Annotated in this window: 60 protein-coding genes (2 of these 60 cut by a window edge); 26 read left to right on the top strand and 34 right to left on the bottom strand. The window is 69.8% G+C overall.

Annotated elements, in window-relative coordinates:
* The 7 genes from whiA to ND450_RS45235 form a co-directional block, all read right to left on the bottom strand.
* Positions 1-230, bottom strand: the 5' portion of a protein-coding gene (gene whiA / locus ND450_RS45265) for a DNA-binding protein WhiA (protein WP_030478101.1). 757 nt of this gene lie to the left of the window's left edge; only the first 230 of its 987 coding nucleotides appear in the window; its start codon is at positions 228-230; its stop codon lies off the left edge, out of view.
* Positions 221-1,189: a uridine diphosphate-N-acetylglucosamine-binding protein YvcK gene (gene yvcK / locus ND450_RS45260; RefSeq protein ID WP_089914187.1), complete on the bottom strand. Its 969-nt coding sequence runs from the start codon at positions 1,187-1,189 to the stop codon at positions 221-223. Before yvcK ends, whiA begins: the two co-directional genes overlap by 10 nt.
* Positions 1,190-1,194: 5 nt before the next feature.
* Complete coding sequence (gene rapZ / locus ND450_RS45255; RefSeq protein ID WP_176960186.1) at positions 1,195-2,052, bottom strand: RNase adapter RapZ; 858 nt, start codon at positions 2,050-2,052, stop codon at positions 1,195-1,197.
* Positions 2,053-2,783: 731 nt separating this feature from the next.
* Entirely contained in the window at positions 2,784-4,685 is a 1,902-nt protein-coding gene (uvrC, locus tag ND450_RS45250; RefSeq protein WP_253324047.1) for an excinuclease ABC subunit UvrC, read from the bottom strand.
* A gap of 42 nt (positions 4,686-4,727) precedes the next feature.
* Positions 4,728-5,201 carry a Rieske (2Fe-2S) protein gene (locus ND450_RS45245; protein ID WP_253324046.1) on the bottom strand — a complete coding sequence of 158 codons (474 nt, stop codon included), beginning with the start codon at positions 5,199-5,201 and terminating at the stop codon, positions 4,728-4,730.
* Positions 5,202-5,307: 106 nt separating this feature from the next.
* Positions 5,308-5,586 (bottom strand): Rieske (2Fe-2S) protein, encoded by a 279-nt coding sequence (locus ND450_RS45240; RefSeq protein ID WP_256557578.1) that lies wholly within the window; start codon positions 5,584-5,586, stop codon positions 5,308-5,310.
* Positions 5,587-5,715: 129 nt separating this feature from the next.
* A complete protein-coding gene (locus tag ND450_RS45235; RefSeq protein WP_089912965.1) occupies positions 5,716-6,210 on the bottom strand; it encodes a hypothetical protein in 495 nt (164 codons plus the stop codon).
* A 381-nt stretch (positions 6,211-6,591) separates the two neighbouring features.
* Here ND450_RS45235 and ND450_RS45230 point away from each other — a divergent pair, with 381 nt between their 5' ends.
* The 4 genes from ND450_RS45230 (at position 6,592) to ND450_RS45215 (ending at position 10,058) form a co-directional block, all read left to right on the top strand.
* Positions 6,592-8,025 (top strand): helix-turn-helix domain-containing protein, encoded by a 1,434-nt coding sequence (locus ND450_RS45230; RefSeq protein WP_245786001.1) that lies wholly within the window; start codon positions 6,592-6,594, stop codon positions 8,023-8,025.
* Complete coding sequence (locus tag ND450_RS45225; RefSeq protein WP_253324045.1) at positions 8,025-8,501, top strand: hypothetical protein; 477 nt, start codon at positions 8,025-8,027, stop codon at positions 8,499-8,501. Before ND450_RS45230 ends, ND450_RS45225 begins: the two co-directional genes overlap by 1 nt.
* A gap of 241 nt (positions 8,502-8,742) precedes the next feature.
* Positions 8,743-9,204 (top strand): hypothetical protein, encoded by a 462-nt coding sequence (locus ND450_RS45220; protein ID WP_253324044.1) that lies wholly within the window; start codon positions 8,743-8,745, stop codon positions 9,202-9,204.
* A complete protein-coding gene (locus tag ND450_RS45215) occupies positions 9,201-10,058 on the top strand; it encodes a hypothetical protein (protein WP_253324043.1) in 858 nt (285 codons plus the stop codon). Before ND450_RS45220 ends, ND450_RS45215 begins: the two co-directional genes overlap by 4 nt.
* Before the next feature lie 38 nt (positions 10,059-10,096).
* On the opposite strand, the gene ND450_RS45210 is transcribed toward ND450_RS45215, so the two are convergent.
* Entirely contained in the window at positions 10,097-10,288 is a 192-nt protein-coding gene (locus tag ND450_RS45210) for a S1 RNA-binding domain-containing protein (protein WP_089912976.1), read from the bottom strand.
* A 181-nt stretch (positions 10,289-10,469) separates the two neighbouring features.
* On the opposite strand from ND450_RS45210, the gene ND450_RS45205 reads away from it, so the two are divergent.
* Genes ND450_RS45205 through ND450_RS45190 form a run of 4 tightly spaced genes read left to right on the top strand, consistent with a single transcriptional unit; the run spans position 10,470 to position 13,432 of the window.
* Positions 10,470-11,432 carry a YafY family protein gene (locus ND450_RS45205; RefSeq protein WP_253324042.1) on the top strand — a complete coding sequence of 321 codons (963 nt, stop codon included), beginning with the start codon at positions 10,470-10,472 and terminating at the stop codon, positions 11,430-11,432.
* Positions 11,429-12,349: a sigma-70 family RNA polymerase sigma factor gene (locus ND450_RS45200; protein WP_253324041.1), complete on the top strand. Its 921-nt coding sequence runs from the start codon at positions 11,429-11,431 to the stop codon at positions 12,347-12,349. The genes ND450_RS45205 and ND450_RS45200 overlap by 4 nt, the downstream gene beginning before the upstream one ends.
* Positions 12,350-12,383: 34 nt before the next feature.
* A complete protein-coding gene (locus ND450_RS45195) occupies positions 12,384-13,103 on the top strand; it encodes a sulfite exporter TauE/SafE family protein (protein WP_253324040.1) in 720 nt (239 codons plus the stop codon).
* Positions 13,100-13,432, top strand: coding sequence for a hypothetical protein (locus tag ND450_RS45190; protein WP_253324039.1), 333 nt, complete (start codon positions 13,100-13,102; stop codon positions 13,430-13,432). Before ND450_RS45195 ends, ND450_RS45190 begins: the two co-directional genes overlap by 4 nt.
* Here ND450_RS45190 and ND450_RS45185 read toward each other — a convergent pair.
* The 8 genes from ND450_RS45185 to ND450_RS45150 form a co-directional block, all read right to left on the bottom strand.
* Positions 13,417-15,021 (bottom strand): alpha/beta hydrolase, encoded by a 1,605-nt coding sequence (locus tag ND450_RS45185; protein WP_253324038.1) that lies wholly within the window; start codon positions 15,019-15,021, stop codon positions 13,417-13,419. The two genes, ND450_RS45190 and ND450_RS45185, sit on opposite strands and share 16 nt — an antisense overlap.
* A 79-nt stretch (positions 15,022-15,100) precedes the next feature.
* Positions 15,101-16,699 carry an alpha/beta hydrolase gene (locus ND450_RS45180; RefSeq protein WP_253324037.1) on the bottom strand — a complete coding sequence of 533 codons (1,599 nt, stop codon included), beginning with the start codon at positions 16,697-16,699 and terminating at the stop codon, positions 15,101-15,103.
* Between the two features lie 63 nt (positions 16,700-16,762).
* Positions 16,763-17,734, bottom strand: a complete 972-nt coding sequence (gene egtD, locus ND450_RS45175; RefSeq protein WP_253324036.1) for an L-histidine N(alpha)-methyltransferase — start codon at positions 17,732-17,734, stop codon at positions 16,763-16,765.
* Positions 17,731-18,456, bottom strand: coding sequence for an ergothioneine biosynthesis protein EgtC (gene egtC / locus ND450_RS45170; RefSeq protein WP_253324035.1), 726 nt, complete (start codon positions 18,454-18,456; stop codon positions 17,731-17,733). Before egtC ends, egtD begins: the two co-directional genes overlap by 4 nt.
* Positions 18,457-18,460: 4 nt before the next feature.
* Positions 18,461-19,750: an ergothioneine biosynthesis protein EgtB gene (egtB, locus tag ND450_RS45165; RefSeq protein ID WP_253324034.1), complete on the bottom strand. Its 1,290-nt coding sequence runs from the start codon at positions 19,748-19,750 to the stop codon at positions 18,461-18,463.
* Complete coding sequence (locus tag ND450_RS45160) at positions 19,747-20,946, bottom strand: glutamate-cysteine ligase family protein (RefSeq protein ID WP_371927604.1); 1,200 nt, start codon at positions 20,944-20,946, stop codon at positions 19,747-19,749. The genes egtB and ND450_RS45160 overlap by 4 nt, the downstream gene beginning before the upstream one ends.
* A gap of 147 nt (positions 20,947-21,093) precedes the next feature.
* Complete coding sequence (locus tag ND450_RS45155; RefSeq protein ID WP_253324032.1) at positions 21,094-23,520, bottom strand: PQQ-dependent sugar dehydrogenase; 2,427 nt, start codon at positions 23,518-23,520, stop codon at positions 21,094-21,096.
* Between the two features lie 524 nt (positions 23,521-24,044).
* Positions 24,045-24,197 (bottom strand): hypothetical protein, encoded by a 153-nt coding sequence (locus ND450_RS45150; protein ID WP_177229658.1) that lies wholly within the window; start codon positions 24,195-24,197, stop codon positions 24,045-24,047.
* A gap of 140 nt (positions 24,198-24,337) precedes the next feature.
* Between ND450_RS45150 and ND450_RS45145 the strand changes: the two genes are divergently transcribed.
* Both ND450_RS45145 and ND450_RS45140 read left to right on the top strand, forming a co-directional pair.
* A complete protein-coding gene (locus ND450_RS45145) occupies positions 24,338-24,931 on the top strand; it encodes a TetR/AcrR family transcriptional regulator (protein WP_030470246.1) in 594 nt (197 codons plus the stop codon).
* A gap of 31 nt (positions 24,932-24,962) precedes the next feature.
* The gene (locus ND450_RS45140; RefSeq protein ID WP_253324031.1) at positions 24,963-26,237 is read left to right on the top strand and encodes a cytochrome P450; all 1,275 of its coding nucleotides are present in this window, start codon (positions 24,963-24,965) and stop codon (positions 26,235-26,237) included.
* Between the two features lie 167 nt (positions 26,238-26,404).
* On the opposite strand, the gene ND450_RS45135 is transcribed toward ND450_RS45140, so the two are convergent.
* Positions 26,405-27,880 carry a peptide MFS transporter gene (locus ND450_RS45135; protein ID WP_371927603.1) on the bottom strand — a complete coding sequence of 492 codons (1,476 nt, stop codon included), beginning with the start codon at positions 27,878-27,880 and terminating at the stop codon, positions 26,405-26,407.
* A gap of 143 nt (positions 27,881-28,023) precedes the next feature.
* On the opposite strand from ND450_RS45135, the gene ND450_RS45130 reads away from it, so the two are divergent.
* A complete protein-coding gene (locus tag ND450_RS45130) occupies positions 28,024-28,587 on the top strand; it encodes a TIGR03086 family metal-binding protein (protein ID WP_089913018.1) in 564 nt (187 codons plus the stop codon).
* A 215-nt stretch (positions 28,588-28,802) separates the two neighbouring features.
* On the opposite strand, the gene ND450_RS45125 is transcribed toward ND450_RS45130, so the two are convergent.
* Both ND450_RS45125 and ND450_RS45120 read right to left on the bottom strand, forming a co-directional pair.
* The gene (locus ND450_RS45125) at positions 28,803-29,270 is read right to left on the bottom strand and encodes a GNAT family N-acetyltransferase (protein WP_253324029.1); all 468 of its coding nucleotides are present in this window, start codon (positions 29,268-29,270) and stop codon (positions 28,803-28,805) included.
* Positions 29,267-29,767: a DUF4262 domain-containing protein gene (locus tag ND450_RS45120; RefSeq protein WP_253324028.1), complete on the bottom strand. Its 501-nt coding sequence runs from the start codon at positions 29,765-29,767 to the stop codon at positions 29,267-29,269. Before ND450_RS45120 ends, ND450_RS45125 begins: the two co-directional genes overlap by 4 nt.
* Positions 29,768-29,894: 127 nt before the next feature.
* Here ND450_RS45120 and ND450_RS45115 point away from each other — a divergent pair, with 127 nt between their 5' ends.
* Positions 29,895-30,728 carry a helix-turn-helix transcriptional regulator gene (locus ND450_RS45115; RefSeq protein ID WP_253324027.1) on the top strand — a complete coding sequence of 278 codons (834 nt, stop codon included), beginning with the start codon at positions 29,895-29,897 and terminating at the stop codon, positions 30,726-30,728.
* Positions 30,725-30,904 (top strand): DUF397 domain-containing protein, encoded by a 180-nt coding sequence (locus tag ND450_RS45110; protein WP_253324026.1) that lies wholly within the window; start codon positions 30,725-30,727, stop codon positions 30,902-30,904. The genes ND450_RS45115 and ND450_RS45110 overlap by 4 nt, the downstream gene beginning before the upstream one ends.
* On the opposite strand, the gene ND450_RS45105 is transcribed toward ND450_RS45110, so the two are convergent.
* Positions 30,872-31,450, bottom strand: a complete 579-nt coding sequence (locus ND450_RS45105) for a TetR/AcrR family transcriptional regulator (protein WP_089913029.1) — start codon at positions 31,448-31,450, stop codon at positions 30,872-30,874. The two genes, ND450_RS45110 and ND450_RS45105, sit on opposite strands and share 33 nt — an antisense overlap.
* A gap of 105 nt (positions 31,451-31,555) precedes the next feature.
* On the opposite strand from ND450_RS45105, the gene ND450_RS45100 reads away from it, so the two are divergent.
* A complete protein-coding gene (locus ND450_RS45100) occupies positions 31,556-32,482 on the top strand; it encodes a chlorophyllase (protein WP_253324025.1) in 927 nt (308 codons plus the stop codon).
* 58 nt (positions 32,483-32,540) lie between these two features.
* Here ND450_RS45100 and ND450_RS45095 read toward each other — a convergent pair whose 3' ends face one another.
* The 5 genes from ND450_RS45095 to ND450_RS45075 form a co-directional block, all read right to left on the bottom strand.
* Positions 32,541-33,290 (bottom strand): YebC/PmpR family DNA-binding transcriptional regulator, encoded by a 750-nt coding sequence (locus ND450_RS45095; RefSeq protein WP_089913043.1) that lies wholly within the window; start codon positions 33,288-33,290, stop codon positions 32,541-32,543.
* Positions 33,287-33,919, bottom strand: a complete 633-nt coding sequence (gene pdxT, locus ND450_RS45090; protein WP_253324024.1) for a pyridoxal 5'-phosphate synthase glutaminase subunit PdxT — start codon at positions 33,917-33,919, stop codon at positions 33,287-33,289. The genes ND450_RS45095 and pdxT overlap by 4 nt, the downstream gene beginning before the upstream one ends.
* 24 nt (positions 33,920-33,943) lie before the next feature.
* Positions 33,944-34,804: a DUF1963 domain-containing protein gene (locus tag ND450_RS45085; RefSeq protein WP_253324023.1), complete on the bottom strand. Its 861-nt coding sequence runs from the start codon at positions 34,802-34,804 to the stop codon at positions 33,944-33,946.
* A gap of 67 nt (positions 34,805-34,871) precedes the next feature.
* A complete protein-coding gene (locus ND450_RS45080) occupies positions 34,872-36,206 on the bottom strand; it encodes an amino acid permease (protein WP_253328160.1) in 1,335 nt (444 codons plus the stop codon).
* Positions 36,207-36,346: 140 nt separating this feature from the next.
* On the bottom strand, positions 36,347-37,534 hold the full coding sequence (locus tag ND450_RS45075) for a PLP-dependent aspartate aminotransferase family protein (protein ID WP_253324022.1): 1,188 nt from the start codon (positions 37,532-37,534) through the stop codon (positions 36,347-36,349).
* Positions 37,535-37,608: 74 nt separating this feature from the next.
* On the opposite strand from ND450_RS45075, the gene ND450_RS45070 reads away from it, so the two are divergent.
* Positions 37,609-38,049 (top strand): Lrp/AsnC family transcriptional regulator, encoded by a 441-nt coding sequence (locus tag ND450_RS45070; protein WP_030478062.1) that lies wholly within the window; start codon positions 37,609-37,611, stop codon positions 38,047-38,049.
* A 121-nt stretch (positions 38,050-38,170) separates the two neighbouring features.
* A complete protein-coding gene (locus ND450_RS45065) occupies positions 38,171-39,169 on the top strand; it encodes an IS481 family transposase (RefSeq protein WP_253324020.1) in 999 nt (332 codons plus the stop codon).
* Here ND450_RS45065 and ND450_RS45060 read toward each other — a convergent pair.
* Together ND450_RS45060 and ND450_RS45055 are read right to left on the bottom strand one after the other, a co-directional pair.
* Positions 39,166-39,474 (bottom strand): AzlD domain-containing protein, encoded by a 309-nt coding sequence (locus ND450_RS45060; RefSeq protein WP_089913050.1) that lies wholly within the window; start codon positions 39,472-39,474, stop codon positions 39,166-39,168. The two genes, ND450_RS45065 and ND450_RS45060, sit on opposite strands and share 4 nt — an antisense overlap.
* Entirely contained in the window at positions 39,453-40,151 is a 699-nt protein-coding gene (locus ND450_RS45055; RefSeq protein ID WP_253324019.1) for an AzlC family ABC transporter permease, read from the bottom strand. Before ND450_RS45055 ends, ND450_RS45060 begins: the two co-directional genes overlap by 22 nt.
* Before the next feature lie 58 nt (positions 40,152-40,209).
* On the opposite strand from ND450_RS45055, the gene ND450_RS45050 reads away from it, so the two are divergent.
* Complete coding sequence (locus ND450_RS45050; RefSeq protein WP_245786006.1) at positions 40,210-40,764, top strand: helix-turn-helix domain-containing protein; 555 nt, start codon at positions 40,210-40,212, stop codon at positions 40,762-40,764.
* Here ND450_RS45050 and ND450_RS45045 read toward each other — a convergent pair.
* The gene (locus ND450_RS45045) at positions 40,761-41,585 is read right to left on the bottom strand and encodes a hypothetical protein (RefSeq protein WP_253324018.1); all 825 of its coding nucleotides are present in this window, start codon (positions 41,583-41,585) and stop codon (positions 40,761-40,763) included. The two genes, ND450_RS45050 and ND450_RS45045, sit on opposite strands and share 4 nt — an antisense overlap.
* 176 nt (positions 41,586-41,761) lie before the next feature.
* Here ND450_RS45045 and helR point away from each other — a divergent pair, with 176 nt between their 5' ends.
* Both helR and ND450_RS45035 read left to right on the top strand, forming a co-directional pair.
* Positions 41,762-43,933 (top strand): RNA polymerase recycling motor ATPase HelR, encoded by a 2,172-nt coding sequence (gene helR, locus ND450_RS45040; protein WP_253324017.1) that lies wholly within the window; start codon positions 41,762-41,764, stop codon positions 43,931-43,933.
* 47 nt (positions 43,934-43,980) lie between these two features.
* Entirely contained in the window at positions 43,981-44,763 is a 783-nt protein-coding gene (locus tag ND450_RS45035; RefSeq protein WP_253324016.1) for a hypothetical protein, read from the top strand.
* A gap of 52 nt (positions 44,764-44,815) precedes the next feature.
* Here ND450_RS45035 and pdxS read toward each other — a convergent pair whose 3' ends face one another.
* Positions 44,816-45,709: a pyridoxal 5'-phosphate synthase lyase subunit PdxS gene (gene pdxS / locus ND450_RS45030; protein ID WP_256557415.1), complete on the bottom strand. Its 894-nt coding sequence runs from the start codon at positions 45,707-45,709 to the stop codon at positions 44,816-44,818.
* 380 nt (positions 45,710-46,089) lie between these two features.
* Between pdxS and ND450_RS45025 the strand changes: the two genes are divergently transcribed.
* On the top strand, positions 46,090-48,147 hold the full coding sequence (locus ND450_RS45025) for an elongation factor G-like protein EF-G2 (RefSeq protein ID WP_253324015.1): 2,058 nt from the start codon (positions 46,090-46,092) through the stop codon (positions 48,145-48,147).
* Here ND450_RS45025 and ND450_RS45020 read toward each other — a convergent pair.
* Genes ND450_RS45020 through ND450_RS45010 form a run of 3 tightly spaced genes read right to left on the bottom strand, consistent with a single transcriptional unit; the run spans position 48,102 to position 51,141 of the window.
* On the bottom strand, positions 48,102-48,434 hold the full coding sequence (locus ND450_RS45020; protein WP_253324014.1) for a hypothetical protein: 333 nt from the start codon (positions 48,432-48,434) through the stop codon (positions 48,102-48,104). The two genes, ND450_RS45025 and ND450_RS45020, sit on opposite strands and share 46 nt — an antisense overlap.
* Positions 48,380-49,861 (bottom strand): CoA-acylating methylmalonate-semialdehyde dehydrogenase, encoded by a 1,482-nt coding sequence (locus ND450_RS45015; RefSeq protein ID WP_253324013.1) that lies wholly within the window; start codon positions 49,859-49,861, stop codon positions 48,380-48,382. The genes ND450_RS45020 and ND450_RS45015 overlap by 55 nt, the downstream gene beginning before the upstream one ends.
* Positions 49,858-51,141: an aspartate aminotransferase family protein gene (locus ND450_RS45010; RefSeq protein WP_253324012.1), complete on the bottom strand. Its 1,284-nt coding sequence runs from the start codon at positions 51,139-51,141 to the stop codon at positions 49,858-49,860. The genes ND450_RS45015 and ND450_RS45010 overlap by 4 nt, the downstream gene beginning before the upstream one ends.
* A 107-nt stretch (positions 51,142-51,248) precedes the next feature.
* Here ND450_RS45010 and ND450_RS45005 point away from each other — a divergent pair, with 107 nt between their 5' ends.
* Positions 51,249-52,841: a PucR family transcriptional regulator ligand-binding domain-containing protein gene (locus ND450_RS45005; RefSeq protein WP_253324011.1), complete on the top strand. Its 1,593-nt coding sequence runs from the start codon at positions 51,249-51,251 to the stop codon at positions 52,839-52,841.
* 31 nt (positions 52,842-52,872) lie between these two features.
* Here the strand turns inward: ND450_RS45005 and ND450_RS45000 are convergent, their stop codons facing one another.
* The gene (locus tag ND450_RS45000) at positions 52,873-53,331 is read right to left on the bottom strand and encodes a hypothetical protein (RefSeq protein ID WP_253324010.1); all 459 of its coding nucleotides are present in this window, start codon (positions 53,329-53,331) and stop codon (positions 52,873-52,875) included.
* A 128-nt stretch (positions 53,332-53,459) separates the two neighbouring features.
* Here ND450_RS45000 and ND450_RS44995 point away from each other — a divergent pair, with 128 nt between their 5' ends.
* Genes ND450_RS44995 through ND450_RS44975 form a run of 5 tightly spaced genes read left to right on the top strand, consistent with a single transcriptional unit; the run spans position 53,460 to position 55,975 of the window.
* Positions 53,460-54,167 (top strand): MerR family transcriptional regulator, encoded by a 708-nt coding sequence (locus ND450_RS44995; RefSeq protein ID WP_253324009.1) that lies wholly within the window; start codon positions 53,460-53,462, stop codon positions 54,165-54,167.
* 6 nt (positions 54,168-54,173) lie between these two features.
* Positions 54,174-54,485, top strand: coding sequence for a hypothetical protein (locus ND450_RS44990; RefSeq protein ID WP_253324008.1), 312 nt, complete (start codon positions 54,174-54,176; stop codon positions 54,483-54,485).
* Positions 54,482-54,808, top strand: coding sequence for a hypothetical protein (locus tag ND450_RS44985; RefSeq protein WP_253324007.1), 327 nt, complete (start codon positions 54,482-54,484; stop codon positions 54,806-54,808). The genes ND450_RS44990 and ND450_RS44985 overlap by 4 nt, the downstream gene beginning before the upstream one ends.
* Positions 54,809-54,817: 9 nt before the next feature.
* Entirely contained in the window at positions 54,818-55,435 is a 618-nt protein-coding gene (locus ND450_RS44980; protein ID WP_253324006.1) for a bifunctional 2-polyprenyl-6-hydroxyphenol methylase/3-demethylubiquinol 3-O-methyltransferase UbiG, read from the top strand.
* 36 nt (positions 55,436-55,471) lie between these two features.
* Positions 55,472-55,975: a hypothetical protein gene (locus ND450_RS44975; RefSeq protein ID WP_253324005.1), complete on the top strand. Its 504-nt coding sequence runs from the start codon at positions 55,472-55,474 to the stop codon at positions 55,973-55,975.
* Here ND450_RS44975 and ND450_RS44970 read toward each other — a convergent pair.
* On the bottom strand, positions 55,956-56,162 hold the 3' end of the coding sequence (locus tag ND450_RS44970; protein ID WP_253324004.1) for an esterase family protein. 495 nt of this gene lie beyond the right edge of the window; only the last 207 of its 702 coding nucleotides appear in the window; the start codon falls outside the window, past its right edge — the gene reads right to left on this strand; it ends in the stop codon at positions 55,956-55,958. The genes ND450_RS44975 and ND450_RS44970 overlap by 20 nt on opposite strands.

The following is a 56,162-nucleotide window of genomic DNA, read 5'->3' as shown; positions in this document are numbered from 1 at the left end:
GACTGGATGGTGAAGACCTCGGCGTGGTGGCCGTAGAGCGCCTGGATCTCCTTGAGCAGCCTGCGGGCCGCCGATCCGAGGTCGAGCTCCGCCTCGACGACGACCCGGCCGGACACGATGTGCAGGCCGCCGGCGAACCTGAGCAGGGAGGACACCTCCGCGCGGCGGCAACAGGTCTTGGATACCGCGAGCCTGCTCAGCTCGTCCTTGACCGCCGACGTCATCGCCACGGGCCTGTCCCTCCCACTCCGGTCTCCTCGACCACTTGCCTCAGGCAACCGGCGAGCGCCTCCGGATCATGCCTTTCAGCGGCGTCCGGTGCGGCGATCTTCGCCAGATGCGTACGCGCGCCCAGTGCCGAGGCGGCTCGCGTCAGCCGGTCCGGGGTGGGGACCGAGTCGACGTCGGCGATCACCGCGTCCACCTTCAGCTCGGGTGCGTGTTCGCAGACTACGTCCAAATGCCGCTCCGGAGAGAAACCAGCGGTTTCACCCGGTTGGGGGACGAGATTCAGCACCAGAACCTTCTTGGCCCGCGTGCGCACGAGCGCGTCGTGCAGTTCGGGCACCAGCAGATGCGGCAACACGCTGGTGAACCACGATCCGGGCCCGAGTAACACAAGATCAGCTTCAAGTACAGCCTGTACTGCTTCCGGACAGCCGGCAGGTCGCCCGTTCGGGGCAGTCAGCCGGATGCGCTGCACGAGTCCGGGGGTGGTCGCGATGGCGACCTGACCCCGGATGCGCCGCACATCCGTGACGTCCTCGTCGAGGCCCATGACGTCGGCCTCGATGTCGAGCGGGTCGTTCGACATGGGCAGCACCCGGCCCCGGACGCCGAGCAGCCTGCTCGTGAGGTCGAGCACCGCGACGGGGTCGCCGAGCTGCTCGAGCAGCCCGGCGATCACCAGGTTGCCGACCGCGTGCCCGGCGAGGGCCCCCGTGCCGCCGAACCTGTGCTTGAACAGCGACGTCCAGCGCTGGCTGGCCTCGTCCTCCCCCGCCAGCGCCGCCATCGCCTTGCGCAGGTCACCCGGCGGCAGCAGGTCCTGCAGCTCGCGCCGCAGGCGCCCCGACGAACCCCCGTCGTCCGCGACGGTCACCACGGCCGTCACGTCGTCGGTGACCTTCCTCAGCGCGGTCAGCGTCGCGTGCAGCCCGTGCCCGCCGCCCAAAGCAACAGCTTTCAACTTCGTCACTCACGTCCCAGATCCCTGTGCACGACCTTCACGGCCATGCCGTCCTCGCTCGCCAGCCGCGCGGCCAGCTCTTCGCTCAGGGCCACACTGCGGTGCTTGCCACCGGTGCAGCCGATCGCGAGCGTCAGGTAGCGCTTGCCCTCACGCCGGTACCCGGCCCCGATGAGCCTCAGGAGTTCGTGGTACCGGTCAAGGAACTCGTCGGCGCCCTCCTGGGACAGCACGTAGTTGCGCACCTCACCATCCAGACCAGTCTGCTCGCGCAGCTCGGGGATCCAGAACGGGTTGGGCAGGAACCGCACGTCCATGACGAGGTCGGCGTCCATCGGCAGCCCGTACTTGTAGCCGAAGCTCAGCACGGTGACCCGGGTCCTCGTCGCGGCCTCGGTGCCGAACGTGTCCTCGATCTTGGCCCGCAGCTGGTGGATGGAGAGCGCACTCGTGTCGAGCACGAGGTCCGCCTCCTGCTTGAGCGGCGTGAGCAGGATCCGCTCGGCCTCGATGCCGTCCTGCAGCCGCCCGTCCCCCTGCATCGGGTGACCGCGGCGCACCGCCTCGAACCGCCGGATCAGCACGGCGTCCGTGGCCTCGAGGAAGAGCACGCGCGGCTTGTACCCGCGCGCGTCGAGGTCCTTGATGATGGCGGCCAGGTCCTCGGTGAACGCGCGGCTGCGCACGTCCATCACGACGGCGACCCTGGTGATGGCCCCGCGCGCCTGGGCGCCGAGCTCGACCATGGTGGCGATGAGTTCGGGGGGCAGGTTGTCGACGACGAACCAGCCGAGGTCCTCCAGGCACTTGGCCGCGGTGCTGCGGCCCGCACCGGACAGCCCGGTCACCACGGCGACTTCGATGCCGGACTTCTCCGCGTTCACGACTACGACTCCGTTACCTGTTCATGAGCACGACTGAGGCGCTCTCGTTTGGGCCTGCTCGGTGGTGGGCCACGCCACTCGCCTGGACGCGCCCTTCCCGAGTCTCCCTTGGAACGGCTGCGCCGTGCGGCAGGTTGGGCAGTTGAGACGGGCGCGTCGTGGCGATCCTCACCCCGTCCGCGGGCTGTGTGCAGGGTGGGCGTGACCGGTGCGGCGGGTGGGAGCGCCGTGCGGTGGCCGGTCGGGTCGGTCGCGGCCGGCGACCGGCGCCGAGCTCCGCGCACGTCGTGTGGGAGGTGTGGGAGGCAGAACGCGTCCCGAACCCGGAGCCGGGGTGGCCGGGCACCGGGCTGGAGCGGTGGGACGGGTGGTGTGGGAGACGTTCGCCGTGGTGAACCAGGTACCGGATCGAGGTTCTCCGCCGACCGGCGGCGCCCACGGCTCCGCCTCGGTGGGAACGGGCCGCGACGGCACGGTCTTCCGCGCTGCGGGCGAGCCGACCGCGGCCAAACCAACCGCCGCGGAACCGACCGCAGCCGAGCCAACCGCGGGCAAGCCAACCGCCGCCGAACCAGCCGCCGCCGAACCGACCACAGGCAAGCCAACCGCGGGCAAGCCAACCACCGCCGAACCGACCGCCGCCCAGCCGGCCGCAGCCGAACCGGCCGCCGCGGATCCGCCGCGGCCCTCGCGCTCGACCGCGTGCCCCATCAGGCCTTCCCGCCCGACGACGCCAGCGTCGCCACCACCGCCTCGGCCGTGCGGCGGCCCACGCCCGGCACGTCGCTGATCTCGTCCACTGTGGCCTGTCGCAGCTTCTTCACCGAGCCGAAGTGCTTGAGCAGCGCGGCTTTGCGCGTCTCGCCGAGGCCGGGGACCTCGTCGAGCTCCGAGGTGGTCATGCGCTTCGAGCGCTTCTGGCGGTGGTAGGCGATGGCGAAGCGGTGGGCCTCGTCGCGGACGCGCTGCAGCAGGTACAGGGCATCGCTCGTGCGCGGCAGGATCACCGGGTCGGCCTCTCCCGGCACCCAGACCTCCTCCAGCCGCTTCGCCAGGCCCACCACCGCGACGTCGGTGATGCCCAGTTCCGCGAGGACGTCGGAGGCCGCGGCGGCCTGGGGGCCCGCGCCGTCGACCACCAGGAGGTTGGGCGGGTAGGCGAACTTGCGGGGCTTGCCCGTGTCCGGGTCGATGCCCGGGTTCGGGCCGCCGGACGCGGTCTCGCGCAGCATCGCCTGGAAGCGGCGGCGGACGACCTCGGCGATCGACGCCACGTCGCCCTCGGTGGCCGCCTCGCGGATGGCGAAGCGGCGGTACTCGGACTTGCGGGCCAGACCGTCCTCGAAGACGACCAGCGAGGCCACCACGTCGGTGCCCTGGACGTGGCTGATGTCGATGCACTCGATGCGCAGCGGCGCCGTGTCCAGCGCCAGCGCGTCCTGGATCTCCTGCAACGCCGCCGAACGCGCCGTCAGGTCGCCGGCGCGGCGGAGCTTGTGCTGTGCGAAGGCCTCGGAGGCGTTGCGCGCCACCGTCTCCATCAACGCGCGCTTGTCGCCCCTTTGCGGGACGCGCAGGGCGACGCGGGAGCCCCGTTGTTCGGACAGCAGGTCTTCCAGCGCCGGCGCGTCGTCGGGCAGCACCGGCACGAGCACCTCGCGCGGTGTGCTCTCCGTGTTGTCGCCGTAGAACTGCATGATGAACTGGTCGACGATCGCGCCGTCGTCGACCGCCTCCACCTTGTCGAGCACCCAGCCGCGCTGGCCGCGCACCCGGCCGCCGCGCACGTGGAACACCTGGACCGAGACCTCGAGCTCGTCCTGCGCGAACGCCATCACGTCGGCGTCCGTGCCGTCGCCCAGCACGACGGCCTGCTTCTCCATCGCGCGGCGCAGCGCCCCCAGGTCGTCGCGGAGGCGGGCCGCGCGTTCGAACTCCAGCTCCTCCGACGCCTGCAGCATCTCGCGTTCGAGACGGCGGACCATGTGGTCCGTCTTGCCCGCCAGGAAGTCGCAGAAGTCGAGCACGATGTCGCGGTGCTCGTCGGCCGACACCTTGCCCACGCACGGCGCCGAGCACTTGTCGATGTACCCGAGCAGGCACGGGCGGCCGATCTGGTTGTGCCGCTTGAAAACGCCCGCCGAGCACGTGCGCGCGGGGAACACCCGCAGCAGCAGGTCGAGCGTCTCGCGGATGGCCCACGCGTGGGCGAACGGACCGAAGTAGCGCACGCCCTTCTTGCGCGGGCCCCGGTACACGTGCAGCCGCGGGTAGTCCTCGTGCAGGGTCACGGCCAGCACCGGGTACGACTTGTCGTCGCGGTACCGGACGTTGAAGCGCGGGTCGAACTCCTTGATCCAGTTGTACTCGAGCTGCAGCGCCTCGACCTCGGTGGTGACGACCGTCCACTCGACGGACGCCGCCGTCGTCACCATCTGGCGCGTGCGCGGGTGCAGGCCCGCCAGATCCGCGAAGTACGAGTTCAGCCTGCTGCGCAAGCTCTTCGCCTTGCCGACGTACACGACCCGGCCACCGGCGTCGCGGAACTTGTAGACGCCGGGAGCCTCAGGAATCGTGCCCACCGCGGGGCGGTACGTCGAGGGATCTGCCACGCCGCCCAGACTATCGACGCGGTCCGACAAAAACAGAAAGGGTCAGGTCAGGACCACCTGGTCGCCGTCGACCTTCACCGCGACCGCCTTCAGCCCGGTCGTCGCCGGCCCCTTCTTCACGGCGCCGTCGGAGGCACCGAACTGGCTTCCGTGCGAAGGGCAGGTGATGGTGCCGCCGGACGGCTCCGCGACCATCGAACCCTGGTGCGGGCAGGTCGCGTCGTACGCCTTCACCTCGGTCGCGGAAATGCGCGCGACGACGATCTTCTTGCCGCCGGGGGCGTCGACGACCGCTCCACCGCCTTCGGGCACGTCGGCCAGCGCGACCAGCGCGGTCCCGCTGGACCCGGCCGATCCTGTGGAATCCGTGGGCGTCGAACCGCCCTGGGTGGGGGTGGAACCGCCGGAACCGGTCGGGGTGGAACTGCACGCCGTCACGAGTCCGCTGGGAACAGCGAGGGCGACCGCGATTCCGCACAGCGCCGCCCGCCTGCTGACCGAGCTTTCGGTGTTCACGACCGATCCTCCGTGGTGGTGGGTGTTCGGGCTCACACCACAGCATTACGCGAACAGATCGGCTGAAGTTCAGCGAGACGCACGATGCACAGCAAATGCACAGGTCTCAGGCGAGCACCAAATCGTCACCCGAACGGGAAATCGCGACCTCGGTCAACCCGGAAGTCGCAGGTCCTTTGCGGACTTCTCCCGTCGCCGGGTCGAATGTGCTCCCGTGCAAAGGGCACGTGATCGCGCCACCGGCAGGGGGGTTCACCAACGAACCGACGTGCGGGCACGCGGGGTTGAAAGCGCGGAATTCACCCGATCGAGGCTGCACGACCAGCAGCTGGGCGTTTCCGGGCATGTCCACGAGCAGTCCGGACTTCTCCGGCACCGAGGACACCGCGACGACCCGGTCCCCCGGCCGGGCGGTCCCGACACCGCCCGTCTTGCGAGGAGCGGGCTCGCCACAGGCGCTCAGAGCGGCGGCGAGCCCACACAACAACACTGTTCGACGATCCACGGACGCCGATTATCGGCGCTGGTCCTCCGCGGCGGCCGTCCGGGCCAGTGCGAGCACGGCCGTGAACGGCGGGAACCAGTGCCGCGAGTGCGACGGCGGGTTCGCCCACCGCAGCGATCCGTACCTGGTCATCGTGGGCGGGAGCGCGATCCGGTGCGGCGAGCGCACGAACTGGACCTCCGGCGGCGCCTTCAGGTGCGTGGGCAGCAGCGCCACGAGCTCGGCGAGGAAGATCCAGTGTTCGCGGGGGCCGGGGATGACCGTGACCGGCCCGGCGAGCATGCGCGACTTCAGATCGGCCAGGACGCGCGACCCGATCCGCGCCGGCATCGCCAGTGCGGTCGTGGCGGGGCCCAGGGGCAGGAACACGCCCTGCTCGGTGACGCTCACCTGCCAGCCGAGCAACCGGTAGCCGGCGACGGCCTCGCCGATCGCGCGGGCGTGTCCTCTGTTCTGTGGGATCCCGGCATTCCCGGTACCGGTCTCCGCGGTCGTGAGGCTCATCGGCGGTTGTCCTCCCCGTTGGTGGGTGGCACTGGCCACGGCCACGGGGATCGACCCGCAGCCTGACGTTGTGCAGGGTCCTTCTCAGTTCCCGCCAACACCACTCGCGTGATGCATGCGCCTCATGCATCACGCGTATGAAGCTCATCCGCCGCACGGGGGCACCAGCACTGCGACACGCGAATCCATTACGTCTTATGCATGAGATGGATGGACTGACGATCACACCTCCGTACACTGGGGAAACGCTCAGTGACGGGGGCGAGGCCGATGGATGCAGCGAGACCCACATCCAGACGCGCTTGCCCTTGCGGGGCGTTCATCGCCGCCGACAACCCCGATCGGCTGTGTCACCGGTGCCGCCGCAACGCTCGCGCGGACGTGCACGGACCACCTGAGGTCCCGCCCGACTTCTGGGACCTCCCCGCGATCGCCGCCGCGTGCACGGACCGCGACATGGGTGCGCTGATCTCGGCGTACCGGCACCACCCCCAGCACTTGAGCCGCGTCACCCAGGACCGCATGGCGGGGTGGCTCGGCATCAGCCAGGCGCAGCTCTCTCGTTACGAGTCGGGCGAGAACCAGATCGACCGCCTCGACCGGCTGCGCCACTTCGCGCAAGTGCTCGGTGTACCTGGCGAACGACTGTGGTTCGACCGAGTCGTCATCCCAGCTCAGGTGGGCTCCCCCGATTCGGGCCCGCCAGACGTGCTCGCCGCCCCCTGGGAGGCGACGAGCATTGCCCGTTCGGTCGAGGAGACGGCGAGGAGCGACTTGGCGATCAGCAGACGAGCGGCGCTCACCGGAGCCGCCGCGGTGACGGTGGGGTCGGCACTGGTCGAGCCGCTGCAGCGGTGGTTGCACCCCCTGCAGAACCTGTCGAAGTGGTCGTCGCACTCGGCGATCAGCGAGGAGGAGCTCTTCGCGTTGCAACGCGTCGCCGACGGCCTGCGCGGCTGGGGCGGACGCGGCGGCTACGGCCTCGCCCGCAAGGCGGTCCTGGGTCAGCTCGACGAGCTGGCCGAACGCCTGGGCAGGGCCCCGTCCGGCCCGACGACGGAACGCGCGTTCTTCATCGGCGCCGAACTGTCGAAGGTGGCGGCGAGCATGTCGTTCGACGCGGGGCTGCACAACGCGGCCCAGCGCTACTACGTGCTGGCCGTCCGCATGGCCAAGGCGGGCCACAACGACGGCTTCGCGGCCCTCTGCCTCGCCGCCATGGCCAGGCAGATGTTCGACCTGGGCCGCCCCGAGGACGGCTTGGAACTCGTCCAACTCGGCCAGTACGGCACCCGCCGCACCGGCACGCCGACGTTGAAGGCGCTGCTCCTCACCCGTGAGGCCTGGGCCTACGCGAGCATGGGCAAGACCCGCGAGTTCCACCAGGCAGTGGGCATGGCGCAGGACAGCTTCGCCCAGCGGGACGCCGACAACGAACCGCGCTACCTCCACAGCTTCGACGAGGCCGAACTGGAGGGCGTCATCGGCGCCCGCTGCCGCGACCTCGCGATGCACGACCCCACCCAGGCCGTCTTCGCCGAACAACACATCCGGCGGGCCCTGGAACTGCGTGACCCGTCCAAGGTGCGCAACCGCGCCTTCGACGTGATCGGACTGGCGCGCACCAAAATGGTCGCGGGAGACCCGGAGGCAGCGTGCGGCTTGATCAACGAAGTCCTGCCGACGGCGGCGAAGCTCTCCTCGGGACGCGTCCTGCGCAAACTGGAGGACTTCGCCAAGGAGGCGGCACGACACCGCCACATCCCCGCCGTGCAGGACACGAGGGACGCGATCAGAGCGATCCGGACAGCGTGATGCGCGTAGGCATCACCGGCCACACCAACCTGGTCCCCGAGTGCGTCCCGGCGGTCCAGGCGGCGATCACCGAGACCCTCAAGTCCCTGGGCGGCACCCTGGTAGGCGTGACGTGCCTCGCACCGGGCGCCGACCAGATCTTCGCCAGAGCCGTCCTGGAACTGGGCGGCGAGGTGGAGGTGGTCCTCCCGGCCCTGGACTACCGCGACCGCCTGAAACCACACCAGGTGGCCGACTACGACGAACTCCGCGCCGCCGCCACGGTGGTCAGCGTCCTGCCGCACATGTCGAGCGGCCGCCTGGCCTACGTGGCCGCCAACGAACGCATGCTCGCCTCCGTCGAGGTGCTGGTGGCGGTGTGGGACGGCGTGCCGGCGCAGGGGAAGGGCGGCACGGCGGACGTGGTGGAGCAGGCGCGCGCCTCGGGCGTGCCGATCGAGGTGGTGTGGCCACCGGAGGCCCGCAGGAAGTCGTGACGCCCAGCCGCGCCTGATGGCCGACGCCTGATGCGAGCCGTCCGATCGGTGCGACGCCGAAGACGAGCCGTCTTTCCCCAGGGGCACCGGCGGTGGGGTTCCATCACGAGTCGCGCCGCAGCACTTGGTGCGGCTTGCGACGGGACCCCACTAGGCCGAGCGAGGGAAGTTCGTCGGCAACCGGACCAACTCCCCTCCCACCCCTAGCCCCACCCCCAACCCTTGATCACGATTTCGGGGCATGGCAGCCGATCCGTTCGCCCGCCTGGCCGACCGCCAGCAGTCCCTGCGAACAGCCCTGCGAGCCCTCCAAGCGGCCGGCCCCGGCAGCCCCGACTTCCCCGCCCTCCTCACCACCACGAACGACGAGGTGGAGGCGGTGATGCAGGCCCGCAGAGACGTCGAGGCGGCCCGGCTCACCACCCCGAACCGCGCGATCGCGGCGGCCACCACCGCGGCGGCCCTCATAGTCGCCGTCGGGTGGTTCGACGCCTGGTCACTGCTGTCCCTGCTGGTCGCGGTGGCCACGGCCGCCTCGGTCCTCGTGGACCCCGCGGGCCGCAGGCTGTGGGAGCCCAGGGCACGAACCACGGCCATCACCGCCGCCCTCGCCGCCACCCTCCTGACCCCGCTGCTCCACGGCTGGGCGACACTCATCACCGCGGCGGGCATCGCCTGGTGGGCCTGGAGGACGCAACGGTGAACATCGACCCGGTCAAGGCGTTGGAAGGCAAGGTCGAACGCCTCGGCAAGGACCTGAAGGCGCTGGAGTCCCGCCTCGAGAACGCCCAGACCGACGCGGCGCACGAGCAGCTCGGGCTGACGAACCAGCTCAAGGACACCACCCGCAAGCTCGGCAGGACCAACGACCGGGTCACCGAACTGGCCGAGAGCGTGCACCGGCTGGAACGGCTCCTGGTGGCGCTCAACCGGAAGGTCCGGGCCGGCGAGACCCGCAAGGCAGACTTCGAGAACTGGCCGGAGATCGAGAAGAAGGAACTCGCCAAGATCTTCCAGGGCCAGGAGGCCTACTCGCGCAGGACCTTCACGCCCCAGGAGGCCAAGGAGACGCGCAAGGCCATCGCCGAGTACGACCGGAGGGCGCACGAGGCGATCGAGGCCGCCGAGTCGTTGACGCACCTGCCCGCCAACGCGGAATCGTTGTGGCGCAAGCACTACAAGCAGTGGCATGCGATCACGGACAAACATCGGCCCGAGGTGCCGAACGACGACACGCACGCCAAGGACACCGCTGCCAAGTCGGCCGGCAACGAGGCCATCAAGCGCACGCGTCAGCAGATCCGCGCGCGCATCGAGGACGCGGTGGCGAACGACCTGCTGTTCCCGGCGTGGTTCGAGAACGCGATGGGGCCCGCCGCGCCACCTGGGCGGGCGGACGATTGGCTTTACACCGCAACGGATGTCGTGTTGTACCGGCTGCTGCACGACGTGACGAGTCCGGCGGACGCGCTCGGGCCGGCACCCGCCGAGGACGGGCACCGCAAGACCCTGTACGACCGCCTGGTCAGCGAGTGCGCGGAGTACCGCAGGCCGTGAGCAGGCCCGGGCAGGGCGCCTCTGCCCGGGCACTCACGTCACGCCAGCTCCAGGCTGAAACGCTGCTGCTCGACGTCCACCGCGAGCACCTTCACCTGCACCGAGGCACCGACCTCGGCCTGGCGGCCGTGCAGGAGCCCGTGTGCACCGGCGGGGTGCTCGACGAAGGAACCGAAGGGAACGGTCGAGACGACCTTCCCCGAGAAGACATCACCAACGTTGGGAAGCATTGCGCATCACCTCCTCTCCCGTGCGCGTGTCCCAGAAGTGGACAGGCGCGGGGTGGAGGGGCCCTGATCAAGTCAGGGCCGGGCAACCGTTCCGCTCACGGCACAAGGCCGACCCGGCAGTCATGACGGCAACCCTAGCCACCGCAGGCCGTTGTCCGCAATGGAATCTAGAATCCGTCACATGCTGGAGACGTCCGCACGGCTGCTGAAGCTGCTGTCCCTGTTGCAGGTGCGGCGGGACTGGACGGGCCCGGAGCTCGCGGACAGGCTGAGCGTGGACGTGCGCACGATCCGCCGAGACGTCGACAAGTTGCGCAGCCTCGGTTATCCCGTCACGTCGCTGCCCGGCGCGGCAGGCGGGTACCAGCTCGGCGCGGGCGCGGAACTGCCGCCGCTGCTGCTCGACGACGACGAGGCGGTCGCCGTCGCGGTCGGGCTCCGCACGGCGGCGAACGGCAGCATCGCGGGCATCGAGGAGACGTCGGTGCGCGCTCTCACGAAGCTCGAACAGGTTCTGCCGTCCCGGCTTCGCCGGCGCGTGCAGGCGCTCCAGACGCACACCACTCCCCTGACGGCGGCGGGCCCGACGGTCGACCCGGAGACGCTCACGATCATCGCCGCCGCCTGCCGCGACCGCCAGCAGCTGCGGTTCACCTACGCCTCGACGCACGGCGAGCCCGCGAAACGGCTCGCGGAACCGCAGGGTCTCGTGCACACCGGCCGCCGCTGGTACCTCGTCGCGTGGGACGTGTCCAAAGAGGACTGGCGAACGTTCCGGGTGGACCGGATCACCGGTCACCCGGCTCCCGCCGCGCGCTTCACCCCGCGCGAACCACCCGCGGAGTCGCTGGGGGAGTTCGTCTCCCGGCAGATCTCGTCCAACGTCTACACCTACCAGGCGGTGCTGAAGATCCACGCGCCGCTGCAGGTCGTCGCCGAACGCACGTCGCCGATGTCGGTGTCGCTGGAACCGGTCGACGACACGTCCTGTCTGATGCGCACGGGCGCCGAGGCGCTCGACCGGATCGTGTTCTACCTGCTGTACCTGGACCTCGACTTCGAGATCCTGGAACCGCAACGGCTCAGGGACCACGTGGGTACGCTCATCACCCGGCTGCAGAAGTCGATCGGAGCGCAGGCATGACAGTGGACTTCGAGACCGCCGCGGACCCGTTCCGGCGCGAGCTCCTCGCGCACTGCTACCGGATGCTCGGCTCGCTGCACGACGCCGAGGACCTGGTGCAGGAGACGTACCTGCGCGCGTGGAAGGCGTACGACAGATTCGAGGGCCGGTCGTCCGTGCGCACGTGGCTGTACCGGATCGCGACGAACGCCTGCCTCACCGCACTGGACGGCAAGGCCAAGCGCCCCTTGCCGTTCGGGCTCGGCACGGAGGGCGCCACCGAGACCGATCCGCTCACGCAGGACCACGAGGTCCCGTGGCTGGAGCCGTTCCCGACGGACCCGGCCGCGATCGTCACCGAGCGCGAGTCGACGCGGCTGGCGTTCGTCGCGGCACTGCAACACCTGCCGCCGCGGCAACGCGCGGTGCTCGTCCTGCGCGACGTCCTGAGGCTGAGCGCCGCCGAGACCGCCGACGAGCTGGAGATGACGGTCGCGGCCGTCAACAGCGCGCTGCAACGGGCGCACGCGCAGCTCAAGGACCTCACCGAGGACGAGGTCGTCGAACCGGCGGACGCCAAGGCGTTGCTCGACCGGTGGGTGAAGGCGTTCGAGGCCAAGGACATCCCGGCGATCATCGGCATGTTCGCGGAGGACGTCGTCTGGGAGATGCCGCCGTTCCCGCAGTTCTACCGCGGCCCGGCGATGGTCGCGTGGCACCTCGAGAACCAGTGCCCTGCGGTCCCGCACGGCGCCAGGATGATCACCACCGAGGCCGGCGGTCAGCCCGCCTTCGGCCTCTACCTGCGGGCCGAGGACGGCGTGTTCCGCCCGTTCAACCTCCAGGTGCTGGAGATCGGGCGAGGCCGGATCACGCGCGTGTCGTCGTTCTTCGACCTCACCCTGTTCCCGAGCTTCGGGCTGCCTCCGACCGCCTGATCACCCCGGACACCGATGTGTAGCCTTGCTAACCATGTCCTGGGGGTTGCTGGCGGTCGCGGGCCTGGTCGTCGCGTGCGGAGGATTGCTGCAGGGGTTGATCGGCTTCGGCCTGGCGCTGGTCGCCGTGCCGCTGCTCGCACTGCTGGACCCGGCACTGGTCCCGGTTCCGGTCCTGGTCATCGCCTGCGCGCACGCGATGATGTCGCTCGCCAGGGAGTTCGGTCACGTCGACTGGCGCGGCGTCGGCTGGGCGATGCTCGGCCGCCTGCCGGGCACGGCCGTCGGCATCTGGATCGTCAACGCGCTCGACCCGCGCAGCTTCGGCATCGTCGTCGGGGCCGCCGTGCTGGCGTGCGTACTGCTGTCGATCACGTCCTGGCGCCCGCACCCGACACCGCCGTCACTGGTCACGGCCGGCGTGGCGAGCGGCTCGTTCGGCACGGCCACGTCGATCGGCGGGCCGATGGTCGCGTTGCTCTACCAGAACCAGGCCGGGCCGCAGGTGCGGGCGACGCTGGCGGCGTTCTTCGTGCTCGGCTCGGGCGCCTCGCTCGCAGGGCTGGGTGCCACCGGCAACGTGACGGCGCACCAGCTGTGGAGCGGTGTGCTGCTGATCCCGTTCCTGGTGGCCGGGTTCCTGCTGTCCGGGCCGTTGCGGACGAGGCTCGACGCCAACGGGATGCGGACGCCGACGTTGGTCGTGTCGGGGGCGAGCGCGGTGGTGCTGATCGTGCGGAGCGTGCTGTCGTGAGGGTTCCCGCGTGGGTGGTGCTCGGGATCGGTTCGCTCGCGGCGCTGACCGCGTACGTGCACGCGCCGGTCCAGGAGTTGAGGGGCCTGGAGGACCTGTGCGAGCAACCCGGTGCGCGCTGCGGCTCCCAGCCCGGCTGGTACACGGGCCAGGAGAGCTACGAGACGCTGCGCGGGGTCGAGATGAGCGCCCGGTTGCCCGGAGTCGAGGTGGTGTACGACCACCGGCTGTTCTGGGCGTTGGTGGTGGTGACGCTGGTGTGGACCGCGGTGGCGGCGCTGCGCGAGCACCGCCACCGCTTCCGGCGAGGGGATCAGGCGAACGGCTGAACGTTCGGCTGGAACACCTGCCCGTCCTCCGGCGCCACCAGCTCCACCAGGTACTTCGCGACCGCCGCGTCCGTCGCGGCCGAGCGGCCCAGGATGCAGTGCCCGAACGCGTCCACGCTGATCAGCCGCGCGTTGCCGAGCTGCTTGGCCATGCGCTGCGCGAAGAGGTACTGCGTGGCGGGGTCGTAGTAGTTGCCGACCACGACGATCGGGTTCTTCGTCTTCTTGTTCCACGGGCCGATCCAGCGGTCCGGGTGGCGCGTCGGCCACGTCGCACACGTCAGCAGGTCCGAGGCGGCCTGGTAGCGGCCGAACGTCGGCGACTCCTTCTCCCACTTCGCCGCGGTGGCGGCCCAGGTGCGGGTGGTGCGGGAGAACGGCTTGTCGGTGCAGTTCACGCCGTAGTACGAGTCGTCCGCCGTGTACGGGGTGTCGGGCAGCGGGTCGACGTCGAAGCGGCCGGCGCCGTTGTTCAGCGGCTCGGCGAGCTCCACAGTGGACTGGACGCTCATGGTCGCGAGAGACGGGTTCAGCGCCGTGTGGATGCTCTGCAACCACGCGGCGAGGGGCGCGATCCTGGCGATCGAGTACAGGTCGCCCGCCACGCGGCCCACGACGTCGGCCAGCGTCACCTGCGTGCCGTTCGGCAGGGTCGCCGGGCCCTTGGCCAGCGCGGCCTTCAGCGCCTCGAACTTGCCGCGGGCGTCACCGGCGAACGCGCACTTGGCCACACCGGCGGAGTCGCAGCGCTTCAGCACGGCGTCGAGGGCGATCTCGAAGCCGCGGGCGCGCTCGCGGTCGTACTGCGCGCCGTCGGTCAGGCGCAGGCGCGGGTCCACGTTGCCGTCGATCACCATGGCGCGGGTGCGCGACGGGAAGATGTTCGCGTACGTCGAGCCCAGCAGGGTGCCGTAGGAGAAGCCGACGAAGTTGAGCTGGGCGTCGCCCACGGCCTCGCGCATGATGTCGAGGTCGCGCGCGACGGCCTCGGTCGACATGTGGTTGAGCAGCGGACCGGCGTTGATCTTGCAGTAGTCCGTGTAGGCCTTGGACTGCTTGATGGAGCTCGCGATCTCGGCCTGCGTGATGGGCAGCGAGAACCAGCCGTCGTTGACGGCGGCGGCCTCCTCCTGGGTGCGGAAGCAGCGCATCGGGGCGCTGCGGGCCACGCCGCGCGGGTCGAAGCCGACGATGTCGAACCGGTCCAGCACCGCGGGCTGGAAGTAGTTCTTCGCGATGGCGCCGCGGATGAGGCCGGACCCGCCGGGACCGCCGGGGTTGAGGAAGATCGAACCGATCTTGCGCGCCGGGTCGTTGGCGGGGCGCTTCATCATGGCGATGCCGGTCTTCTCACCACGCGGGCGCGAGTGGTCGACGGGCACTTCCTGCGTGGCGCACGAGAGCCGTGCGCGTTCCTCGGGCGTCACGGTGGACGGAAGGGTGGCGAGCACGTCGGCCGCGCACTGCCCCCAGGCAGCGGGTCTGACGGAGGGTGCGGGCTCGGCCGAGGCCGAACCCGCACCGGAGACGATGGTGCCGAGCACGAGCGCGCTCGCGAGCACCACACGCAAAGAAGAGGATGACGTCACGGATGCACCTCATCACCGAGCGTGCACCGTTTGTACCCGCCTATCGTCGGGTTGTCCGGCGACAGGCGGGCACCGGTGGTCAGAACGGTTGCGCGTTCGGCTGGAACACCTGTCCGTCGGCCGGAGCGGTCAGGTCGACGAGGTAGCGGGTCACCGCGGCGTCGGCACCGGCCGAGTCGCCGAGGATGCAGTGCCCGAACGAGTCGACGCTGATCAGGCGCGCGTTGCCGAGCTGCTTGGCCATGCGCTGCGAGAACAGGTACTGCGTCGCCGGGTCGTAGTAGTTGCCGACCACGACGACCGGGTTCTTGGTCTTCTTGTTCCACGGCCCGATCCAGCGGTCCGGGTTGCGCGTCGGCCACGTCGGGCACGTGAGCAGGTCGGACGCGGCCTGGTAGCGGCCGAACGTCTTCGACTCCTTCTCCCACCTGTCGGCGGTCGAGGCCCAGTTGCGGTTCGTGCGCGCGAACGGCTTGTCGGTGCAGTTCACGGCGTAGTACGAGTCGTCGCTCGTGTACGGCGTCTCCGGCAACGCCCGCACGTCGGCGCGGCCGCCGAGGTTGTTCACCACCGGGACGTCCACAACGGACTGAACGCCCACAGCGGCCACCGACGGGTTCTGCGCGGCGTGGATCGACTGGAGCCACGCGGTGAGCGCCTTGAACGTGGTCGGGCTGTACAGGTTGCTCGCCGTGCGGCCGACGACGTCGGTCAGCGTCACCCGGGTGCCGTTGGGCAACGTCGTGGGGCCCTTGCGCAGCGTGTCGCGGAGCGCGTCGAACTTCTTGCGCGCGTCACCGGCGAACGCACACCGCTCGACACCGACGGAGTCGCAGCGCTTCAGCATCGCGTCCAGCGCGATCTCGAACCCGCGGGCGCGCTCGCGGTCGTACTGCGCGCCGTCGGTCAGCCGCAGCCGCGGGTCGACGTTGCCGTCCAGCACCAGTGCCCGCGACTTGGACGGGAAGATGTTCGCGTAGGTCGCGCCGAGCAGCGTGCCGTACGAGAAGCCGACGTACGTGAGCTGCCTGTCCCCCACGGCTTCGCGCATGACGTCGAGGTCGCGGGCGACGGCCTCGGTCGACATGTGGTTGAGCAGCGGACCGGCGTTGATCCCGCAGTAGTCCGTGTACGCCTTCGACTGCCGGATCGAGCTGGCGATCTCGTCCTGGGTGATCGGCAGCGCGTACCAGCCGACGTTGACCGCGTCGGCCTCCTCCTGCGTGCGGAAGCAGCGCAGCGGCGCGCTGCGGCCGACACCGCGCGGGTCGAAGCCGATGAGGTCGAACTTCTCGAGGATCTCCGGCGTGAAGAAGCTGGAACCGTAGGCGCTGTAGATCAGACCTGCGCCACCGGGGCCGCCGGGGTTGATGAACAGCGAGCCGATCTTCTTCGCCGGGTCGCCGGCGGGCCGCTTCATCATGACGATGCCCGTCGAGTCCCCGCGCGGGCGCGAGTGGTCGACGGGCACCACCTGGACGGCACAGCTGACCTTGGTGCGCTCGGCCGCGGGGATCTCGGCGAGCACGTCCGCCGCACACGGACCCCATTGCGCGGGTCTGGCGGCGGAAGCGGCTTCGGGCTGGGCTGAAGCGCTGCCCAGCCCGGTGATGACGGTGCCGAGCGCGAGCGCACTGGCGAGCGCCACGCGCACGGCACGCGTAGATGCGGAAGTCATCGTTGCAGCCCATCACCGGGCGTGCACCGTGTGTACCCGCCTATCGGAGGGTTGTGACCTGAGCTACACGGCTTGGGCGAGCGAGACCGCGAACCTGCCTTCGGAATCGGTCCACCAGCGGTGCAGGGCGAACCCGCCCTCCTCCAGCTCCCGCTTCACGCCCTCCTCGCGGAACTTGGCCGACACCTCGGTCCGCAGCTCCTCGCCCTCGCGGAACTCGACGGTCAGGCCGAGTTCGGCGATCGTCACCGTCATCGCCCGCTTCGCCCGCAGGCGCATCTCGATCCACTCCTGCTCGGCGTTCCACAACGCCACGTGCTCGAACGCGTCGACGTCGAAGTCGCCGCCGACCTCGCGATTCAGCACGTTCAGCACGTTGCGGTTGAACTCCGCCGTCACGCCCTGTGCGTCGTCGTACGCGCGCACCAACGTCCGCTCGTCCTTCACCAGGTCGGTGCCGAGCAGCAGCCACTCCCCCGGCTCCAGCACGTCGCGCACGGTCCGGAAGAACTTCTCGCGCTCCTCCGGGATCAGGTTGCCGATCGTGCCGCCGAGGAACGCGACCACGCGCGGCGACTCACCGGGCAGCAGCGCGAGGTGCTGCGTGAAGTCGCCGACCACGCCGTGCACCCGCAGGCCCGGGTAGTCCGCGATGATCGCGTGCGCGGCCTCGGTGAGCGCCGACACCGACACGTCCTGCGGCACGAACTCGCGCAGCGTCCCGTGCTCCCGCAACGCGCTGAGCAGCAGCCTGGTCTTCTCCGACGAACCGGACCCCAGCTCCACCAGCGAGTGCGCGCCCGTGGTCGCCGCGATCTCGCCGGCGCGGGAGGCGAGCACCTCGCGTTCAGCACGGGTCGGGTAGTACTCGGGCAGCCGCGTGATGTCCTCGAACAACGCGCTGCCGACGGCGTCGTAGAACCACTTCGGCGAGACCCACTTCGGGTCCGCGGTCAGTCCGGCCCGCACGTCGGCACGTAGCGCGTGTGCGGCGTCCTCCGGCTTGAGATGAACGTCCAGCACCGGCTCGGTCATATCGGTCGAACCTCCACAGTGGATGGATCAGCGGTGACCACGTGCCGGTCGGGGATCTCCCGCCAGCCCGGGTCGTCGTCCAGCGGTTCGGACGCGAGGGTCACGCCCTGGCCCTTCTGCAGCACCCACAGGGCGTGTGTCCACGTCGTCCCCGAGAGCATTTTTCCGTTCGTCAGCAGGAAGTTCAGCCGTGACTTCGGCGCCGCGTCCGCGACCTCCCGCACGAGTTCGGCGAGCGCCGTCGCCGGCTCCTCCCCCGTCTCCAGCCGACGCCTCAGCACCGTCCACAGCAGAGCCGAGTCGGTGGGGGCGTCCATCGTGAGCAGGTCGGTGACGTCGAGCGTCTTCGCGAGGCCCGCGACGGTGTGCGGCCAGCCGTCGACGCGGCCGTTGTGGCTGAACAGCCACGTGCCGTCGGTGAACGGCGCGCACGCCGCGTCCGACACCGGCATGCCCGTGGTCGCCGACCGCACCGCCGCCAAGATCGCCGTCGACTCCCCCGCCGCGAGCTGGCGCAGGTTCGGGTCGCTCCACAACGTCCCGGCGCGCCGGTACCGCACCGGGCCGGGGAACCAGCCGACGCCGTAGCCGTCGACGTTCACGGTTCCGCCGGCCCGCATGTCGGCGGGCGCGTAGGACTGGTGCTCCAGCGAGTGCGGTGCGTCGTAGAGCAGGCTCGCGACGGGCACGGCGGCGCCCACGTACGCCAGGTGGCGGCACATCGGCCTAGGCGTCCCTGGCGCAGCGGAAGCCGGCGAAGATCTGCCTCCTGATCGGGTAGTCCCAGTTGCGGAACGTCGAGCGGATCGCCGACCTGTCGGTGCCGAACGACCCGCCGCGCAGCACCTTGTAGTCCGGCCCGAAGAAGACCTCGGAGTACTCCTTGTACGGGAACACCTCGAAGCCCGGGTAGGGACCGAAGTCGCTGGAGGTCCACTCCCACACGTCACCGATCAGCTGGTGCACCCCCGCCGGGGAGGCACCCGCCGGGTACGCGCCGACCGGAGCCGGGCGCAGGTGGCGCTGGTTGAGGTTCGCGTGCTCCTCGGTCGGCTCCTCGTCGCCCCACGGGTAGCGGCGGGTCTTGCCCGACGCCGTGTCGAACCGGGCCGCCTTCTCCCACTCGGCCTCCGTGGGCAGGCGCTTGCCCGCCCACGTCGCGTAGGCCTGCGCCTCGTGGAAGCACACGTGCACAACGGGTTCGTCCGGCACGATCGGTTCCGTCACGCCGAACGCCGTGCGCACGAACGAGTTCTCCTCGCGCTGCCAGAACCTCGGCGCCACGAGCTTCGCCGTGGTGCGGTGCTCCCAGCCCTCGTCCATCCACAGGCGACGGTCGTCGTACCCGCCGGCCAGGATGAACTGGGCGTACTCGGCGTTGGTGACCGGCGTGGTGTCGATGAAGAACGAGTCGACGTGGACGGCGTGCGCGGGCCGCTCGTTGTCCAGGGCCCACGGTTCGTCCGAAGTGCCCATTTCGAACGGTCCGCCCGGAATGAACACTTCCGTTGTGGGCACGAGACTTCCGGCCGGTGGCGCGGGCGCGTGCAGCACCGGGTCGCCCTTGCGCAGCTGGTGCGTCGCCAGCATCGTCTCGTCGTGCTGCTGCTCGTGCTGCACGATCATGCCGAACGCGAACCCGTTCTCGACGAGCCGGCGGCCTTCGAGCGGCACCTTCTCGAGCACGTCGAACACCTTGCCGCGCACGTCGCCGACGTACTGGCGGGCCTCGCGCGGGTTCAGCAGCGGCAGCTCGGGCCGCACGCTGCGGGCGAACTTGAACGCGTCGTAGTACTCGTCGATGTCGCTGCGCACCGGTTCGCGTCCGCCGACGTCGCGGACGAGCCACAGCTCTTCCTGGTTGCCGATGTGCGCCAGGTCCCAGACCAGCGGCGACATCAGTTTCGAGTGCTGCCGGACGAGGTCGTGCTCGTCGACGGCGTCGGTCAGGGCGGTGGAACGCGCGCGCGAACGCAGCAGTTCCTCCGCCACCTGCTCGCGGAGTTGTTCGGTCACAGCTTCCCCTCAAGCTCCTGGCTGATGGCGCTGATCTGTTCTCGGGAGAGGCCCGTGCGGGGCAACGCCTCGATGCCCAGGGCCACGACGTCCTTCGCGGCGCGCGCGATGCGCTCGTCCGCCACCCCGTACCGCGCGGCGACGAGCCACCGCCCGGCGGCCCGTTCCGTCGCCGCCAGCACACCGTCCACAACGGACGGGTCGCTGAACAGCGCGACGAGCAGCGCGCTCGGCGCGATCCACCCGCCCGGTGCGGGGGTGTCGAGGTATCTGATCTCCATGTACCCGCGCGGCCGGACCGGCGGGAACATCAACGACATGTGGTAGTCGAGGTCGTCGCTGGTGGGAGCGCGGTCGTGCGCCCCGTCCAGCCACTCCGCGAACGTGAACCGGCGCTCCGGGATCCAGCTGGAGCTCGGCCCGCGCACCACGATGACCGGGGTGTCGACGACTCTTCGCGCGTAGGCGGCGGCCGGATCGGCGCACACGGCACTCGGTCTGGTGCGCACGGGATCACAGCCGTAGAGCGCCCGCATGCGCGCGGACGCCCACTCCTGGTGCAGGCCGCCGATGCTCGGCGAGTTCGCGAACAGCGCGATCATCACCGGCCCGAGCTGGTGCACGGCGGCCCACCTGTCCTGCACGTGCTTCTGCTCGCCGAAGTCGATGCACACCTGCAAGCCGGCGGTGTTGCACATCATGGAGATGCCGTCGTCGCCGAGCGGCGCGAAGGCGTGTTCCATCGCGGCGTACCGGGGCACCTGCAACATCCGCGTGGGACGTCGGTGCACGTCAGCGCCCTTGTCGCCGAGCACGAGGCCGTGGTTGGCGAGCATGGCGGTGAGCTGGGAGATGTCCTGGGAGACCGTCTGGAAGAGGTCCGGGAGGCTGGTGCAGGGAGGGGTGGAGATCTCGACCTGCCCGCCTGGTTCGACGGTCAGCGGTGTGCCGCTCGGAAGCGGCCGCTGGGGGCTGTCCGGGACTAGCGTGGGTGGTGCGTGGTCGCCGAGCGCGGCGGCGAGCCTATGTCGATCGAGGACCTGCGAAGGGTCTTCGGCGTGGTGCACGGTCCATTCGAGCTCGACGCCGAAGAGCCTCGGTGGACCGTGCTTGAAACAGACCGAGGCGACGTAGGCCTCGGCCTCGGCGCGATCGGCGAACCTCGCCGGCGCCCTTTTGGTACGCAACGCAGTCACGCTGCCACACTCCCCGTGATCGTCTGGCCCGTTCGACGCTACACGCGGGGTCTGACACTCGCAGCTCTCAAATCCTTACGAAACAAGTGATGTTGCCCGTGTGCATGCGTGCACACGGGCAACCGTCCCACTGGTTGGCGGGGCGTCTTACGTTGTGGCACCGAAACGGCCGCGCGGCACCGTGTTGGCGGTTGACGCGCCGCCCTCGTACACCACGTCGATGTGCAGGATCCGGTCGTTCCCGGCCGATCCGTCCTTGTCGGTCGTGGTCGTCAGCCAGATGTCGCCCTCGGCGTCCACCTCGACCGTCCGCAGCCGGTTGTAGGTGCCCTGGAAGTAGGTCTGCTGGTCGACGAGGTTGCCGTTCGCGTCGATGCGCATCCGGTAGATGCGCTGGCCGACGGTGGTGGCGACGAACACGTGGTCGTTGATGATCGTCAGGCCCGAGGGCGAGGCTTGCGAGGTCGACCACGTCTTCTTGGGCGCGATGGTGCCGGCGCAGTTGCCGATCGTGCCCTCGCACGGCTCCCAGCCGTAGTTGCCGCCCTTGGTGATCAGGTTCACCTCGTCCTGCTGGGAGTTGCCGAACTCCGACGCCCACAGCCTGCCCTGCGAGTCGAAGTCGAGGCCCTGCACGTTGCGGTGCCCGTAGCTCCAGATCGCCTTGCCGGGGAACGGGTTGTCGGACGGGATGGAGCCGTCCGCGTTGAGCCGCAGGATCTTGCCGGCGTTGGTGTTGAGGTTCTGCGCGTTGTTGCCGTTCTGCGCGTCCCCGGTCGAGACGAACAGGTACCGCCCGTCCGGACTGAACCGCAACCGCCCGCCGTTGTGGTACCGGTTCTTCGGCACGCCGTCGAGCAACGTCGTCCAGCCGGTGAGCTGCGAGCCGTCGAACTGGGCCCTGACCAGCCGGTTTCCACCGCTGTAGGTGTGATAGACGTAGACGAACCGGTCGGTGGCGAAGTTCTTCGACACCTCGATGCCGAGCACACCGCCCTCACCGTTCGTGCCCATCGCCCCGGGCACCTTGCCGATGGTGGTCTTGGCGCCGGCCTCGGTCACGCGCAGCACGTTGAACGTCTCGCGCTCGGTCACCAGCGCCGACCCGTCGGGCAGGAACGCGAGCCCCCACGCCACGTCGACCCCGGCCACGATCTGCTTGACCGCGCCGGGGTTCGGCACCCCGGTGCCCCCACCGGCCGCCGGCCGGACGGAGATCTCGTTGGAGAACGCCGACAGGTTGCCCGCCGCGTCCTTCGCCCGCACCTTCGCGCGGTACGTCTGCCCGGTGGTGAGCCCGGCGACGGTCGCCGACGTGGCCGACCCGTCCGCGGTCTGCTTCAGCGCGCCGTCGAGGTGGATCTCGTACCCGGTGACCCCCACGTTGTCACTCGACGCGCCCCACGCGAGCGAGACGCTGGTCGAGGTGGCGCCCGTGGACCGCAGGGTGCCCGGCGTCGTGGGCGCCTGCGTGTCGGCGGGCGCGGGCTTGGTGCGGCCGGGCACGTTGTTGGAGGCCTGCGAGACGTTGCCCGCGCGGTCCTTCGCGAACACGGTCCAGTCGTACTCGACGTCGGGCCGCAACCCGGTGGCCGTCGCCTCCAGCACGTTCCCGACACTCGTGACGAGCTGCCCGTGCTGGTAGACGTCGTACCCGGTGACCCCGACGTTGTCGGTCGCCGCTTCCCACTTCAGCGACACCGAGTTGTGCGTGGAACCGACGAACTGCAGGTTGCGCGGCGGCGTCGGCGCCTCGTTGTCCGGCGGCCCGACCAGCACGGCCGTCAACTTGTCCGCGTTGGGCCCGCCGTTGGCCGTCGTGGCGGTCGCCTTGATCCTGTTGGCACCGGCGTGCAGCGTGGCCTTGACGGTGCGCGTCTGCCAGGTGGTCCACGCCCCGGTCCCGGGGAACGACACGACCTGCGCGCCGGCCCCGTCCACGGTCACCGACACGGGCCGGTCGGCCGTCGTCCCGTTGGCGTAGCGGAACACGAGGTCGTGCTCCCCACCGGACTCGGCGTTGATCACGTACTCGACGGACGACCCGACGACGTTGTCGTAGTTGACGAACCCGCGCCCGGAGAACCCGGCCCAGTTCGACTCCACGACCCCCTGGCCGATGACCGCGTCCTCGGCCTCCTGTTCCAGAGCTGCCTCCTCGACCTCCAGGTAGTCGAGGTTCGGCCCGCCGGTGGCCCCGGTGGAGGTGACCTTGATCTTGTTCACCCCGGCGTTGAGCGCGACGGTGTTCTCAGCGGACACCCACGACGTCCACGCGCCGGTCCCCGCGAACGCCCGCTCGTCGACGGCCAACGCCCCGTTGACGCTCACGTCGGCGGGCCGGTTGTCCGCGCTCCCGTTGGCGTACCGGAAGACGAGCTTCACCTGCCCGCTCTTCGCCGCGGTGACCGTGAACTCGACCGAGCTGCCCACCACGTTGTCGACGTTCACGAACCCGGCCCCGGAGAACCCGGCGTGGTTCGACTCCACGACACCCTGCGACACGGCAGCGTTCTCGGCCTCGTACCGCACCGGCGCCGCAAGAGCGGACTCCGGCACGGACACCACAGCCACGGCTGTCGCCCAGGCAACGCCCATCACACCGAACGCAAGCGCCCGGCCTCTTCTCGGTACCACTGTTGTGCCTCCCAGGGGGATCACGACGAAGCGGCGGCGGTGTCCAGCGGTATAGACAAGAAACTTTCCTGACTGTTGCGCAGATCACACCACCACGGGCCGCTTGAGTCAACCCCGCCGCCGAGGTGCGGGAAAGCGCTTACCGGAACCCGAGACGTATCCCGGTCGACAGCGGGAGGCGCGAGCGAACGCAGGTGGTGGCGACCCCGCGACACGACCCTGCACGCAGGCCCGGCGTGGTGCGAACCGCACACGCCCACCCGCCACAACAACACACGCAAGGCCCGGCGCGCGGTACCGACCGAACAGCCGCATGCGAAAGCCGACCACGCATCCAGCCTGGCGTGGCGATGCGAAGCGAGCCGCATGAACCTCGAGGCGAGGGGCAGCCGCACCCCGATCGCACCCCGGAACTCGTCAAGACCGGAGGGACCACCCTCGCAAGCCGTCCCCGGAACCCGTCACCGCTCCCGGTTCTCAGCCAAAACCGCGATCAAATCCGAAAACCCACGCGAAACCAGCAAATCCACCACGTGGACCCCAGTCGACTCCCGCCGCTGCCACCCCAGACGCTCCACCAGCGCCGACAACGGGCGAACCTCCTGCGTCTCCATGAGCCGGAAGGATAAAACCAACCCCAGCCGAACCGGCCCAGCCGCCCCACATGATCCACTCGAAAGGATCACACGGGCGACAGGGTCCAATCCGTACGTACGGATTGGATTTCCCGCCCTCCCCCTGCCACCATCTACCAGTGCCCAGGGTGAGTCAGGACCACCTCGACGCCCGCCGCCGTCAGATCCTCGACGGCGCGCGTGCCTGTTTCGCGCGACACGGCTACGAGGGTGCCACCGTACGCCGCCTCGAGGAGGCCACGGGCCTCTCCCGCGGTGCGATCTTCCACCACTTCCGCGACAAGGAGTCGCTCTTCCTCGCTCTGGCCGAGGACGACGCCCTCCGGATGGCCGACGTGGTGGCCGAGCAGGGTCTCGTCCAGGTCATGCGCGACCTCCTCGACGAACCCGAGAAGCGCACCGAGGAGCACGCCGCCGACTGGCTCGGCACGCGTCTCGAGGTCAGCCGCAGGCTTCGCACCGACCCGGACTTCCGCGCGCGGTGGGCCGAACGCAGCGAACAGCTCACCGCGGCCACCCGCCAGCGCCTCATCCGCCAGCGCGAGGCCGGCAACCTGCGTGACGACGTCGACGTGACGGTGCTGACGAGCTTCCTCGAACTGGTCCTCGAAGGCCTCGTCTCACACCTCGCGATGGGGCTTCCGGCGGACGACATGGAACCTGTACTCGATCTAGTAGAGGAAACCGTGCGCAGGCACCGCCGCAGCTCTTGAAACCACCTGCCCGAAACCGCAGTGTGGACCCATGCTGAAGACCACCGTCCAGTTCTTCGCACTGCGCACGCTCGTCCGCGGCTACGCGCTGATGGGTGACCCGTACGCGGGCGTCATGGCTTCGCCGCCCGACCGCGACCCGTACCCGATGTACGAGAAGGTGCGTGCGAAGGGCGACATGGTGCGCAGCCGGATGGGGGCGTACGTCACGCCGAGCCGGGCGATCTGCGATTCGGTGCTGCGGGACAACAGGTTCGTCACCGCCACGTTCGACGAGGCGTCGATGGTGCCGATCACCCTGATCCGGGACGGCGAGAAGATCGTCAACCCGGTGCAGGACTCGTTCCTGATGAAGAACCCGCCGGACCACACGCGGCTGCGCAAGCTGGTGCAGCCCTTCTTCACGCCCCGTGCGCTCAAGGACCGCACCGAGTCCATCAAGAAGATCGTCACCGACTACCTCGACCGGCTGGACGACCGGTTCGACGTGGTCGCGGAGTTCGCCTCGCAGGTGCCGATCCAGGTCATCGCGGACCTGCTGGGCGTGCCGGACGAGAACAAGGCGCTCTTCGCGCGGTGGGGCAGTTCGCTGGCCGAGACGCTCGACGGCGTGTGGTCGCACAAGCAGCTCAAGGAGCTGCACGCCACGATCGTCGAGTACAACGACTTCATCGACGGGCTGATCGCCGAGCGCCGGCGCGATCCCAAGGACGACATCGTCAGCCACCTCGTCACGCAGCACGAGGACCTGAGCCGCGAGGACCTGGTCGCCACGACCGGCCTTCTGCTCTTCGCCGGGTTCGAGACGACGGTGAACCTGATCAGCAACGGCGTGCTGAAGGCGTTCGAGAACCCGCACACGGTGACGCCGCTGAGCCAGAGCCCCGAGTACGCCGAGGGGTTCGTGGAGGAGGTCCTGCGGCTCGACCCGCCCGTGCAGTACACGATCCGCTGGCCGAAGGAACGCCTCGAGCTCGCCGGGGTCTCGTTGCCGAAGGGCATGCCGGTGATGCTGATGCTGGCGGCGGCGAACCGCGATCCGCGCGTCTTCAAGGACCCGCTGAGGTTCGACCCGACGCGGTCCAACGCGCGCGAGCACCTCGCGTTCAGCGCGGGAATCCACTACTGCATCGGCGCGGGACTGAGCCGCATCGAGGGCTCGATCGCGTTGCACGAACTATTCAAGCGCTTCCCGGACCTCGTCGCCGACGGACCGGTGACGCGCAGGAAGTCGAAGTTGATCCGCGGCGCGTTGCGACTTCCGGTTCGAGCGAACGAAACCAAACGGTCACTCGCGGTGAAGTAATGCTGACCTGGGGCGAAATTTGTTGCGACGCGTGCTCGACTTCACCCGGCTGGAGCAATGTTCGTGCCCCAATGACACTTATCCGTAGTGCATGCTTGTAAGCGAGAGGAAGACCCGCCGCACCGCCGCCGCGACGGGCCTTCCTCTCACCTTTTCACCTCAAAGCCCTACTCGACGCCCGCCATGAGCTTGCGAATGGCCGGGGCCGCCACGGCGAGAGCGGCGCCGAGGACCACGGCCGCGCCGCCCAGTGTGAGGAAGTACGCCGACGGGCTGGTCGTGTAGAACTTCACGAGCTGCGCGGCCACACCGGTGCCGGCCGAGGTCGCGAGGAACCACAGGCTCATCGTCTGCGACGCGAACGCCTTGGGCGCGAGCTTCGTCGTGGCCGACAGGCCGACCGGCGAGAGCATGAGCTCACCCGCGGTCATGATCAGGAACATCACCACGAGCCACAGCGGCGTCACCTTGCCGTCGGCGGCCGAGTTGCTCGCGAAGAACATGAGCACGAACGACAGGCCGACGAGCACCAGGGCACCGGCGAACTTCCGCGGGGTCGAGGGCGCGCGGTCCTTGAGCTTCAACCAGATCCAGGCGAACACCGGCGCCAGCGCGATGATCATGATCGGGTTGATCGACTGGAACCAGGCGACGGGGAACTCCCAGCCGAACACGTGGTTGTCGACGTGCGAGTCGGCGAACTCCGCGATGACCGACGCGCTCTGCTCGAAGATCAGCCAGAACATCGCCGCCGCGATGAACAGCGGGATGTAGGCGATGACGCGCGGCTTCTCCTCCGGCAGCGTCTTCTTGCTGCGCAGCATCACGGTGAAGTACCCGATGGGCAGCACGACCGACATGATGCTGATCAGCAGGATGACGCCCTCGACGTCACCGAGCAGGTACGCCACGACGCCCAGCACGGCGATGGCGACGGCGGCGCCGAGGATGAGGGCGTAGACGCGGCCCTTCTCCTTCGGGTGCAACGGGTTCGTGGGCACGGCGGCCGACCCGCGCAGGTGCTTGCGGCCCATCCGGTACTGGATCAGGCCGAGCGCCATGCCGACCGCGGCGACCGCGAAGCCCGCGTGGAAGCCGATGCCGTCCGCGAGCGCGCCGGTGATCAGCGGCGACACGAAGCCACCGATGTTGATCGCCATGTAGAAGACCGTGAAGCCCGCGTCGCGGCGCTGGTCGTCACGGGCGTAGAGGCCGCCGACGACGGTCGAGATGTTCGGCTTGAGCAGGCCCGTGCCGAAGACGATGAAGATCAGGCCGAGGTAGACGCCCGTGATGCCGATCGGGATCGCCAGCGCGATGTGACCGCACATGATCAGCACGCCGCCGTAGAACGTCGCGCGCTGGCCGCCCCAGACGCGGTCGGCGAGCCAGCCGCCCGCGACACCGGACATGTAGACCGCTGTGCCGTAGATGGCCACGACCGACAGGGCGAGCGCCTTGTCGACGCCCAGGCCACCCTCGGAGACGGCTGTCCACAGGTAGAGGCCGAGGATGGCCTTCATCCCGTAGAACGAGAACCGTTCCCAGAGCTCGGTGAAGAACAGCGTGGACAGGCCTCGGGGGTGCCCGAAGAATCCCTTGTCCTGCGCGGAGATGCTGGCGCTAGGAGCGCTCACAGTCATCGTCCCTTCGTGTCAACGATGTCACGGCGGATCCGGTCGAGATTACGCCGAACGCGTGTACGGCTGGCAAATCAGGTTGCGCCCGAGTGGCCCAGCTCTCACGCCGGGCTGCGGGTTCGGTCAGGATTTGATGCACTTCTGGGATGGACTTGATCCAGGCGCACGGCGTGGCGATGACGGAGTTCGACCGGCGGGTGCGGGAGGTCGCACCGGACCAGTGGACCCTCGGCACCCCCTGCCGGGAGTGGTCGGTCAGAGACCTCGTCGGCCACCTCGTGCACGAGCAGCTCTGGGCCCCGGAACTGCTCGCCGGCTGCACGGTGGACCAGGTCGGGGACCGGTTCGACCACGACAACCTGGGTGACGACCCGCTCGTGTCCTGGGTGGTGGCGGCCGCGGCGGCCCGCGAGGCGTGGCTGGAGCCGTCGGCGCTGGGCAGGTCCGTGAGCGTGTCGAGCGGGACGATGGACGCCGAGGAGTACTGCTGGCAGATGACCGCGGATCTCGCGGTCCACGCCTGGGACCTGGCGCGCTCGATCGGAGCGGACGAGCGGATCGACCCGGCACTCGCGTCGGCCGTGCTGTCCTACGTGGAGGACAACGTCGACGACTGGAGCGGGTCGTCGATGTTCGACTCACCTGTCCCCGTTCCGCCGGACGCCGACGACCAGACGCGACTCATCGGCCTGCTGGGACGCAAGCCCTAGTCCTCTGGTGGTTGAAGCGGCCCGCAACGCAGCCCCCTGTGCCTCCTGCGTTGCGGGGCGCTCCTCCCCCGGCCGCGGCCACCGGATCCCCCCGGACCGGCCGGCCGCACCGCAGTTCTACAGGGTGATCGTTGTCCGGTGTCGTGGCGTGAAAAGCGGACAACGTCCAGCTGACAACGTTCTGGTCTCGCCCGGAGCAGCACCGTCCCTGAACGTCAGACGACCTTCTGCTCCAGGGTGACGCACGCGATGCCGGTGGCGTCGAGGTGCTCACCGGCCCGGACGAACCCGGCGCTCTCGTAGAACCGGATGTTCGCGTCGCTCTCGGCACCGGTGAACAGCCAGACCACGCGGACGGTCTCCGGCGCCCGCCCGCTGATCGCCTCCAGCAGCCTGCGGCCGACCCCGCCGCCCTGGACGTCCGGCGCGACGGACAGCCGCGCGACCTCCATGCGGTCCCCGTCGACCCGGCTGCGCACCGACCCGACGAGCCGCGTCCCGTCGAACGCGCCGAGCGCGGGCGTGCCGTCGGCGAGGTGGCGGCGGACCTCCTCCAGGGTCTCGACCAGCGGCGGCAGGTCCCAGGCCCCGTACCGCCGCGCTTCCCGCAGGTAGGCGGCGCGCTGGACGGTCATGACCTCGCCGGCGTGCGCTTCGGTCAACGGTCCGATGTGGACGCTCACGGCCCGGTGACCCCCGGCGTCCAGCTCTCCGGCAGGCCGCTCGCCGTGAGGATGATCTGGTGGTCGTGGAACCCCTCCGGTGCATCCGGCTGCCACGGCCACTGCCCCTGCGGCGTCGGCACGATGATCTGCACCGCGGCGAACTCCGACCCGTCGTAGAGCAGGTAGGCGCTCCCGAAGAACTCGGGGTAGAACCCCTTGTAGACGCGCTCGAACACGACCGGCACGCCCTCGAAGAAGTCGTCGTAGGGCTTGCCCGGCTGGAACCGCTCCCCGCCGCTGGCCCGCTTCACGTACATGTTGATCAGGTTCTCGCCCATGCCCTGCGGCAGCCCGATCACGACGGCCTCCGCCACGCCGAACCGCCGCCAGGCCCCCACCGAGAACACGTAACCGGGGCCCTCGGCGTCCGGGTTCACGACGATGTTGGTGTGGCCGTGCCGGTCGGCCGCGGACAGCAGGCGCGCCCGCAGTTCGATGTCTTCGTCGGAAAGCACGGCACCCAGCCTACGGCACCCCCGAAGCGCCTTATGCCTGCTTGGAGCTGTTCCAACGCTCCCACCTTCAGGCAGATTTGACGCGAAACGATAGAGCTTTCGCGGGCCACGGCCCTACCTTCCGGGGATGCCCAAGAGATCGTCCAGCGTGGTGGGCCGCGAGTTCGGCAACGGCGTCCGCGCCGCCATCGAGAGCACCGGACTGACCCAGCGCCGGCTCGCCGAACTGCTCGGCTGGCAGGAGGCCAAGCTCTCCGACATGTTGTCCGGCAAGGGCGGCGTGACCGAGCTGGAGGTCGCCACCCTGCTCGCCTACTGCCGCGTGCCGCTCGTCGAGCGTGAACGCCTGCTCGCCCTGTTCCGCGAGTCAGGCAGCTTCTACGTCCAGATCCCCGAGGACGGCGTCCCGGACCAGGTCCGCACGCTGATCAACCAGGAGAGGGACGCCGACCAGATCGACTGCTGGTCGATGAGCCTCGTGCCCGGCCTGCTGCAGATCCCCGAATACATCACCGTGGTGACCGAATCGGCGCCGGTCGAGGCCGAGGACGTGCCGCCGCTCGTCGCCGCACGCGTGGCGAGAGCGGAGATCCTCGAACCGGGCCGGACGTTCAACTTCTACATGCACGAACAGGCCCTGTTGCTTCCCGTCGGCGGCGAAGAGGTGTGGCGCGAGCAGCTCGCACACCTGTTGCGGATGTCGGTGCGGAAGTACATCAGCCTTCGAATCATCCCCAGGTCGATCGGCATGCACGCGGGCACTTCGGGCGACTTCCGCGTGATGAAGTTCCCGAAGTTCCCGCCGGTCGTCTACATCGAGAGCGTCCGATGCTGCTTGTTCTTCGACGACAAGGAGACGGTCGACACCTATGAAGCCATCCTGAAGAGGCTCGCTGCCGTTGCCTTGGATGAGGAACAATCGAGGGCGGTGATCAACAGCATCTTGGAGGGTCTCCAATGACCAACTGGCGCAAGAGCACCTACAGCGGCACCGGCGACAACTGCGTGGAGGTCGGCCACGGCGTCGGCATCCGGGACAGCAAGGCACCGGCCACCCACCTGCCCGTGAGCGCGCAGGCGTGGTCTGCGTTCCTGAAGATGGCCTCAGCCGAGGTAGCGGCACCCGTCGAGCAGTAGGCCGATGGCGAACCGCGCGTCGTAGTCGGGGCCGGCTCCCTCGGCCCCCGCGCAGATGTCCCCGATGGCGCGCAACAGGTGCAGGGGCGGGATGTCCGCCCTGATCTCGCCGGCCTCGCGCGCCGCGCCGAGGATGTCGGCGAGCACCGGCAGCAGCCTGTCCAGGAAGAGCCCGTGCAGGCCCGCGAAACCCTCGGGGTCGGTCCGCATCGCGGCGCCGAGGCCGTGCTTGGTCACCAGGAAGTCCACGAAGAGGTCCACCCAGTCCCGCAGCGCCGCGAACGGCGACTCCGCCGACGCGAGCAGCGCGGGTCCGGCCTCGGCGCACGCGTCGATCTGGTGCCGGTAGACGGCCACGACCAGGTCCGCGCGCGTCGGGAAGTGCCGGTAGATCGTCCCCATGCCCACGCCGGCCTCGGCGGCGATGCGGCGCACCGGCGCATCCACCCCGTCCGTGACGAACACCGCCGCGGCGGCGTCGAGCAGCGCTTTCTCGTTGCGCCGTGCGTCCGCCCGCTTCGCGGCCACCGGCTCTCCTGCACCCACGCGACAACTCCTCCCTTGCCAACCGGAACGTTGCTCCGTATATTCGGAACCGCGCTCCGATTAGGAGCCTATCAGCTCACCCACACCTCTCAGGGGAACTCTGTCATGCCCGTGACCAGCACCGCGCTGCCCACCTTCACCACGCCGATCATCAGCGTCAAGGGGATCGTCCTGCCCGCGCCGGACCGCGGCGACGACCTCCAGGTGCGCGTCTCCGCACCGGCCACCGGCACCGATCTCCCGATCGTCGTGCTGGCCCACGGCTTCAGCGGGTCGATGTCGAACTACGACCCGATCGTGGACTTCTGGGCGGGCAACGGGTTCGTCGTCGTCCAGCCGACGTTCCTCGACTCGCTGACCCTCGGCCTCACCCCGGCCGACCCCCGCTACCCCGAGATCGCGCGCTTCCGCGTGCAGGACGTCCAGCGGGTGGTCGACGACCTGGAGCAGCTTCTCGCGGCCGTTCCCGGCCTGGGCGAGCGCGCCTCCCTCGACCGCATCGCCGTCGCGGGCCACTCGTGGGGCACGCAGACCATCGGCATGCTCCTCGGCGCCCGCGTCCTCGACGCCGACGGGCGGCCGGGCCCGAACCTGGCCGACCCGCGGGTGAAGGCGGGCGTGCTCTTCGCCGCGACCGGCTTCGGCGGCGACGACCTGACGCCGTTCGCGCAGGAGAACTTCGGCTCGTTCATGTACCCGGACTTCGAGGAGATGACCACGCCGTTCCTCACCGTCGCGGGTGACCACGACCAGTCGATGCTCAGCACCCGCGGCCCCGACTGGTTCACCGACGTCCACCACCACAGCAAGGGTTCCCGCGCGTTGCTGACCCTGTTCGGCGGCGAGCACTCGCTCGGCGGGATCCACGCCTACAACGCCACGGACACGACCGACGAGGACCCCGCGCGCGTCGCGGTGATCAGGCGGGCGTCCTGGGCGTTCCTGCGCGACGCCCTCGGTGTCGACGAGCTGGCGTGGAAGCAGGTGCAGGCCGAGGACCTCGACCCGGTCGGCCACCTCGACGTGAAGTGAGCAGACGAGAAACGCCGGCCACGCGTGCTGCGTGACCGGCGTCCGTCCGTGCGGGGTCTCAGCCGACCTCGGCCATGACCTCGTCCGACACGTCGAAGTTCGCGAAGACGTTCTGCACGTCGTCGCAGTCCTCCAGCGCGTCGATCAGCTTGAAGATCTTCTTCGCGCCCTCGGCCTCGAGCTGGACCGACACCGACGGCAGGAAGCTCGACTCGGCCGACTCGTAGTCGATGCCCGCGTCCTGCAGCGCCTTGCGGACCGGGATCAGGTCGCCCGCCTCGGACACGACCTCGAAGGCCTCGCCCAGGTCGTTGACCTCCTCGGCACCGGCCTCGAGCACCGACATCATCACGTCGTCCTCGGTCGTGCCCGCCTTCGGCACGATCACGACGCCCTTGCGGCTGAACATGTACGACACCGAACCGGGGTCGGCCATCGAACCGCCGTTGCGCGTCATCGCCGTCCGGACCTCGGTGGCGGCGCGGTTGCGGTTGTCGGTGAGGCACTCGATGAGCACCGCGACGCCGTTGGGGCCGTAGCCCTCGTACATGATCGTCTGCCAGTCGGCGCCGCCGGCCTCTTCACCGCCACCGCGCTTGCGGGCGCGCTCGATGTTGTCCAGCGGCACCGAGTTCTTCCGGGCCTTCTGGATGGCGTCGAACAACGTCGGGTTGCCGTCCGGGTCCCCACCACCCGTGCGGGCCGCCACCTCGATGTTCTTGATCAGCCGCGCGAACAGCTTGCCGCGCTTGGCGTCGATGGCGGCCTTCTTGTGCTTGGTGGTCGCCCACTTGGAGTGGCCGCTCATTTCTCCTCCGAACCAGTCAAACCACGAACCATGTCCACGAACAGGCGGTGGACGCGCTCGTCCCCCGTGAGCTCCGGGTGGAACGCCGTGGCCAGCACCTTGCCCTGCCTGACCGCGACGATCCTACCGGCGGCATCGCCCGCCTCAGCCGTAACGGGCACCGTAGCGAGGACCTCCACGTCCCCGCTCACCGACTCCACCCACGGCGCACGGATGAACACGGCGTGCACACTCTCGCCAGCCAGGTCGAGGTCGGTCTCGAACGAGTCGACCTGCCTGCCGAACGCGTTGCGGCGCACCGTGATGTCCAGGCCGCCGAGCTGGTGCTGGTCCTCGCGCCCGTCGAGCACGTCGTTGGCCAGCAGGATCATGCCCGCGCACGACCCGTAGGCGGGGAACCCGGCCTTGATCTTCGCCCGCAACGGCTCCAGCAGCTCGAAGTTGTCGAGCAGCTTGCTCATGGTCGTCGACTCGCCGCCGGGGATGACGATCCCGTCCAGCTCGTCCAACTCCTCGGCCCTGCGCACGGGCCGTGCCGTGACATCGCACTGAGCGAGCGACACGAGGTGTTCCTGGACATCGCCCTGGAGGGCGAGCACGCCGATGACGGGAGGAGCAGCGACAACCATGCTCACCAGCATATTCGAGCCGGATCAGGGGTTGTAGAAGACCTGGGCGAAGGCGCGGTCGAAGCGTCCCGCCGCCAGGTCGCCGCGCTGGATCCCCCAGTGGACGGTGGCGCTCTCCCAGCCGGAGACGTCCGCTCCGGCGTACCAGTCGGCCAGGAGCACCCAGTCCGCGACGTCGTCCGACACCGGGCCCTCCCAGTTGCCCTTCTCGGCCGCTCGCACGGCACGGCGCACGACGTTGCCGAGTGGATCGGTGTAGACGGCCTCCTCGTCCGCGTAACCGCCGATCTGGAGCGACCCCTCGGTGTTGACGGCCTCACGGGTGTCCTGCCAGACGTCGACGAGGTCCTCGGAGCGCGGGTGCCCGGGGATCGGGCCGGCCGTGCGCTCGCCGCGGACCTGGAACGCGTGGTGGTTGGGCAGGGACACGTCGGCCACGGCTCGCAGCGGGCCCTGGGGGAACTCCTTGAACATCATTTCGTAGTCGTCGATGTCCCACTCGTTCCAGGCGTTCCGGTCGCGTTCCACCACGGCCGTTCCGACGGGGACGTGGACCACGCTGCCCATGCTCACGCACTCGCCCTCGTCCTCCGGGAAGGCGAACAGCAGCAGCTGCCCGTCGCGCGGCAGCAGCAGATCCGTGCAGCCGGAGGGCAGCGCGGCGAGGTCGACGGTGGCGACGAACGGCTCGGCGGGGTCCGGGACGTCGGCCGGGAGCAGGAGCGGGCCGCCGAACCGGCCCACCACCGGTCCGTCCCCGGACTGCGTCAGCGTCGCGCAGGGGCGGGCGAGCATTAACCAGTTCTCCACGTCTTCCGGGGGAATTCCCCGCTCGATCGCTTTGTCGCGAAAGGGGGTCAACCGGTCGCCGAAGTCGAAAGTCATGGCGGAACAATAGGGGGTACGAAAAGGCCTCCCCGTCCAAGGGACGAGGAGGCCTTGTGCGGCACCGTCACTCGACGCTGACGAGTTCGTTCTGCTGCACGTCACGCGACTTCACGAAACGCCAGCCGACGAACAGCACCAGCGCGAGCACCGGAATCGACCAGAACGCGATCTTCTCGGCCGTTCCCGCGAACGCCATCTGCCCGATCACCAGCGCGAGGAAAGCCAGCGTTCCGTACGAGGTGTAAGGCGCGCCCGGCATCCGGTAGGAGGGCCGCTGGATCTCGCCCGCCAGGGCCTTCTTGCGCAGCCGCAGCTGGCAGATGATCAACGTGGCCCAGGTAGACACGACGCCCAGGGACGCCACGGCGATCGCGATGTCGAAGGCCTCCTTCGGCACGACGTAGTTGAGCACCACGCCGAAGAGGTAGGCGACACCGGTGAACAGGATGCCGCCGTAGGGCACGTGCCGGGAGTTCATCCGGCCGGTGACCGCGGGCGCCTCGCCCTTCTGCGCCAAGGACCTCAGGATGCGGCCGGTCGAGTAGAGACCGGAGTTGCAGGAGGACAGCGCGGCGGTCAGCACGACGGCGTTCATGATGTCGCCGACGACCGGGACGCCCAGCGCCGAGAACACGGTCACGAACGGCGACTCGGTGCCGGTGAAGTGGTCCCACGGCAGCAGCATCGTCAGCAGCAGCACCGAACCGACGTAGAAGATCGCGATGCGGTAGACGACGCCGTTGATGGCGCGCGGCATGACCTTCTCGGGGTCCTTGGTCTCACCCGCGGCGATGCCCACGAGTTCGATGGCCGCGTAGGCGAAGACGACGGCCTGCAACGTCATGAGGGCGATGCCGACGCCCGCCGGGAACAGGCCGCCGTGGCCGAGGGTGTTCGAGACCGAGGCCGTCGTGCCGCCGATGTCCGCGTTGCCGATGACCAGGCCGGTGCCCACCACCAGGAACACGACGATCGCGGTGACCTTGATGACGCTGAACCAGAACTCGAGCTCGCCGAAGAGCTTCACCGACAACAGGTTGATGGCCACGAGGACCACCAGCGCCACGAGAGCGGTGATCCACTGCGGCAGGTCGGGGAACCACTTGTGCATGTAGATCGCGATGGCGGTGATCTCGGCGATGCCGGTCATCGCCCAGTTCAGCCAGTAGAGCCAGCCCGACGTGAAGCCGGCCCACGGACCGATGAACTCGCGGGCGTACTCGACGAAGCTGCCCGACACGGGTCGATGCAGCACCAGTTCGCCCAACGCGCGCATGACGAAGAACGCAGCGAGGCCGCACACCGCGTACGACAGGATCAGCGACGGCCCCGCTGTGGCGAGGCGCCCGCCCGCACCCAGGAAGAGGCCGACGCCGATCGCGCCACCGATGGCGATCATCTGCACCTGGCGCTTGCTCAACGCCTTGGTGTAGCCGTCCGCATCGATTTCCACAGAACTCACGAAGAGGTTCCTTCCGAAAACGGAAAAATGCTCGCGTCGGAACCTCCCGCGCCCCGACGCACTGAATGCGGGGAACCCTAGCGAGTGGCGGTCATCACCAAGAAACCACCTGGGGAAGACTTAACGTAAGCCACGTCACACAGCGCTGCGTTTAGGTCTTCCCAAATGTCTTCGACGTGCTCGAGGCCCACGGAAATGCGCAGCAAATTGTCCGGAACGCCGGAAGCCCGCAGTTCTTCTCCGGGAACGAGGCGATGTGTCAAAGCCGAGGGGTGCTCGATCAACGTGTCGACCGAACCCAATGAGACGGCCGGCGTGATGAGCTTCAAACGGCGCACCACCTCGACCGGATCGCCGTGCACGCCGAACGCGATCATTGCGCCCGTTCCGCGCATCTGCCGTGACGTGGACGGGTAGCGCACGAACTCCACGGCGTCGTGCTCGGCCAGCCGCGAGGCCAGCACCTCCGCCGACCGGGAGGCCGCCTCGACGCGCAGCGGCAGGGTGGCGAGGCCGCGGTGCAGCAGGTAGCCGCCGAGCGGGTGGAGCACGGCGCCGGTGATGATCCTGACCTGCCGCAACGCCGCCGCAAGCTCCTCGGAGCAGGCCACCACGCCGCCCAGGACGTCGCCGTGCCCGCCCAGGTACTTGGTGCCCGAGTGCAGCACGTACTCCGCGCCGTGCAGCGCCGGGTTCTGCAGGACCGGCGTCGCGAAGGTGTTGTCGACCATGACCGGCACCGACCCGGCCTGGCGCACGACGTGCTCGATGTCGACGAGGTCGAGGTTGGGGTTGGCCGGCGTCTCGACGACGACGAGCCCGGTGTCCGGCCGGATCGCGGAGGCCACCAGGCCCGCCTCGACGTACGTCGTCGTGACGCCGAGCAGACCGGACGACAGCAGGTGGTCGGTGCCGCCGTACAGCGGCCGCACGGCCACGACGTGCGGTTTTCCGGCCATGACACACGCGGCCTGGACGACGGCGGTCACCGCCGCCATGCCGCTGCCGAACGCCACGGACGTCTCGGTGTGCTCGAGGGCCGCGAGCGCCTGCTCGAAACGGGCCACCGTCGGGTTGTGCAGCCGCGCGTAGACGGGCGAGGAGGCCCGCGCGGCGCCGGTGGCCCAGTCCCCCAGCGCCTGACCGCCGAGCGCCTGGTCGGGCACGGGGTAGGTGGTGGACAGGTCGATGGGAGGAGCGTGCACGCCGAGCTCCGCGAGGTCGTCGCGGCCGCCGTGCACTGCGATGGTCTCGATGCGCGTCATGGCCCGAATGGTGGAGACTTCCTCGGCGTAGCGGGTGATTGTTCGCAGCCGATTCGATGAAACGGAGAAGAGCCGTGCTGGATTCGATCGACGAGGCCATCGTGCGGGAGCTGCGGAAGGACGCGCGGCTGCAGAACAAGGACCTGGCCGAACGCGTCAACGTCGCGCAGTCGACGGCGGTGGTCCGGCACCGGGCGTTGCGGGAGCGGGGCGTGATCACCGGCTACCACGCGGAGATCGACCCCGGCGCCGTCGGGCAGCACGTGCAGGCGATGCTCGCGGTGAAGATCCGCCCGCACACCAAAGAGATCGTCGACCCGTTCATGGCGTACGTGCTCTCGCTCCCCGAAACGCTCGCGCTCTCCCACGTGACGGGTCCGGAGGATTTCCTCGTGCACGTCGCCGTGTCCGACGTCGGTCATCTCCAACGGCTCGTGCTCGACAAGTTCACGAGCCGCCGGGAGGTGACGGAGGTGCACACGAACCTGCTTTTCTCCCACGTCAGAAAGCACTAGGTGTGATGTCCAGGGACGTTGTTCCGGTTTGGGCGGGTGACGGCCTGTCGTGAAGACAGGTGAAGGCCTCTGGATGTGAAGTGGAGCTGTCTAGGAACCGCTTCACCACCCGGAGGCCTTCGTGTCCCACCCTAACGCGGCGCTGACGCCGCGTGCCCGGCTGCGCCTGGCGCGTCTGGTCGTCGAGCAGAACTGGCGTCCCGCCGAGGCCGCGAGAATGTTCATGACCTCGGTCAGAACAGCACGTAAATGGGCTGAGCGCTACCGGCTCGAGGGCGAAGCCGGGATGGCCGACCGCAGCTCGCGGCCGCACCACAGCCCGGCCAAGACGCCCGATCCCGTGGTGCGGCAGATCGTGACGCTGCGCCGGCGCCACCGGCTCGGACCCGTGCAGATCGCGGGCCGGCTGGGTCTCGCGGCCTCGACAGTGCACGCGGTGCTGGTGCGCTGCCGGATCAACAGGCTGTCCCGGATCGACCGGGTCACCGGCGAACCGTTGCGCCGCTACGAACATCCACATCCCGGTTCGCTGCTGCATGTCGACGTCACCAAGTTCGGCAACATTCCCGACGGCGGCGGCTGGCGCTTCGTCGGCAGGAAACAGGGCGATCGCAACCGCGAGGCCACCGCCAAACGCACCGGCGCCCGGCACGCCCACTACGAACCCAACGTCGGCACCGCGGTCCTGCACACCGTGATCGACGACCACTCCCGCGTCGCCTACATCGAAATCCATGCCGACGAGACCGCCGCCACCGCCATCGGTGTCCTGCAACGAGCGATCGCCTGGTTCGCCGACCGCGATGTCACCGTCGAAAGAGTGTTGTCCGACAACGGATCCTGCTACCGCTCGCATGCCTGGCGCGACGCCTGCGCCGAGCTCGTCGTCCGGCACAAACGGACCCGGCCCTACCGTCCGCAGACCAATGGCAAGATCGAACGCTTCCACCGCACCCTGGCCGACGGCTGGGCCTACGCCCGCCACTACCCCTCAGAAACCCAGCGCCGAGCAGCCCTGCCCGGCTGGCTGCATTTCTACAATCACCACCGAGCCCACTCCGCCCTCGGAGGCCAGCCACCCATCACCCGGCTGACCAACCTCCCTGGACATCACAACTAGGCGACGCCGAGCAGCCTCAGTCCCGCGGTCGTTCCCGCCGCCAGGACAATAATTGCGACAAACGGCAGTTTGCGCCACGCCGCAAGCCCACCGACAGCAACGCCCGCGGCCAGTGCCCAGCCACCGAACTGCTTGCCGTTCGTCAAAGCGGACACGGCCACCAAAGCGAGCAACAACACCGTGGCGGAGGCGGACATCAGTTCGCGGACCTTCTCGGGCAGCGTGACGCGGTCGCGCAGCAACGGCCCGGCGAACCGGATGGCGAAGGTGCCGGCGGCCAGGATCAGGACCGCGGTGACGGGCACGGCTCCTCCTTCTTGGTGGTGCGGAACGCGAACAGACCGGCCAGTGCGAGCAGCACGGGCACACCGGCGGGCAGGAACGGCGTCGTCAGGAGCGCGATCGCGGCACCGGCGAGAGCAGCGTTGCGCGTCGCCGCGTCCTTGAGCGCCGGGAGCGTGAGCGCCAGCAGTGCCGCCGGGAACGCCGCGTCCAGCCCGAACGTCCCCGGGTCACCGATCGCCTGCCCCACGAGCGCACCGACGAGCACGCCCACGTTCCAGGTGAAGAACAACGACACACCGCACGCCCAGTAGGCGGCACGCGCTCTCGCGGGATCCCTCTGCGCCATCGCGAATGCCGTCGACTCGTCGATCAACAGGTGACTGCCGACGATCCGCGCGAGCGGGTTCCTGCCGAGCACGTCCCCGACCGCGAGCCCGAACGGCAGGTGCCGCGCGTTGAGCACGAGCCCGGCCAGCACCGCGGCGGCAGGGCTGCCACCAGCGGCGACAACGCCCACGGCCATGAACTGCGAGCCGCCCGCGAAGATCACCAGCGACATCAGCACCGGCATCCACCACGGCAGGCCGGAACCCACCGAGATCGCGCCGAAGCTCGCACCGGTCACCGCGGCCCCCAGTGCCACCGCGGCCACGTCACGCAGGAGCACAGCATCAAGAGTTCGCCAGATCGAACGCACCACCCATTAAGATGAACACCTGGACTCGGTGTTCGTCAAGACGAACGGATGGACTTCTGTGTCGAACGCACCACTCGACCTGATCGCGGCCAACCTCCGGCGTGAGCGCGATCGCACCGGCATGTCGCTGAGCGAGGTCGCCAAGAAGGCAGGCATCGCGAAGTCGACGCTCTCCCAACTGGAGTCCGGCGCGGGAAACCCCAGCGTGGAGACCCTGTGGGCCCTCGGCGTGGCCCTGGGCGTCCCGTTCAGCCAGCTCGTCGAACCCGCCGTCCCCCGCGTGCAGGTGATCCGGGCGGGCGAGGGCCCCGTCATCCACTCCGAGCGCGCGCACTACTCCGCGACGCTGCTGGCCGCGTGCCGTCCGGGCACCAAGCACGACATCTACTGGCTGGCACTGGAACCCGGCGGCGCCCGCGAGTCGTTGCCGCACGTGCCGGGCAGCGTCGAGCACATGATCGTGGCGTCGGGCCGGTGCCTGGCGGGGCTCGCCGACGACCCGATCGAACTCGGGCCCGGTGACTACATCGTTTATCCCGGGGATCTGCCGCACGTGTGCAAGGCGTTGGAGCCGGGGACGACGGCGATGATGGTGATGGAGCACACCGTCTAGCTGAGGCGGCTGTGGAGGGTCCGCAGCCACGGTTCGGCGAGGGTGGGCTCACCGGCGATGGCACGAGCGATCATTCGCCGCACCTCCTTGGTGCGGCCCAGCTCCACGAGGTGCACGGCCTCGGCGAGCGCCTCACGCGTGCGTTCGTCGCGCTTGGCCTCACGCAGGTACTCGCGCCACCTGTGCAGCTGGTAGGGCCAAGTCAGCTTGTCCTGATGATCACCGAGGTAGCTCCACACGAACGGATGCAGCGACACGTTGACCACGGACCCGGCGGGCAGGCGGCGCGGCCAGTCGGCGTCCTGCTGCCAGCGCCACGTGTTCGGGCTGGTCTTCGTGCGGCTCGTCACACCGATGAAGCGCAGCTTGCGCCGGATCGCGGGCCAGGTCTCGCGCTCCTCGGCGATCCAGTCGTCCAGCAGCGCGAACAACCTGGCGAAGGTCTCGCCCTGCCACACGACGTCGACGAAGGTCACCGGCCGGTCGCGCCGGGCCAGCGAGGCAGGGGCGATGCCGATCTCCGCGAACATCTCGCGAGCCCGCAGCACCTCCGACCGGCTGATCCGGCGGAAGCGGTCGATCGACAGCGGCAGCCGGCGTGGTACCCGGCCGGTGCCCTCCAGCGCACCGCCGAGCAGGTCGAACATCGAGTCGAGCGACCGGCCGACGAACACCAGGTCACCGTTGCCGCTGCGGGCCAGCACCTTGCCCGCGCACTCGGCGAGGTCGTCGAGGTACCAGACCTCGGGCGCCTCGACACCGTCGAGCATCGACCCGAGCTGGTCGGGCCTCACGAGGTCCCAGCGGAGCGGCATGTTCACGCGGCCATGATGACCAGCGCGGCACTGCCGGCGCCAACGAAAAACGGGCCGCGTCGCGCGTGCGACCGGCCCGTTCTTCCATTCAAACGTATAGCAGAGAGGGGGCCTTGCCACAAGGCCCCGGGCATCGTTCACACTCGACGCCTCAAGCCAAAACCAGGCGCACTGGGGAGCACGTGGGTTACGAAGAAGAACTGCAGTCCGAACGCGACTACGTGGCCGGTCTCTACGCACGGCTCGATGGCGAACGTGCGCGCGTGAAGGCGGCGTACCAGTCCGCGCTGGGTGGCACCGGCGAGACCGCGATGGAACGCGACAACGAGGTGCGCGCCCGGCACCGCGAGATGAAGCGCCTGAACGTGGCCGACTACGGCCTGTGCTTCGGCCGGCTCGACAGCGCCGACGGGGACGTCTCCTACATCGGCAGGATCGGGCTGTTCGACGAGTTCGACGACTTCGAGCCGTTGCTGCTCGACTGGCGGGCACCGGCGGCGCGGCCGTTCTACACCGCCACCGGCGCGAACCCCGAGGGGCAGCGCCGCCGTCGCCAGTTCCTCACCCGCCGCCGCACGGTGGCCGGGTTCACCGACGAGGTGTTCGGCAAGCTCGGCGAGGAGCGGGGCGACGTGGCCCTGCTGGAGGCGCTCAACGCACCGCGCGGGCAGGGCATGCGCGACATCGTGGCGACCATCCAGTCCGAACAGGACGCGATCATCCGGCTCGACCACCCCGGCGTGCTGGTCATCGAGGGCGGGCCGGGTACCGGCAAGACGGTCGTGGCGCTGCACCGCGTCGCCTATCTGATGTACACGCAACGAGAGCGCATGGAACGGCACGGCGTTCTCGTCGTCGGCCCGAACCCGGCGTTCCTCAACCACATCAGCCGCGTGCTGCCGTCGCTGGGCGAGTCGGACGTCGTGTTCTCGACCGCCGGCAGCCTGCTGCCCGGTCTGCTCGCGACCGCCGAGGACGCGCCCGAGGTCGCGAAGATCAAGGGTTCGCGCACGATGGTGGACGTGCTGAAGGCGGCCGTCGCGGCCCGGCAGCGGGTTCCGGAGGAGCCGATCCCGATCGGGATCAAGGACATCGTCGTCAACATCGGCGCGGACGTCGCCGAGTGGGCCCGGCAGGAGGCGCGCGACAGCGGCCTGCCGCACAACGAGGCCCGCGCGGTGTTCCGCGAGATCGTCACGTACGTCCTGACCGAGCGCGCCATCGGCCGCATCGGCAAGGGCTGGATGGCCCGGGACGACAAGCAGGCGTGGGAGGACATGCGGTCGGGCCTGGTGCGGGACCTCGCCGACGACGACGCGTTCATCGCCGCGCTCGACGCGCTGTGGCCGATCATGACGCCGTTCGAGCTGCTGGGCTCGCTGTACTCGTCGCCGGAGGAGCTCGCGGCGGCGGGCGCGGACCCGTCGCTGCACCGCGCCGAGGGCGACGCGTGGACCGTGTCGGACGTGCCGCTGCTCGACGAGCTGTACGACCTGCTGGGCAAGGACGGCTCCGAGCAGGCCGCCCACCAGGCCGCGGAGGCCGAGCGCGCGGCCGAGGCCCGGTACGCGGCCGAGGTGCTCGACAGCATGGTCGGCCGCTTCGACCACATGGACGACGAGGACCACCTCTTCGCCTCGGACATGCTGGAGGCCAACGACCTGGCCGAGCGCTTCGAGAACCACGACCAGCGCACGCTCGTCGAGCGGGCGATGGCCGACCGCGGCTGGACGTACCGGCACGTGGTGGTGGACGAGGCTCAGGAACTGTCCGAAATGGACTGGCGGGTGCTGATGCGCCGCTGTCCCGGCCGTTCCTTCACCGTGGTGGGCGACCTGGCGCAGCGCCGTGCGCCGGCGGGGGCCACGTCGTGGGGTCAGATGCTGGACCCGTACGTGCCGGGCCGCTGGGAGTACCGCTCGCTGACGGTCAACTACCGCACGCCGGCGGAGATCATGGCCGTCGCGGCCAGGGTCCTCGCCGAGTTCGCACCGGACGTCGTCGCGCCGGAGTCGGTGCGCGCCAACGGTGTCGAGCCGTGGGCGCGGCAGCTGACCGAGGACGAGCTGCCGGCCGCCATCGAGGAGTTCACCCTCGCGGAAGCCGCCCTCGAAGGCACCAGCGTGGTGATCGGCCCGCCCGGCGTGCCCGGCACCGTGCCCGCCGCGGAGACGAAGGGCCTGGAGTACGACTCCGTGCTCGTCGTGGAGCCGGAGCGGATCATGGCCGAAGGGCCGCGGGGCGCGGCGGAGCTGTACGTGGCGCTCACCCGTGCCACGCAACGACTCGGCGTGCTGCACCACGAACCGCTGCCCGAGGCGCTGTCCGGCCTGGCCGAAACCGTGCGCACCTGACGCGGAGGACGGATTACGCTCCCCCTTTCGACCACTGGGGGAACCTGATGACCACACCACCTGACAGACCCGGCGAGCCGGAGAACCCGTGGGCGCCGCCCGCAGGCCCGGCCCGCCGGTCGCCCGACCAGAACGACGCCCTGTACGGCCCCGTCGACCCGGACCCGTTCGGGGCCTACTCGGGCCCCGCGCCGCAGTACCCGCAGCTGGGCGACGGCCCGCGGCCGATGCTGGACGTGGCACCGCAACGGTCCTCGCGCGCCGGCCTGCTGATCGGAGCCGGCCTGCTCGTGCTCGTCGTGGCGATCGGGGCCGTGCTGCTGTGGGTCGTGCGCAAGGACGACCTGGAGTTCGGCAGCGGCACCGCGCCGGCCACGACGACGGTGCCGACGACCACGACCAGCAAGCCGAAGCCGTTCGCGGTGGTCGGCGACTGCGTGCTGCTCACCGGCGGGACGTTCGACGCGGCCTACGCGAAGACCGAGTGCACCGAGAACAAGCACAACTACGTGGTCACCAGGACGTTGCAGACCGCGGAGAAGTGCGGCGAGGACGACGACTCGTACGTCAAGTACACCAAGGGGTACGGCATGAACGTGTGCCTGGTCCCGGTGTTCGCCGACGGCGAGTGCTACGACTTCGCGCTCGCGTCGCTGAAGGCGGAGTTCCCGAAGAAGCCGTGCGGCGGCTACATGGTCGTGAAGGCCAAGGTGCTGGCGGACACCGTCGACAAGGCGGCGTGCGGGCAGGACGAACGGCTCGCGCTCGCCCTCGCGTACCCGGAGATCAAGACGACGTACTGCCTGACCCACACGTTCACGATCGGCTGAGAACGACCGAGAGCGCACCGCCACGAAGCGGTGCGCCCTCGTTCCGCAGTGCTTACCAGCCGCGCTCGGCGAGGCGGTGCGGCTCCGGCACGTCCTCGACGTTGATGCCGACCATGGCCTCGCCCAGGCCGCGCGAGACCTTGGCGATGACGTCGGGGTCGTCGTGGAAGGTGGTGGCCTTCACGATGGCCTCGGCGCGCTGGGCCGGGTTGCCGGACTTGAAGATGCCGGAACCGACGAACACGCCCTCGGCGCCGAGCTGCATCATCATCGCGGCGTCGGCCGGGGTCGCGATGCCGCCCGCGGTGAAGAGCACGACGGGCAGCTTGCCGTTCTGGGCGACCTCGCGGACCAGCTCGAACGGCGCCTGGAGCTCCTTGGCGGCGACGTAGAGCTCGTCCTCGGGGAGGTTCTGCAGGCGGCGGATCTCCTGGCGGATCTTGCGCATGTGCGTGGTGGCGTTCGAGACGTCACCGGTGCCGGCCTCGCCCTTGGAGCGGATCATGGCCGCACCCTCGGTGATGCGGCGCAGGGCCTCGCCGAGGTTCGTGGCGCCGCAGACGAAGGGGACGGTGAACGCCCACTTGTCGATGTGGTTCGCGTAGTCGGCCGGGGTGAGGACCTCGGACTCGTCGATGTAGTCGACACCGAGCGACGCGAGGACCTGGGCCTCGACGAAGTGGCCGATGCGGGCCTTCGCCATGACCGGGATCGAGACGGCGTTGATGATCCCGTCGATCAGGTCGGGGTCGCTCATGCGCGCGACGCCGCCCTGGGCGCGGATGTCGGCGGGAACGCGCTCGAGGGCCATGACGGCGACGGCGCCCGCGTCCTCCGCGATCTTCGCCTGGGTCGCGTCGACCACGTCCATGATCACGCCACCCTTGAGCATCTCGGCCATGCCGCGCTTGACGCGGGCAGTACCCGTGACCTGATCAGTGCTCACCTGGGCAACCTTTCACGAGGGGAAGTCTTGGTGAACTCACGGTACGACCGCTGTGGCCCCCTCTGCCAAGCCACTGGAGCCACGTTTTGGAAGGCCACTTTCACGATCAACGCAGGTCGTGACGCCCGTCACTGAGCTTGTTGGCCGCTCCTTCGGAGGCGGCGGCTCGATCGCCGGGAAGCCGGTCGTCCGGCCGAATCGCTCGCACCGAATTGGGCTTCGCCGAATTCGGCACGAGCGGTTGACCGGACGACCGGCGCGACCTCGCGCACATGACACCGGTTCTCGATCGATCCCGCCACCGCCAAGCGGGTTGCACGGGGTTGTCCCGGAACTCCATCGGGTGTGAGATCGAACACTACGACTTGACGGAGGTCGCCATGGGAAGCAAGCACTCCGACAACGGCACATCGGCAGGCGCGGTCGCTGTGGACGACCCGGCCAAGGTCCGCAACGTCGTGCTCGTGGGCCCGTCCGGTGCGGGCAAGACGACGCTCACCGAGGCCCTGCTCGCCGCCACCGGCGTGCTGACCCGCGCGGGATCGGTCACCGAGGGCACCACGGTCTGCGACCACGACCCGGCCGCCGTGCGACAACAACGGTCGGTAGGCCTCGCGGTGGCCCCGATCCAGCACGGGGACATCAAGATCAACCTGATCGACACCCCCGGCTACGTCGACTTCGTGGGTGAGCTCAGGGCAGGACTCCGGGCCGCGGACGCGGCCCTTTTTGTTGTCAACGCCTTCGAGGGCGTGGACGCGGCCACCATCGCGTTGTGGGAGGAGTGCGCTCTCGTCGGCATGCCTCGGGCCGTGGTCATCACACGCACCGACCACCACCGCGCGAACTTCGGCAACGAGGTCATCGAGTGCCAGGCGGCGTTCGGCGCGGGCGTCACGCCGTTGTACGTGCAGGAGGGCGACTCCCTCGTCGGCCTGCTGACGTCCGGTGAGAACTACCCGGACGAGCGCGCGGCGTTGATCGAGGGGATCATCGCCGAGAGCGAGGACGAGACCCTCATGGACCGCTACCTGGCGGGCGAGGAGATCGACCAGGACACGCTGATCGCCGATCTGGAGACCGCCGTCTCGCGCGGCTCGTTCCACCCCGTCATGCCCGTGTGCGCCGCCACCGGCATGGGCCTGACGGAGTTGCTGGACGGCATCGCGCGCGCGTTCCCGTCACCGCTGGAGCACGACGTTCCCGCCGTGACATCGGTAGAGGGCATCCCACAACCCAGAATGGCCGCCGACCCGGACGGGCCACTCGTCGCCGAGGTGGTCCGCACAGCCGTGGACTCCTACGTCGGCCGCGTGTCGTTGGTCCGCGTCTTCTCCGGCACCCTCCGCCCCGAACGCCCCGTGCACGTCTCCGGTCACGGCATGGCCGACCGCGGCCACGAGGACCACGACGCCGACGAACGCGTCGCCCACATCTACTCGCCGCTGGGCTCGTCCCTGCGCGAGGTGCCCTACTGCGTCGCCGGCGACCTCTGCGCCCTCACCAAGCTCACCACCGCCGAGACCGGGGACACCGTCTCCGCCCCCGAACAGCCGTTGCTGATGGCGCCGTGGGACATGCCGGAACCGTTGCTGCCCATAGCCGTCGTGCCGCGCACACGCAGCGACGAGGACAACCTGGCCCGCAACCTCAACCGCCTGGTCGCGAGCGACCCGACCCTGCGCCTCGACCGCAACGCCGAGACGCACCAGATGGTCCTGTGGTGCATGGGCGAGGCGCACGCCGACGTAGTGCTGGCCCGCCTGCGCGCGGGCGGCGCGGAGATCGACACCGAACCGGTCCGCGTCCCGTTCCGCGAGACCTTCGCGGCAGCGGCGAAAGGCCACGGCCGGCACGTCAAGCAGTCCGGAGGCCACGGCCAGTACGCGGTGTGCGACATCGTCGTCGAACCGCTCCCCCGCGGCTCCGGCTTCGAGTTCGTGGACAAGATCGTCGGCGGCTCGGTCCCCCACCAGTTCATCCCCAGCGTCGAGAAGGGGGTGCGCGCACAGCTGGAACGAGGTCTGCACGACGGCACACCGGTCGTCGACGTCCGGGTGACCCTCGTCGACGGCAAGGCGCACTCGGTCGACTCGTCGGACGCCGCGTTCCAGACAGCGGGCGCGCTGGCGCTGAAGGAGGCCGCGGCGGCGGCGCGCACCCAGCTGCTGGAACCGATGGACGAGGTCGCGATCCGCCTGCCCGACGAGCACCTCGGCACCGTGCTGGGCGACCTGTCCGGACGACGGGGCCGCGTGCTCGGCACCGAGGCGGACGAGGGCGGGCGCACGGTGATCCGCGCCGAGGTGCCGTCGTCGGAGCTGCTGCGGTACGCGATCGAGCTGCGGTCGCTGACGTCGGGCACCGGCACGTTCACGCGCCGGTTCTCGCGCTACGACCCGCTGCCGGAGGCACTGGCGGCCCGCGCCGGCAGGTAGCAGCGATCGCTCCGGTGCTCCACGCGCGGGTCCGGAGCGCGGTCGAGGCGGGCCGTCACGGCGAGGCCCGCTTCCGCCAGCGCGCGGGCCTCCTCCTCGGGGTCGAGGAAGCGGAAGGTCAGGTCGACCTCGTCACCCTTCGCGTACAGGCAGACGAGCGCGCCGACCGACCGCGACCACGTCGAGCAGTGCGCGGTCCAGCGGTTTGCCGGCGAGTGTCCACTCGTCGACCCTAGGTGTTCTGCGGGAACCCCAGGTTCACGCCTCCGTGCGACGGATCGAGCCACCGCGACGTGACCACCTTCGACCGCGTGAAGAAGTGCACGCCGTGCGGCCCGTACGCGTGCGCGTCGCCGAACAGCGATTCCTTCCACCCGCCGAACGAGTAGTAGGCGACCGGCACGGGAATCGGCACGTTCACGCCGACCATGCCCACCTCGATCTCGTTCTGGAACCGCCGCGCCGCACCCCCGTCGTTGGTGAAGATCGCGGTGCCGTTGCCGTACCTGTTCGAGTTCACCATCTCCACGGCGTCCTCGTAGGTGTCGCAGCGCACGACCGACAGGACGGGGCCGAAGATCTCGTCGGTGTAGACCGACATGTCCGTGCCGACGTGGTCGAAGAGCGTGGGCCCGAGCCAGAACCCACCGTCGTCGCCGTCGATCGGGTGGTCGCGGCCGTCGACCGCGAGCACGGCGCCCTCGGACACGCCCGCGTCCAAATAGGACGTCACCTTGTCGCGGTGCACGCCGGTGACGAGCGGGCCCATCTCGCAGGAGGCGCCGGAGCCGACCTGCACCTCGGCCATCCGGGCCTTGATGCGGTCGACCAGCGCGTCGCCGACCTCGCCCACGGCCACGACGACCGAGATCGCCATGCAGCGCTCTCCTGCCGAGCCGAAGCCCGCCGAGACGGCGGCGTCCGCGGCCAGGTCCAGGTCGGCGTCCGGGAGGACGACCATGTGGTTCTTGGCGCCGCCCAGCGCCTGCACGCGCTTGCCGTGCGAGGTGCCGGTCTCGTAGACGTAGCGGGCGATCGGGGTGGAGCCGACGAACGAGATCGCCTTCACGGTCGGGTGCTCCAGCAACCGGTCGACGGCCACCTTGTCGCCGTGCACGACGTTCAGGACGCCGTCCGGCAGGCCCGCCTCGGCGAAGAGCTCGGCGATGAAGTTCGACGACGACGGGTCCTTTTCGGACGGTTTCAGGACGACCGTGTTGCCGCAGGCGATTGCGGTCGGCACGAACCACAGCGGGACCATGGCCGGGAAGTTGAACGGCGAGATGACGCCGACCACGCCGACGGGCTGCTGGATCGAGTAGACGTCGACGCGGGTCGACGCGTTCTCGCTGAAGCCGCCCTTGAGCAGTTGCGGGATCCCGCAGGCGTACTCGACGGATTCGAGGGCGCGCTGGATCTCGCCGCCCGCGTCGGAGACGACCTTGCCGTGCTCCGCCGAGACGATCTTCGCCAGGTCGCCCTTGCGGTCGTTGAGCAGCTCGCGGAACTTGAACATGACCGTGGTGCGCTGCGCCAGGGATGCGTTGCGCCAGGACGCAAACGCTTCCGCGGCCGCGGAGACCGCCGCGTCCACTTCGGACACCGAGGCGAACGCGACCTGCTGGGCCACCTTGCCGGTCGTCGGGTCGTAGACGTCGCCCGCGCGTTCCGGGGACTCGTCCCAGGGCTTGCCGTTGATCCAGTGCCTGATCACGCCTTCTCCACCGCCTGAGCCAGGATTCCCAGTGCCTCTTCGAGTTCGTCCTCGGTCAGCGTCATCGGCGGGGCCAGGCGGATCACGTTGCCGTACAGGCCGCCCTTGCCGACGAGCAGGCCGCGCGCCCTCGACTCGTTCAGGACCGTGGCCGCCGCGGCGCCGTTCGGTTCGCCCTCGGGGCCGACGAACTCGACGCCGACCATGAGGCCCTTGCCGCGCACGTCGCCGATCACCGGGTGCTTGTCGGCGATCTCGCGCAGGCCGCTCAGCAGCCGCGAGCCGAGCTTGGCGGCGTTGGCCTGCAGGTCGTGGTCGAGCAGGTAGTTCACGGTGGCGAGCGCGCCGGCCGTGGAGATCGGGTTGCCGCCGAACGTGGAGATCGAGTTCGCGTTGATCGTGTCCATCAGGTCGCCGCGCGCGACGACGCCGCCGATCGCGAGACCGTTGCCGAGGCCCTTGGCGAACGTCATCGCGTCCGGCACCACGTCGTGCGCCTGGATGCCCCAGAAGTGCTCGCCGGTGCGGCCCCAGCCGGTCTGCACCTCGTCGGAGACGAAGAGGATGCCGTACTCGTCGAGCACGTCCTTGAACGCGCGGAACAGGCCGTCGGGCGGGGACGTGAAGCCGCCGACGCCCTGGATCGGCTCGGCGATCATGCAGGCGACGTCGCCGGACGTGGTGGTCTCGATGATCTCGCGCAGGTCGTCGACGCAGGCCTTGATGTAGTCGGCGTCGTTGAAGGACTTGAACGGCGAGCGGTAGCGGTAACCGCCGTGCACCCAGCTGACCTTGATCGGCGACAGCGCGGACGCCGACCAGCCGCGGTTGCCCGTGATGGCGATCGTGGCGAACGCACGGCCGTGGTAGCTGTTGCGCAGCGCCAGCACCTGCTCGCTGCGGCGCGCCTGGGTGGCGAGCATCAGCGCGGTCTCGTTGGCCTCGGTGCCGGAGTTGGTGAAGAACACCTTGGCGTCCGGGATGCCGGAGAGCTCCGCGATCTTCTCCGCGAGCTCGACCTGCGACTGGATCAGGTACAGCGTGGAGCTGTGCAGCACGCCCGTGTCGAGCTGCGACCGGATCGCGTCGCTGATCTCCGCGACGTCGTAGCCGATGGCGTTGGTCAGGATGCCCGCGAAGAAGTCCAGGTAGGTCGTGCCCTCGCGGTCGGTCACCCGGCGCCCGGAAGCGCTCGCGATCTCGATGGGCTCGTCGTAGTAGAGGGCCAGCCACTTCGGCATCACCGCGCGGTGACGTGCCAGCAGCTCCTTGTGGGCCATCTCGCCTCCAGGGGTTCCGCACCTGACCTCGGAGTCTGCTGGCGCAGGACCCTGGCCGCCATGCACAACCTGTACCCGGATCGGCTGGTTGGCATTACGTTGTGTCCATGTACCCGACGGTCGCGGATGTCGTCGCCCTCCCGGTGATCCGGCAGGGGAAACCGCGCCTGGTGGCGGGGTCGGCGGGCCTCGCCCGGAGGGTCCGCTGGGTGCACGTGGCGGAGATCGCGGACATCGCGCCGTTGCTGCGCGGCGGCGAACTGGTGCTCACGACCGGTGTGATGCTGCCCGAGTCCGGGCTCGCCCGGTACGTCGAGGAACTGGCCGCCGTGGGCTGCGCCGGGCTGGTCGTCGAGCTGGGGCGGCGGTGGCGCGACGACGTGCCGGCCGCGCTCGTCACCGAGGCCGAACGGCACGGGTTGCCGCTGGTCACGCTCACCGAGGAGACCAAGTACGTCGCCGTGACCGAAGCCGTCGTCGGGTTGATCGTGGACGCTCAGCTGGCCGAGCTGCGGGCCGCGGAACAGGTGCACGAGACGTTCACGGCGCTGACGGTCGCGGGCGCCGAGCCGTCCGAGGTGCTGCGCGAGGTGGCGCGGACGTCCGGACTGGCCGTCGTCCTGGAGACGCTGGGCCACGAGGTGCTCGCCTACGACGCGGCGGGCAACGACCCCGTGACGCTGCTGGACGACTGGGCGGCGCGCTCGCGGGCCGTCACGGTGACCGAGCGGACCGCCTACGACACGGTGTCCGGCTGGCTGATCACGATCGTCGGGGCGCGCGGGGCCGACTGGGGCCGGCTGGTGATGGTCTCGCCGGAGGCTCCACCGCACCGGCACGTCGTGGTCGCCGAACGCGCCGCGTCCGCGTTGGCCGTGCATCGGCTCGTGGCGCGCGACCGGGAGTCGTTGGAACGGCAGACGCACCGCACGTTGCTGGCGCAGCTGCTCGGCCAGTCGCCTCAGTCACCGGACCTGGGCGCGCGGGCGGCGGCACTGGGGGTGCCGCTGGAACGACGGCAGCTCATCGGCGTGGCGGTCCGGCCGGTGTCGGTGCTGCAGGGGCAAACGCTTGCCACGCAGGAGGTCCTGCGCGATCTCGCCGAGGCGACCGCGCTCGCGGGCCGGCGGGTGACGGTCGCGGCGCTGGTCGGCGTCGTCGACGACACGTCGGTGCGGGCGCTGCTCTCGGTGCCGATGACCGTGGGCGTGGAAGGGGTGCTGCGCAAGGTCGCCCGCGAGGTCCACCGGACGGCGGCGTCCGAGGTCGTCATCGCCGTCGGCACCACCGTGACGTCCACAACGGACGTTCGCCGGTCGCTGGGCGAGGCGGCGCACGTGGCCGGGGCGGCGTTGCGAGCGCCCGGATCCCAGCTCTACCACCGGCTCGACGACGTCCGGCTGCGCGGCCTGCTGCACCTGCTGCGCGACGACGAACGGATGCGGGCGTTCGCCGATCGCGAGCTCGGGCCCCTGCTGGCACGGGACGCGGCGCAGGGATCGCGGCTCGTGGAACTGCTGCGGTGCCTGTGCGAGAACGGCGGCAACAAGTCGGCGGCGGCCGCGGCGGCACACCTCTCGCGCACCGCTTACTACCAGCAGCTGGGGCGGATCGAACAGGTCCTCGGCGTCTCGCTGGAGGACCCGGAGTCCGTGCTCTCGCTCTACGTCGCCCTGCTGGTGCACGAAATGGGCCCGTGAGCGCGCACGGGCCCATTTTCGACGTGCGAACTCAGCCGTTGATCGTCGGCAGGACGCCGGAGAGCACGGTCGGGTTCGGCACGGCGCCTTCGGTGGGCAGGCCGGACGGCATGGGAGCGCGCACCGAGCCGAGGTGCGTGTTGCCGCCGTGGGCCTCGGGGGTCGCCACCTGCGGCAGGCCGGCGAGGTCCGGCGTCGCGGGCAGCGAGCGCTCCTGGGCGGCACCGGGCAGGGCGGGGACGGGCAGGGCACCGGCCACGGGCAGGTCGCTCGCCACGGGCGCGCCGACGTGCGGCAGCTGGAGGGCCGAGGCCGCCTCGAGCGGGTTGGTGAGCTGGGTGGCGCCGGAGGCCAGCTGGTCCGCGCCGACCTCGGGAAGGGTCGAGCCCAGCTGCGGGAGCTCGGCGGCGTTGGCGGAGCCCGCGGCGAGGAGCGGCGCGGCGCTGGCGGCGAGCAGGGCGGCGGCACGGAAGAGTCCGGAACGGGACACAGTTTTCCTCAATCTGGTTTTGGGGACCGATCTTCGATTTCATCGGCGCGTTCGGTTCGCGAATTAACCCGCTCGATCGGGTGTTCAGGGCTTGAACCTGACGCCACGGGAGGTCCTACGGTCGTCATGTGACCCACTGGAGCATCGGTGACCTGGCCAAAGCGAGCGGACTGACGGTCCGCACGCTGCACCACTACGACGAGATCGGACTGGTCGTCGCGTCCGAGCGCACGCCATCCGGTCACCGTCGGTACACACCGGACGACGTACGTCGCCTCTATCAGGTGAGATCGCTGCGTCAGCTAGGCCTGTCGCTCGAGGAGGTCCGATCGGCACTGTCCCGTTCGGACTCCCTGCGGCCGCTCTTCGAGGCCCAGCTCGCTTCCTTGACCGCACAAGCACAGCAGGTCGAGGCACTCCGGTCCCGCCTCACCGCACTGCTCGACGGGCACACCACCGAATCCCTTCTGTCCACTTTGGAGATGATGTCCGTGCACGAGAGCTACTTCACCGCCGACCAGCTGGGCGACCTGCGGTCCCGCGCGGCGGCTATGGGCCCCGAGGCCGTGGAGGCGCTGAAGGCGTCGTGGCTCGAGTTGGTGGGGCAACTGCGACAGCACATGGCCGACGGCACCCCGCCGTCCGACCCGCGTGTCGTCGAGCTGGCCCGGCAGTGGGACGAGCTCGGCGCCAAGTTCACCGGTGGCGACGCGGCCGTGCAGGCGGCGGCGCAGCGGTCTTGGGAGGAGAACAAGGCGTCGATCAGCTCGCGGATCGGGTGGCCGGCGGACGACGGGCTGGTGGAATACGTGACTCGGGCGCGGGCTGCGCGATAGCCAGGCGTGACACAACCACCGCCGGATCCGGTCCCGCACGTGCAGAACGGCATCAAGGGCAGCACCGTGAACGGCCACGCGTTCCAGGCCGGCGCGGTCTACGGCGACGTGCACTTCCACAACGTGCCTGCACCGCAGACCGCGGTACCCGTCCCCCAGCAGTACCACGTGGTGTCGCCGGCCCCTGCCCGGCGGCGTTCGCCGGTGTTGGGTCAGGTGGGCCGCTGGGCCGTCGCCTTGCTCCCGCTGATGTTCGGCGCGGCGGCGGTGGGGGGGGAACGGCTGACGCCATCGCGGGCGCGGGGAACATCGCGGTGAGGTGCCTCGTCGCGGCACTGGTCCCGGCGATCGGGACGGCGGTGGTCCTGCTCTGGTCAGGGATGTCCGGGCGGCCCTTCCCGGACCTGCTCCGGCGGGTGTGCGACAAGGCGACTCCACGCGTGGTGGCCGCACTGCCCACGAACAGACTCGCCGTCGTCGGCGCGGGCAGCGCCGCCCTGGCGTTGTTCGGCTTCTTCCGCGAACTGCTCGCGCCCGCCGGCGATCCGATCGACGGCGGCGCCACCGGAGCGCTGGTCTTCCTCGCCACCCTGGCGTTCATATGCGCATACTCGATCGCACGGCGCCGAAGAGTTCGATAGACAGTGGTCATGCTCCCCGATGACCGACGCCTGCAGGCAGCGAACCCGACCGGGTGGTTCGAAGATCTCTACGCGGAGGCCGAAGCCGGCACGGCCTCCGTCCCCTGGGACGTCCCCCACCCCCAGCCGCACCTCGTCGAGTGGGCGGACGGCGTCGACGGCACCGGGCGGCGCGCCCTGGTCGTGGGCTGCGGCTACGGCCGTGACGCCGAGTTCCTGGCGTCTCTCGGCTTCGAGGTGACCGCGTTCGACATCTCCCCCACCGCCATCGCCGCGGTGCGGGAGCGCCACCCCGGCTCCCCCGTCTCCTACGTAGTCGCCGACCTGCTGGCCCCGCCCGCGCGGTGGCACCGGGCGTTCGACCTGGTGGTGGAGAACATGACGGTGCAGGCGCTGCCCGTCGGCCTGCACGCCGAGGCGACCAGGCAGGTGGCGGCGCTGACCGGCGGCGAACTGCTCGTGCTCGCCGTGGCACGCGACGAGGGGCCCGACCCGGACGGTCCTCCGTGGCCGCTCACGCCCGCCGAGGTCGAGGCGTTCGCGGGCGACGGCCTCGCCCCGCGCTCGGTCCGGCGCGACAACGGCCGGTGGGTGGCCGAGTTCGTGCGACAAGTGGCCATGAACTGACCACTTATGGCGGCATTCCGCCGCTTAGCGTGAATCATGCTCGTTCGTCGGCTGCTCGCCCGTCTGCTCGACTGGCTCCTGGTGCTGGTCGTGGCGTGGCCGTTGGTCCACGAACCCGTGCTGGTGGTGCTCTGCGCGGCGGTGTACGACTTCCTGCTGCTCCGCCTGAACACCCTCGGCAAGGCCCTCACGGGGCTGCGGGTCGTGGGCCCCGCGTCCGGCCTGAGCCTCAGACGAGCGCTGACCCGCACGCTCATCACGACCGCGCTGCCCGGGACGGGCGTGGTGCTCGTGCTGACCGGTCTGGGCTGGCGGGAACCGGCGCTGATGGCGGGCCTCGGCTGGCAACAGCCGTGGGTCGTCATCGGCGAGCACGTCGCCATGGGGTCGGCGGGCTGGCTCGGCTCGTTGTTGCTGGTCGGCGGCTTCGTGCTGCTCTCGCTGTCCGTGGTGGAGGCGTTGGACCTGCGCGGCACGCGGACGTGGCACGACCGCAAGGCGGGCACGGCCGTGGTGCGCCTCAAAGTCGCTGCGCGATGAACCTCAGCGCGTCCGGCAGCACACGGCGCCAGTAGCCGTCGCCGTGCTCGCCGTGGTCGAACGACGCCTGCGCGCCGACCGCGTCCGCCAGTGTGCGCGCGGGGTCGTGGAACGGGTCCTCGCGCCCGCACCACACGCCGACCGGTGACGTGATCCTCTCCGTGTGCCGCAACGGTTCGCGCGCCTC

The organism is Lentzea sp. HUAS12, assembly GCF_024125735.1.
In the GTDB taxonomy this organism is placed as follows: Bacteria; Actinomycetota; Actinomycetes; order Mycobacteriales; family Pseudonocardiaceae; genus Lentzea; species Lentzea albida.
Note: the sequence above shows the minus strand (reverse complement) of the source record. Positions and strands in the feature narration are given on the sequence as shown.

What these genes read in the sequence shown, in the direction of transcription:
- ND450_RS45235 (WP_089912965.1), bottom strand. Translation starts at nt 6,210, where the DNA reads ATGAGCCTCACGACCGCGGAGACCGGTACCGGGAATGCCGGGATCCCA.
- ND450_RS45225 (WP_253324045.1), top strand. Translation starts at nt 8,025, where the DNA reads ATGCGCGTAGGCATCACCGGCCACACCAACCTGGTCCCCGAGTGCGTC.
- ND450_RS45220 (WP_253324044.1), top strand. Translation starts at nt 8,743, where the DNA reads ATGGCAGCCGATCCGTTCGCCCGCCTGGCCGACCGCCAGCAGTCCCTG.
- ND450_RS45210 (WP_089912976.1), bottom strand. Translation starts at nt 10,288, where the DNA reads ATGCTTCCCAACGTTGGTGATGTCTTCTCGGGGAAGGTCGTCTCGACC.
- ND450_RS45205 (WP_253324042.1), top strand. Translation starts at nt 10,470, where the DNA reads ATGCTGGAGACGTCCGCACGGCTGCTGAAGCTGCTGTCCCTGTTGCAG.
- ND450_RS45200 (WP_253324041.1), top strand. Translation starts at nt 11,429, where the DNA reads ATGACAGTGGACTTCGAGACCGCCGCGGACCCGTTCCGGCGCGAGCTC.
- ND450_RS45195 (WP_253324040.1), top strand. Translation starts at nt 12,384, where the DNA reads ATGTCCTGGGGGTTGCTGGCGGTCGCGGGCCTGGTCGTCGCGTGCGGA.
- ND450_RS45180 (WP_253324037.1), bottom strand. Translation starts at nt 16,699, where the DNA reads ATGACTTCCGCATCTACGCGTGCCGTGCGCGTGGCGCTCGCCAGTGCG.
- egtD (WP_253324036.1), bottom strand. Translation starts at nt 17,734, where the DNA reads ATGACCGAGCCGGTGCTGGACGTTCATCTCAAGCCGGAGGACGCCGCA.
- egtC (WP_253324035.1), bottom strand. Translation starts at nt 18,456, where the DNA reads ATGTGCCGCCACCTGGCGTACGTGGGCGCCGCCGTGCCCGTCGCGAGC.
- ND450_RS45150 (WP_177229658.1), bottom strand. Translation starts at nt 24,197, where the DNA reads ATGGAGACGCAGGAGGTTCGCCCGTTGTCGGCGCTGGTGGAGCGTCTG.
- ND450_RS45140 (WP_253324031.1), top strand. Translation starts at nt 24,963, where the DNA reads ATGCTGAAGACCACCGTCCAGTTCTTCGCACTGCGCACGCTCGTCCGC.
- ND450_RS45135 (WP_371927603.1), bottom strand. Translation starts at nt 27,880, where the DNA reads ATGACTGTGAGCGCTCCTAGCGCCAGCATCTCCGCGCAGGACAAGGGA.
- ND450_RS45130 (WP_089913018.1), top strand. Translation starts at nt 28,024, where the DNA reads ATGGACTTGATCCAGGCGCACGGCGTGGCGATGACGGAGTTCGACCGG.
- ND450_RS45115 (WP_253324027.1), top strand. Translation starts at nt 29,895, where the DNA reads ATGCCCAAGAGATCGTCCAGCGTGGTGGGCCGCGAGTTCGGCAACGGC.
- ND450_RS45110 (WP_253324026.1), top strand. Translation starts at nt 30,725, where the DNA reads ATGACCAACTGGCGCAAGAGCACCTACAGCGGCACCGGCGACAACTGC.
- ND450_RS45100 (WP_253324025.1), top strand. Translation starts at nt 31,556, where the DNA reads ATGCCCGTGACCAGCACCGCGCTGCCCACCTTCACCACGCCGATCATC.
- ND450_RS45095 (WP_089913043.1), bottom strand. Translation starts at nt 33,290, where the DNA reads ATGAGCGGCCACTCCAAGTGGGCGACCACCAAGCACAAGAAGGCCGCC.
- pdxT (WP_253324024.1), bottom strand. Translation starts at nt 33,919, where the DNA reads ATGGTTGTCGCTGCTCCTCCCGTCATCGGCGTGCTCGCCCTCCAGGGC.
- ND450_RS45085 (WP_253324023.1), bottom strand. Translation starts at nt 34,804, where the DNA reads ATGACTTTCGACTTCGGCGACCGGTTGACCCCCTTTCGCGACAAAGCG.
- ND450_RS45080 (WP_253328160.1), bottom strand. Translation starts at nt 36,206, where the DNA reads ATGATCGCCATCGGTGGCGCGATCGGCGTCGGCCTCTTCCTGGGTGCG.
- ND450_RS45075 (WP_253324022.1), bottom strand. Translation starts at nt 37,534, where the DNA reads ATGACGCGCATCGAGACCATCGCAGTGCACGGCGGCCGCGACGACCTC.
- ND450_RS45035 (WP_253324016.1), top strand. Translation starts at nt 43,981, where the DNA reads ATGACCACACCACCTGACAGACCCGGCGAGCCGGAGAACCCGTGGGCG.
- ND450_RS45025 (WP_253324015.1), top strand. Translation starts at nt 46,090, where the DNA reads ATGGGAAGCAAGCACTCCGACAACGGCACATCGGCAGGCGCGGTCGCT.
- ND450_RS45010 (WP_253324012.1), bottom strand. Translation starts at nt 51,141, where the DNA reads ATGGCCCACAAGGAGCTGCTGGCACGTCACCGCGCGGTGATGCCGAAG.
- ND450_RS45005 (WP_253324011.1), top strand. Translation starts at nt 51,249, where the DNA reads ATGTACCCGACGGTCGCGGATGTCGTCGCCCTCCCGGTGATCCGGCAG.
- ND450_RS44980 (WP_253324006.1), top strand. Translation starts at nt 54,818, where the DNA reads ATGCTCCCCGATGACCGACGCCTGCAGGCAGCGAACCCGACCGGGTGG.
- ND450_RS44975 (WP_253324005.1), top strand. Translation starts at nt 55,472, where the DNA reads ATGCTCGTTCGTCGGCTGCTCGCCCGTCTGCTCGACTGGCTCCTGGTG.